Source organism: Thermomonas fusca DSM 15424 (assembly GCF_000423885.1).
In the GTDB taxonomy this organism is placed as follows: domain Bacteria; phylum Pseudomonadota; class Gammaproteobacteria; order Xanthomonadales; family Xanthomonadaceae; genus Thermomonas; species Thermomonas fusca.
The window spans coordinates 1-56,747 of record NZ_AUIV01000023.1 but is presented as its reverse complement, the minus strand read 5'-3'; the positions used below and the strand labels follow the sequence as shown (position 1 = coordinate 56,747).

The following is a 56,747-nucleotide window of genomic DNA, read 5'->3' as shown; positions in this document are numbered from 1 at the left end:
CAACAGCCGCCGATCCACCTCGCTGCGATCCATTCCGCGCTTCTCAACGTAGTCGTCGCCCTCCACAGCCCATACGATCGTTGCGGCAAGTTGACGTTGAAACTTCGCGATATTCGCTCTGTTCAGGATTTCGATAACCGCATGGCGCAGATAGGTCGAAGTGGTTGCCAGATCGGCATGACCCATGCTGGCTTGGATCTCATGCGGGTCTTCGTCGATGAGAAAGCGCGTTGCCATTCTCTGGTTGCGGAGTTGCTCGCGAGTGAAGTGCGGCAGCCCGTGCTTGGCGATAAATTTCTTCCGAAGCTTATCTTCCGTCCCCATACCAAAAACACGGTGGTGGTCTTTCTTGGCCACCATGGCGACAAACACACCTTGCCGCTCCCGGCCCCAGTACGCGTCCACGTGTTGGTTGTGCTCAAGCATTAGCTTCAGACCAGATAACAAGTGCCTGTCAGCGCTGTCGGTACCCCCGTATTGCATCTCGCCAGTCTTTCCCTTCACCGCCTGAAGTTCCACCGCTGACCCTCGGATCGATATGCCATCGGCCCGCAGATTGCGCACCGTCGCGCGATTCCAACCCGTCTCGGCCTGAATCTTGATTTCTATTGCCAACTGCACCCAGCGCGGCACGTACCAAGCGCTCAACGCCACCCAAGACAGGCGTGCCGGGCCCTTTGATACCGCACCACACCAGTCGATCAACGCCGGGAATCGCTCGGCCAGACGCGGGAAAGCACGCGAAATGCGGAACTGGTACAGCTTGGACCGCCATGCGAAGTCCTGCGCTTCCCTGTAAAGCTCCTTTGTATGCGTGGCCTCGACGATGACGCGAGCGATATCCGCTAAGTCAGCGGTCTCCATCCAGTGCGCCAGCCATTTCGGACTCGAACTAACACCGATAATCGCGTCGGCATGGCGACGCATTCCCGCCGGCAGGGGATTGCGCCCAACCTCTTCCAGGAATGCCCGCCAGTCCAGAAATGCATTGATCTCCTCGTCGCAGGCGGCGTGCACACGTGCAAGCCGATCTTCGAGATGCGCAGTCGCCTTCTTTTTGGCTTCCTCTGGTGAGCCCCAAGCAACATTGATGATGGCTGGCCGATTTTCCGGATCTATCGCGCGGGCATCGGGCTGATCGCTTAGCAAGCCACGGTTCTGCCGCGCCTCTTGAACAGGCATCTTTCTCGAAAACCGGAGGATTTTCTGGTGGCGTTCGAAAGCGTCGATGAGTTGCGCCTTGAACGCTGCGACGTAGTCGCTTCGCGTTCTTACCGTGCACGAGCCCTTGCTCAAGCGGTTTTCGAGACCATCAACGAGGCGAATCGCATCAGCTTGCGTCAACTTGGATACTTTGATCCCTAGAACGCGTTGGGAGTCCTTGCTAATTCCATCCCACCGCTTGCCGGCTTCCGGTGCCACGAGCCACTGGATTTGTCGCAGCATCGCCTGTGTTTCATGGTGATCAGCTGGCGTTGGAAGTGCCTCCAGCATGTCGTCGAGCAGTCCGCCCCGGTCAACCCGCAGGTTCTTGAAATCGACGACCAAGCCGGGAAATGTTTCACGACCATGCGGTTTGTTGCGCGTGGGCAGAAACAGTCGGCGCTGATCTGACCAGCGTGACAGAATCGCGAGGGCATCCAACTGACGCTGCAAGCTGTCTGAGCCGCCATACCGCTCGATACTATTCAGCGGGACTCGGGCCAGCGATGACAGCACAAAGAGACTGACCCGAGGCCCAGCTTCCGTTATCTGTACGACTCGTGCGGGTAGCCCCTTGGATTCGACATAGCGAAGGATCGCTTCGGCGTCTTTCGCAGCCGTAGCTTCCCGGTAAGTCGAAAGCGAATGATCGGCCAAGAAGCCCTTGACCTGGGCATCGACGTACTGGATCCGCTTGTGCGTCGCCTTTTTCCCGAGAAAAAATTCAACGAGCTTCTTGGCGAGCTGGTAACTGGACTTTCCATTAGCGAGACAACGCTCCAGGCCATGGCAAATTGCCGTCCCATGACTTTCCATTGCGGCGACGAAGCGCTGGGGATATTTGGTGTTCCAAGCACCAGCGCTACACAGGAACATCCCGATGAAGACCGGGCCGTATGGGCTTGGCACCTCAATCCTGCGTTTCGCCCTTCGGGGACGAATGCGGGACACCCCAGGGGTCATTGCATCGTGAATCGCCTTGAGAAAGCAGACCAGCAACTCCTCGCCCAAGGGGTGATTTCGGTGCACATCACTACAATGAACGCTCAGAGAAGCGTTTTCATCTCCGACAGCAGACGTAGGTTGCGCTTTCCTGCTGATTTTCATGACCTGGTATTACTATGAACGGCGGGCCTAGCCTAACATTCCGACCCCCACGTCGCCCTGCACCAGCCGCAGCATCGGCCGCGGCTGGCGCAGGTCCTCACGCAGCTGCGCGTAGACCCGCGCCTGCGCCTTGGTCAGCGCGAACGGCAGCGACTTCTTCAATTTCGCCACCAGCTTTTCATCGCCGCGCAGCGCACGCGTGCCCTCGGCCTGCAGCGCCAGCCGCTGCCGGCGCAGGCCCAATTGGTGGGCCAGCAGTTCCTCCAGCGCCAGCCGCCGCTGCGCCGGATGCAGGCCGCTTTGCAGCGCGGCGACGTCGGCATCGCGCGGCGGCATGTGCAGGGTGAGGATGGCCTCGCGCAGCGAGGGCAAGTGCAGCGCACGCCGCAGCGCCTGCGGCAGCAGTTCCAGCGTGGCCTCGTCCGGCAACCGCTGCAGGGCCTGCAGCACCAGCTTGCGCAGGCTGGCCGGGCCGACGCCTTCGATGGCCGGATAGACCGGATCCAGCGTCTCACCCAGCGCAACTTCGCCGCCCAGCACCTGGTAGCTGGGATGCACGATCTCCAGCCCGAACTGGCCGGGCCGCGGGGTGCCGTAGGCGCGGATGCGCGCGCCCACCGCGAACTGCGCGACCTGCGCCGCACGGAAATGGAAGAACCGCAGCATCAGCGTGCCGCGGCCTTCATCCGACAGCGCCACCCGCAGCATCGGCCGGTAGCGGAAGCCGCGCTCGACCGCCTCCACCCGCCCTTCCACCTGTGCCGCCACGCCCGGCTGCAGCAGCCGGATCGGGGTCACTGCGGTGCGGTCCTCATAGCTGCGCGGCAGGTGCAGCCACAGGTCCTGCAGGGTGGAAAGCCCGCGCGCGGCCAGCTTCTCCCGCAGCGCCGGGCCGACGCCGGTCAGGACGGAAAGCCGGGTGTCGGCGCGGGCGGGCGATGCTGCGGCGGGCATGGTGTCGGCCGGAACGCTCCGGCTTCAGATCACCATCACGCCATCGACCTCGAACGCCGCACCGCGCGGCAGCGCGGACGCCTGGATGGTGGAACGCGCCGGATAGGGTTGGCTGAAATATTCCGCCATCACCGCGTTGACGCGGGCGAAATCGCCCAGGTCGGTGAGGTACAGGCCCAGCCGCACGATGTTGTCGAACGAACCACCGGCCGCTTCGCAGACCGCCTTCAGGTTGTCGAACGCCTGCCGCGCCTGCGCCTCGATGTCGCCTTCGGCCATCTGCCCGGTGGCCGGCACCAGCGGCGTCTGCCCGGACAGGTAAACGGTGTTGCCGGCGCGGATCGCCTGCGAGTACGGGCCGATGGCGGCGGGCGCGGCGTCGGAATGGATCGGGGTGCGGGACATGGGGACTCCGTGGAAGGATGGGTCCGGCCATTGTAGGGCGCAGCCAGCCGCGCGACCGCCCGTGCTGCTGCCTCAGCAGCGCTGCACGTCCTGCACCACCTGCAACCGGCGCACGCCACGAATCACTTCGGCCAGATGGCGGCCGTCGGTCACGTCGATGCCGAAGCGCAGCACCGCGATGTTGCTGTCGCGCTCCAGATATTCCACCCGGTCGATGTTGGAAGCGGCATTGGCGATCGCCGCCGCCACCTGCGCCAGCACGCCCGGCCGGTTCTCCACCTCGATGCGGATCGCCGAACTGAAATCGCCGGACACCTCGCGATCCCAGCCGATCGCCACCCAGCGCTCCGGCGACTTGCGCAGTTCGGCCAGGTTGGGGCATTCCATGCGGTGGACGACGATGCCCTTGCCGGCGCTGTGGTAGCCCATGATCTCGTCGCGCGGGATCGGCAGGCAGCACTGGGCGAAACTGATCACCCCGCGCTCGCCGCCGGTGATGAGGATGCGCTCCTGCAGCGCCGGCGTGCCCGACTGCCCGCCGCTCTCCTGCTGCGCCAGCGCCAGCGCCACCTGCGAGGGCATGCGGTTGCCCAGCGCGATGTCGGCCAGCATCGCTTCCAGCCGCGAATAGCGGTTGTCGGACAGATAGGTCTCCAGCCGCGGCATCGGGATCCGGTCCAGCGCGGTGCCCTGGGCGCCCAGCGCGCGATCCAGCATGTAATGCCCCAGCTGCACCGCGTCTTCGTGCTCCAGCTGCTTGAGCTGCTGGCGGATCGCGGTGCGCGCCTTGCTGGTGGCCACGAACTCCAGCCACTGGGTGGTCGGCACCGCCGACTTCGCGGTGATGATCTCCACCGACTGGCCGCTGACCAGCTTGGTGCGCAGCGGCGCCAACCGCTTGTCCACACGCGCGGTCACCGCATGGTTGCCGACGTCGGTATGCACCGCGTAGGCGAAGTCCAGCGCGGTGGAATTGCGCGGCAGCGAGAGGATGTCGCCCTTCGGCGTGAACAGGTAGACCTCGTCGGGGAACAGGTCGACCTTGACGTTTTCCAGGAATTCCAGCGACGAACCGGTGCCGCGCTGGGTTTCCACCAGGTTGGCGATCCACGCCGCCGCCCGGCTCTGCGCGCTGTTGCCGCCGCCGTCCACGCCGATCTTGTAGGCCCAGTGCGCGGCCACGCCGCGTTCGGCGATCAGGTCCATCTCGCGGGTGCGGATCTGCACCTCGATCGGCGAGCCGTAGGGCCCGAACAGCACCGTATGCAGCGACTGGTAGCCGTTCGCCTTGGGGATGGCGATGAAGTCGCGGAAGCGCCCGTCCAGCGGCTTGTACACCGCATGCACCACGCCCAGGGCGTGGTAGCAGTCGGCCACCGTGTCCACCACCACCCGGAAGCCGAACACGTCCATCACCTGGGCGAAGCTGCGGCTCTGCGCGCGCATCTTGGTATAGACGCTCCACGGCGTTTTCACCCGACCCACCAACCGATGCTCGAGTTTCTCCAGCGCCAGCCGCTGCGCCAGCCGCGCCTCGATCTGCCCCAGCGCCTCGCGCCGCACCAGCGGCTGGCTGCGGATGCGCTTGGCGATCACCGCGTGCCGCCACGGATGCAGCGCCTTGAAACCGAGGTCCTGCAACTCCGCCTTGACCAGGTTCATGCCCAGCCGCTGCGCGATCGGCGCGTAGATCTCCAGCGTCTCCACCGCGATGCGGCGGCGCGCATGCGGGGACTTCGCCCCCAGCGTGCGCATGTTGTGCAGGCGGTCGGCCAGCTTGATCATGATGACGCGCAGGTCGCGCGACATCGCCAGCAGCATCTTGCGGAAGCTTTCCGCCGCCGCTTCCTGCTTGTCGGCGAAGCGCACCTTCTCCAGCTTGGTGACGCCATCGACCAGTTCGGCCACGGTTTCGCCGAACTGCGCTGCAACGTCGGTGCGGGTCAGCGGGGTGTCTTCGATGGTGTCGTGCAGGATCGCCGCAACCAGCGTCTCCAGATCCAGCCCCAGCTCGGCCAGCACCTGCGCCACCGCCACCGGGTGGGTGATGTAGGGCTCGCCGGACTTGCGGGTCTGCCCGGCGTGGGCGGCCGCACCGATCGCCCAGGCGCGGCGCAGCTGGGCGCGCTGGGTGTCATCAAGATAGTAGGCGGCGTGCTCCAGCGCCTGCACATAGTCCGGCACCGCCGCCGCGTCGGGCGCGGTGTCGTGCAGGGCAAGCGCGGGATCGCCGGGCGTCATGCGTCGAGCCTAACCTTGCCACGCGGTGCCCGCAAACGGTTTCCACAACGCAAAAGCGGCCCCGCAGGGCCGCTTCGAGGGCGAAGGCGCGCGCCGCGCTCAGTCGTCGCCCTTCATGTCGTCGTCGCCAGCCACCACTTCGGCGGCAGCCCACTCCAGCGCCTCGCGTTCCTTGCGCTCGCGCTCGGCCTTTTCCACCGCATCGATGAAATCGGTGTCGATGGCACGGGCGGCGATCTCGCGCAGCGCCAGCACGGTGGGCTTGTCGTTGGCTTCGCTGTTGTCCAGCTTGGACTCCACGCCGCCAGCCAGCTGGCGCGCGCGCTTGGAGGCCATCATCACGAGTTCGAAGCGATTATCGACCACCTGCAGGCAGTCTTCGACGGTAATACGGGCCATGTCTGTCCTGCGGCGATGGGCCGCGCAAGGGATCGAAAGAACCGGGGAGTGTAGACGCGCCACGCCCTCGCCGCAAGTCTCGGTCTTGAAAATCAATCACATAGGACGATTTCGGCCGGCATCGGCAACCGAATCGAGCGAAACGACCTAAGGGTCCACCAGCAGCGAGGTGATCAGGCGCGCGTGCCGCGCCACCTGCGCATCCTTGCGCAGCCGGCTGGCGGTGAAGACGCTGCACATCTCCGCCACCGCGACCTCGAACACCTCGTTGACGATCACGTAGTCGAATTCGCCGTAATGGCTCATTTCCTCGCGGGCGGCAGCCAGCCGGCGCTGGATGACCTCCTCGCTGTCCTGCCCGCGCTTGCGCATGCGCTCTTCCAGCGCGGCGCGCGAGGGCGGCAGGATGAACACGCTGACCGCGTCCGGCAACTGGGACCGGACCTGGCGCGCGCCCTGCCAGTCGATTTCCAGCAGCACGTCGTGGCCTGACGCCAGCTGCGGCTCCACCGACTGCCGCGCGGTGCCCTTCCAGTCGCCGTGGACGCGCGCGTGCTCGAAGAAGTCGCCGGCATCGACCATTGCCTCGAACTCCGCCGCGGTGACGAAGTTGTAGTGCTCGGCGTGGCGCTCGCCCGGCCGCGGCGCGCGGGAAGTGAACGAGATCGACAGCCGCAGGTTCGGGTCGCGCTTCAGCACCGCGTTGACGATGCTGGATTTGCCGGCGCCGGAGGGCGCGGCGACAATGTAGAGGGTTCCGCGCATGGGCCGTTACTCGATGTTCTGGATCTGCTCGCGGATCTGGTCGATCAGCACCTTCAGCTCGACCGCGGCGTTGCTGGTGCGCGCGTCGACCGATTTGCTGCCGAGCGTGTTCGCCTCGCGATTGAATTCCTGCAGCAGGAAATCCAGGCGCCGTCCGACCGGCTCCTTGCCGCCCTTGAGGATGCGGCGCAGTTCGACCAGATGGCTGTCGAGGCGGTCCAGCTCTTCGTCCACGTCGAGCTTCTGCAGCCAGATCACCAGCTCCTGCTCCAGCCGCCCCGGGTCGGCCGGCTGCGAGAGATCGGCCAGCCGCGTTTCCAGCTTGCTGCGCTGGCCGGCGCGGATCTGCGGCACCAGCGTGCGCACTTCGGCGGCGATCTTCGCGATCGCCTCGGCGCGCTCGCTGATCACCTGCGCCAGCTTGCCGCCCTCGCGTTCGCGCGCATCGGTGAAATCATCCAGTACCGCATCGAGCAGCGCCAATGCTTCGCGCTGCATCGCCTCGGCGTCGGCGTCGCGGCCGCGCAGCACGCCGGGGTATTGCAGCAGCTCGGTCAGGCTGGTCCGCAGTCCGGGAAACTTCGAGGCCAGCCCGAGGTTGAGCCGCGCCAATTCCTCGACCATCGCGTCATCGATATGCATGCCGGCATCGGACTGCGGCGCGCGCAGGCGCAGCACCAGATCAAGCTTGCCGCGCGACACGCGGGCGGACACGCGTTCACGCAGCGCGGCCTCGAACGCGCGCAGCTCGTCCGGCAGGCGCAGGGCAAGCTCGAGGAATCGGTGGTTCACCGCGCGCAGTTCGCCGGAAAGCACGCCCCATTCGGTGCTGCGCTCGCCGGCGGCGAAAGCGGTCATGCTGCGGATCATGCGGAATTCCAGGGCCTGCAAAGTGCGAATGGTAATCTAGCGCCCCATCGATTTCCGGTTTTCACCATGGCCTTTGCCCGTCCCAGCGGCCGCAGCGCGGACCAGTTGCGCGTCGTTTCCATCCAGCGCGGCTTCACCCGCCACGCCGAAGGCTCGGTGCTGGTGAGCTTCGGCGACACCCGCGTGCTGTGCACCGCCAGCGTGGAAAACAAGGTTCCGGGGTTCCTGCGCGGCAAGGGCGAAGGCTGGGTCACCGCCGAATACGGGATGCTGCCGCGCGCTACCCACACCCGCAGCGACCGCGAGGCCGCCCGCGGCAAGCAGGGCGGGCGCACGCTGGAGATCCAGCGCCTGATCGGTCGCAGCCTGCGCGCCTGCGTGGACCGCGCGCTGCTGGGCGAGCGCACCATCACCCTCGACTGCGACGTGCTGCAAGCCGACGGTGGCACCCGTACCGCCGCCATCACCGGCGCCTACGTGGCACTGGCGGATGCGGTGCAGGGCCTGATCGACCGACGCGACATCAAGCTGCCGGCCAGCGGCCGCACGCCGCTGGTGGGTGCAGTGGCGGCGGTGTCGGCCGGCATCTACCAGGGCGTGCCGGTGCTCGACCTCGACTACACCGAGGACAGCGGCTGCGACACCGACATGAATGTGGTGATGAACGATGGCGGCGGCTTCATCGAGCTGCAGGGTACCGCCGAAGGCCTTGCCTTCCGCCGCGACGAACTGGACGCGCTGCTGGCACTGGCCGAGAAGGGCTGCGCCGAACTGTTCGCCGCGCAGCGGGCAGCGCTGGGGCTGGCGTGAAGCCGGCCGTCCGATGAAGCTTGTTCTCGCCAGCGGCAACGCCGGCAAGCTGGCCGAACTGCGCGAGCTGCTCGGCGAAGGTTTCGAGCTGCACGCGCAGTCCGAATTCGGTGTGGGCGACGCCGATGAAACCGGCCTGAGTTTCATCGAGAACGCCATTCTCAAGGCTCGCCACGCCGCTCACGCCACCGGCTTGCCGGCGCTGGGCGACGACTCCGGGCTGTGCGTCGATGCGCTGCGCGGCGCGCCCGGACTGTATTCGGCGCGCTACGCCGGTCGCCACGGCGACAGCGAAGCGAACATCGACAAGCTGCTGCGCGAACTCGACAGCGTAGCCGGCGCGGATCGCGGCGCGCGCTTCGTCTGCGTGCTGGCGCTGGTGCGCCACGCCGACGACCCGATGCCGCTGGTCGCCGAGGGCAGCTGGGAAGGTCGCATCCTGCAGGCGCGCAGCGGCCGCGGCGGCTTTGGCTACGACCCGGTGTTCTTCTCGCCGGCGCACGGCTGCAGCGCGGCCGAGCTGCCGGCCGAGGTGAAGAACCGCGACAGCCATCGCGGCGTGGCGCTGGCGCAGCTGCGCACGAAGTTGCGACGCACCTGATGCTCACGCCCCCGCCTCTCGCTCTTTACGTGCACCTGCCCTGGTGCGTGCGCAAATGTCCGTACTGCGACTTCAATTCGCATGCGGCGAAAGGCGCGCTGCCGCTGGATGCCTACATCGACGCGCTGGTGGCCGACCTCGACTTCGACCTGCCGCTGGCCTGGGGCCGCATCGTCCACAGCGTGTTCTTCGGCGGCGGCACGCCCTCGCTGTTCCCGCCGGAGGCGATCGACCGCTTCCTGCAGCAGGCCAGCGCGCGGCTGCGCTTTGCCCCGGACGTGGAAATCACCCTCGAGACCAACCCGGGCACGGTGGAACACGGCCCGTTTGCCGGCTATCGCGCCGCCGGGGTCAACCGCCTGAGCTTCGGCGTGCAGAGCTTTGACGACGGCTGCCTGCAGCGACTCGGCCGCATCCACAGCAGCGGCGACGCCGAGCGCGCGGTGAAGTCGGCGCAGGATGCGGGCTTCGACAACTTCAACCTCGACCTGATGTACGCGCTGCCGCAGCAGACGCTGGCGATGGCGCTGGACGACGTCGAGCGCGCCGTCGCACTGGCGCCGACCCATATCAGCCATTACCAGCTGACCCTGGAGCCGAACACCGTGTTCGCCGCGCGGGTGCCGGCCGGCATCCCCGACGAGGATTCCGCCTGGGACATGCAGGAGGCCTGCCAGGCGCGCCTGGCCGATGCCGGTTTCGCCCAGTACGAGATCAGCGCCTACGCACGCGAAGGCCGCCAGTGCCGGCACAACCTCAACTACTGGCGCTTCGGCGACTACCTCGGCATCGGCGCCGGCGCCCACGGCAAGCTGACGCTCGGCGCCACCCAGCAGGTGCTGCGGCGCTGGAAGCTCAAGCATCCCACCGACTACCTGGCCAAGGCCGGCACTGCCGCGGCGATCGGTGGCGACGAATACCTGGCCGCGCAGCGGCTGCCGTTCGACTTCATGCTCAACGCGCTGCGCCTGAACGAAGGCGTGCCGATGACGATGTTCGAAGCGCGCACGGGGCTGCCCGCCGCCGCCATCGCCGAGCGGGTGGCGCTGGCGCGCGCGCGCGGATGGCTGGAACCGGACGCCGACTGGCTGCGTCCGACCGAGCTGGGGCGGCGCTTCGCCAACGACGTGATCGGGCTGTTCCTGGACTGAACCGAGGCAAAACCTGCACGGCCGGCCGCGCGCGCTTTGGCCCGCGTGATTGAGGCGGCGACGGTTGCCGCATACCATGCACCGATTGCCAAAGCGCCAAGGGGGGCGCCGACGCGCCGTGTCCTCGACCGCACCCACAAGCAATGCGCCGCCCTCGCTGGCCAGCGCCCGCCTGCCGCGACGTACCCGTCAGGCGCTGGAACACCTGCTGGCGGATCTGCGCCCGGTGTTCGCCCAGCTGCTGCCGCGGGTCCTGCACGAAACCGAGCTTGCGCTGGCGCGCACCACCGCCGGCAGCGATCCCGCGCTGGAGCAGGCGAAGCTGGCTTCCATGCGCAGCCTCGGCGGCGGCGCTGCCTTCCTTGTCCGCGGCTTCCTTGCCAGCGTCGAGGCCTCGCTGGCCAGCCTGCAGGACGCGCGTCGCGACTACGGCGACGACAGCCACGACGCGGGTGCGCCGCCGATCCTGACCCTGAGCCTGCTGGAAGAGGAAGGGATCAGCGACGAATTCGTGCTCGACACCATGGCCAGCCGGATCGAGGCGCGCAACAGCCTGGGGCTGCAGCTGCTGGGCCAACGCTTCGGCGTGCTGGCCGCCGCGCCGGCGTTCGACGGCGAAACCCTGCCGCTGGCACCGCGCGCCCTGTGCGCGGCACTGGCGCAGTCCGCCGATCAGCTCAAGCTCTCGCGCTACGCGCGCATGCAGTTGTTCCAGCAGTTCGAAAAAGCGTTGATGGATGCCTATCCGGACCTGCTTGAAGGATTCAACCAGCGCCTGATCGACGATGGCATCCTGCCGTTCCTGAGCTTCGTGCCGATGCGGGTGCGCGCCGGATCGACAAGCGCCGCCTACGATGCCGCCAGCGCCGAGGCCGGCCATGCAGCACCCGGCGGCCCCCAGCCGGGTGGATGGTCCACGCCCGGGGACGCCGCACAGTCTACCGTCGCCGCCGGTTTCGCCGCGCTGCAGTCGCTGCTGCAGCAGCGGCGTGGGCTGCTCAGCAAGCTGCGCCCCGGCAAGCGCGACGAGCGCACGCTGGATGCGTTGCCGAACGACGAACTGCTGGCCACCCTGCAGCGCATGCGCGCCAGCACCGAGAAGGCGGACACGCTGGCCGACTACCGCCGCATCCTGCTGGCGCAGGCACGGCAAGCGCATGGCCACGGCGTCGCACTGTCCGATGTCGACAACGACGCCTTCGACCTGCTGGGCCTGTTCATGGGCCAGCTGCAGCGCGAGCTGCGCAAGACCAGCCCCGGCGAAGCGATGCTCGACCGGCTGCGGCTGCCGCTGACCCAACTGGCACTGCGTGACCAGGGGTTCTTCACCGACGCCGCCCACCCCGCCCGCCAGCTGGTCGATGCCATTTCGCTGGCCGGCGCGCAGTGGCTGGCGGACGACGACCTCGACGCGCAGTGGCTGGGTCTGCTGCAGCGCGCCGCCTCGCATGTGCAGCAGGATGCCGGCGGCACCAGCGAATCGTTCGCCGAGGCCAACCGCACCCTGCAATCGGGATTGCAGGCGCTGGATCGCAAGGCGGAGATGGCCGAACGCCGGCAGGTGGAAGCCGCGCGCGGGCGCGAGAAGCTGGAAGTGGCGCGACAGCGCGCCAACCAGGAAATCACCCGCCTGCTCGACGGCCGCAGCCTGCCGCGCTTCCACGCGACACTGCTGGAAAAGACCTGGACCGACGTCCTGTCGCTGACCCACCTACGCAGCGGCGAGCAATCGGATGCTTGGCGGCAGCTGCTCGATATCACCGCGCGCATCGTCGACGCCGGCGCCGGGGCGGCCGCGCCGCCCGGCGACACGACGTTCGTGGAGCAGATCCGCGCTGCCCTGGAACAGGTCGGCTACCACCCCGACGACGCCACCACGATCGCTACGCAGCTGGCCAACGGCCAGGGCAGCGACAACGACCAGGCCTCCCGCACCGAACTGCTGGTACAGCTGCGCGCGCGCGGTCGCCTGGGCGAGGACAGTGCCGGCGCGGACACCATTGCGCCCTCCACTCCGCGAACCCCGGAAGAGCAAGCCGCCTACGCGCGCCTGCGGTCGCTATCGCTGCCGGTGTGGGTGGAGATCGACGACGAAGGCCAGGACGGCCCGCAGCGGCGCCGGCTGGCCTGGATCAGCGAACACACCGACCAGGCGCTGCTGGTCAACCGGCGCGGGCTGCGGGCCGGCAATGACAACCTCGACAGCCTGGCCCGCAAGCTGGCGGCCGGCCGGCTGCGCCTGCTGGAACGGCACGCGGCGCCCGCCACCGCGGCCTGGGACGCCACCCTGAGCAGCCTGCAGCGGATCGCGCCGGGCGCAGACGCGCTTAGCAAGGGAGCCGGCCATGAGCCATGATCCGCGCCGCCGCCAGCCACGCAGGGCGGTACCGGGCCGGGTGGAAGTCATTGACACCATCCTCGAAGAGCCGGTCGGCTACCTCGGCAATCTCTCGGTGGGCGGCATGCTGATGATGGCCAACCGCAGCCTGCCGGACGACGCGCTGTTCCAGCTCCGCTTCAACCTGCCCGACGGGGTCGGCGCGGCGCAACCCATTGAAGTCGGCGCGCATGTCCTCTGGCAGGACAAGGCCGGTGCGCCGGGGCAGTCGTGGATCGGCCTGCGTTTCCTCGGGCTGTCGCCGGACGCCACCGTCCGCCTTCGCGCATGGGCGGCGCAGGCGGAGGACTGAGCCTGCGGGGCGTGCGCGGATGCGCGACAATCGGGGCATCCCCCACCGCCGCGCATCCGCCATGTCGAACGCACTCCTTTCGTCCCTGTATCCGCAGCACCTCGCCACCCTGCAGGCACGCGCCGCCGAGGCGCTGCGCCGGGGCGGCTTCGACCATCTGCTCATCCCCAGCGGCACGCTGCACTACCAGGCCTTCGACGACCGCGATTACCCCTATGCGGTGAACCCGCAGTTCAAGGCCTGGCTGCCGTTGACGCAGGCGCCGGGCAGCTGGCTGCTGGTCACGCCGGGACAGCGGCCGAAGCTGGTGTTCCTGCAGCCGCACGATTATTGGCACGTGGTGCCGGAGATGCCCAGCGGCTATTGGGTGGAACACTTCGACATCGAGGTAATCCGCAGCGCAGACGAAGTCACGCGATTGCTGCCGAGCGTGTTCCGCTGCGCGATCCTCGGCGAGGCGCAAAGCGCGCTGGGCAGCTACGTGCCGAACAACCCGGAACCGGTGCTGCAGTACCTGGAATACCACCGCGCGTTCAAGACGCCCTACGAGATCGAGATGATGCGCCGCGCCAGCCGGATAGGGGCCCGCGCGCACCGCGCCGCCGAACGCGCGTTCCGCGCCGGCAGCAGCGAATTCGGCATCCACCTTGCCTACTGCCAGATCGCCGGACAGGACGCCAACGACCTGCCCTACGGCAACATCATCGCGCTCAATGAACATGGCGCGGTACTGCACTACACGCATCGCGACCGCCTGCCGCCGACGCCGGTGCGCAGCTTCCTGATCGATGCCGGCGCCAGCTTCGGCGGCTACGCCAGCGACATCACCCGCACCTATTCCGCGGCCGACGACGAGTTCGCGGCGATGATCCGCGCCGTCGACGCCGCGCAACTGGCGCTGTGCGACCAGGTCCGCGCCGGCACCAACTACGCGCGCATCCATCTCGACGCCCATCTGCGCCTGGCCGGCGTGCTGCGCGAGTTCGGCGTGCTCCGGACCACGCCGGAAGACGCCCTCGCCAGCGGCGTGAGCAGCGCGTTCTTCCCGCACGGCATCGGCCACGGCATCGGCCTGCAGGTGCACGACGTGGCCGGCTTCGCCGCCTCCGACGCCGGCGGCAGCATCGCCAAGCCGGAAGGCCATCCCTACCTGCGCCTGACCCGCACCCTGGAACCGGGCATGGTGGTGACCATCGAGCCCGGCATCTACTTCATCGACATGCTGCTGGACGAGCTGAAGCAGAAGGGCCTGGGCGATGCGGTGGACTGGCAGCGAGTGGAAATGTTCAAACCCTATGGCGGCATCCGCATCGAGGATGACGTGGTCTGCACCGACGGCGAGCCGATCAACCTGACCCGCGAGGCGTTTGCGCAAGGCTGAGCGGCCGTCGCCAGAAAAATCGACGGCGCTGCCGGGCGGGGGCGCAGTCGCGCGCCATGGATGGGGCGCAGTCGCGAATCGTAGCCGGATGCGGAGCCTGAGCGGCGATTGCGCCCCCACCCGCCCGGCAGCGCCGCCAAACTACTTCGCCATCAACGCTTCCACCTCGTCCGCGCTGCGCTCCAGCGCGCCGGTCAGCACGCGGTGGCCGTCGCGGGTGATCAGCACATCGTCCTCGATGCGGATGCCGATGCCGCGCCACTTCGGCGCCACGGCCGTATCGTCCGGCGGGATGTAGAGCCCCGGTTCGATGGTGAACACCATCCCCGGCTCCAGCAGCCGCGAGGCGCCATCCAGGCGGTATTCGCCGACATCGTGCACGTCCAGACCCAGCCAGTGCCCGGTCTTGTGGCGGTAAAAGCGCTTGTAGTCGCCGTTGGCCAGCACTGCCTCCAGGCTGCCCTGCAGCAATCCCAGCGACAGCAAACCTTCCGCCAGCGTTGCCACCGCGGCGTCGTGCCCCGCCTCGTAGGGCACGCCGGGGCGCGCCTGCGCCAGCGCCGCGGCCTGCGCGCGGCAGACCAGATCGTGCAGCGCGCGCTGCTGGCGGTTGAAGCGCCCGTCCACCGGGAAGCTGCGGGTGATGTCGGCCGCGTAGCCGCGGTATTCGGCGCCGGCATCCACCAGCACCAGCTCGCCGGCACGCGCCTTCGCACTGTTGGCGCGGTAGTGCAGCACGCAACCGTTGGCACCGGCGCCGACAATGCTGGCGTAGGCGGGCTGCGCGCCGTGCCGGCGGAACACGCATTCCAGCTCCGCCTGCAGTTCGTATTCGTGGATGCCGGCGCGGGCAGCGCGCATCGCCGCGCGGTGCGCTTCCACGCTGATGTCGGCGGCGCGCTGCATCAGCGCGATTTCGTCGGCGGACTTGAACAGCCGCATCTCGTCCAGCAGGTGGCCGAGCTCGAGGAATTCCTGCGGCGGCTGCGCGCCCTGCCGGGCCTGCGCACGCACGCGGTTGATCCAGCCGATCAGCTTGAGGTCGAAGTCGGCATCGCGGCCAAGGTGGTAGTGCACGCGGCGTCGGCCTTCCAGCAGGCCCGGCAGGATCTCGTCGATGTCCGACACCGGATAGGCGTCGTCCATTCCCAGCACGTCCACCGCGCCATCCGGGCCCAGCCGCGGGCCGTCCCAGCCTTCGCGCTCGGGATCGCGCTCGCGGCAGAACAGGATCGCCTCGCCGTGTTTGCGGCCGGGCACCAGCACCAGCACCGCGTCAGGCTCGTCGCAGCCGGTCAGGTACCAGAAGTCGGAATCCTGCCGGTAGGGATAGTGGGTATCACGGCTGCGGATGCGCTCCGGCGCGGCCGGCAGCACCAGGATCGCGCCATCGCCGGCCGCCTGCATCAGCTGCCGGCGGCGGCGCGCCAGCGCCTTGCGCCAGTGGGCGGTCAGCGGCTGCATGGGTGGTCAGTGCAGGCGCTGGCGGTGCTGCATCCCCAGCGCGCAGTCCGCGTGCAGCAGCAATACCGCCATCCGCAGGTATTCCTCGATCTCGGCCAGCGCTTCCTCGTCGCTGCCGTCGTCGGCCTCGTCGATCTGTGCAGCGCCGAGGTTGGCGAGGTCGCGCAGCGCTTCCTGCCCCTCTTCCGACATCGGCTTGCCGTCCAGGGCCAGCCCGAACCCGCCAAGGAAGGCGCGGCACCAGGCGAACAGCGCCGCGGCGCGGTCGATCGGCTTGCCGTCCTCGGGCAGCAGCAGCTGAAACCCGAATTCCGGATCACCCAGCTGCGCCGCGCTGGTGCCACGCAAGCGGTCCAACGCATCGCCCGGCTGCGGCGCCGGCAGGGCCGGATCGGCCATCACCAGCGCGAGCCAGCCCGCGGCATCCGCGCCACCGGCCGACAGCCAGCCGCACAGGGCGCCGTGCAGTTCAGCCGGACTGCTGGCCAGCTCAAGGCGGTCGGCTGCGGCTGCCACTTCGGCCCAGACCGGCAACTCGGTTTCGCTCACGCGGGATTCTCGAATTCGGGGGATTCCGGCAGTTTAGCAACCGCACGCCGCTTGTTGCCGCTGCGCGGGCATGCCTACACTTCGCCGATGGGGGATCGCGTCGTTCCGGCAAAACTGGGCCTTGCCTGCGGCGCACTGCTGCTGCCCCTGCCTGCCTTCGCGATGGAGGGTGGATTGTCGGCGGGGACGTCGCTGGCCCTGCTGCTGTCGCTGCTGGTGTTGCTGTTGGCATGGCTGGCGCTGGCCAGCCACCGCCGCCGCGAACGCGAACAGCGCGCCCACCAGCGCGAACAGGAGGAACGCGCGCAGCAGTGGCGGCTGTCGCTGTGGGCCTCGAACGAGGTGTTCTGGCAGTACGACCTGCGCAGCCGCGAATTGGAGGTCACCCGCGTCACCCCGGACGGCGACCACCGCCTGGCCATGCAGGCCAGTATCGAGCGCAGCCCGAAATTTCACGACGACGACCGCAAGGGCGTGCTGCGCCAGCTGCGTGCCTACCTGCGCGGGGAAGCGCCGGTGTTCCTGTCGGAACACCGGATGCTGGGCGAGGACGGACGCTGGCAATGGATGCGAGTGCGCGGCCGCGCGGTCGCCCACGCCGCCGATGGCCGGGCCTCGCGCATCGCCGGCACCGCGCGCGATATCGATTCGCTGCGCGAGATGGAGAACCAGCGCCAGGTCGCCGCCGAGGTGATGCGCTGCATGGCCGAGTCGGTGGCGGTGCTGGATGCCGACTTCCGTTTCGTTGCGGTCAACCCCGCGTTCAGCCGCATGACCGGTTACGAGGAAGCGGAAGTGCTGGGCCGCGACACCAGCCTGCTCGACGGTGACCGCCACGAACCGGCGTTCTACCAGGACGCGCGTCGCGCCATCCGCACGCAGGATGGCTGGAACGGCGAGATGTGGCAGCGGCGCAAGGACGGCAGCGACTTCCTGTGCGCGATGCAGTGCAGCCCGCTGCATGAGCCCATCACCCAGCGACAGCTGTACGTGCTGGTTGCGAGCGACATCAGTGAGCGCCGCCGGATCGAGCAGGAACTGCGCTACCTGGCCAACTACGACCCGCTGACCAACCTGCCCAATCGCATCCTGCTGGCCGAACGCCTGTCGCGCGCGATCGTGCAGGCGCGGCGCCAGGGCAATCGGCTGGCGCTGCTGTTCCTCGATCTGGACAACTTCAAGGACGTCAACGATTCGCTGGGCCATGCCACCGGCGACCGGGTGCTGCGCGCGGCCGCCCAGCGCCTGCAGGAAGTGGCGGGCGCGGAGCGCACCGTCGCCCGCATCAGCGGCGACGAATTCGCGGTGGTGCTGGAGAGCCTCGCCCATCCTTCCGAGGCCGACCACTGCGCGCAGCGCATCATCACCGCGTTCGACGCGCCGCTGCGGCTCGACGACCGCTACGAATTCACCATCTCGCCGTCGATCGGGATCAGCCTGTTCCCCGACCACGCGCAGGTGCCCACCGACCTGCTGAAACACGCCGATACCGCCATGTACAAGGCCAAGGGCATCGGCAAGCGCGCGTTCCTGCGCTACGCGGACGCGATGGACGGCGACATCCGCCGCCGCGCCAACCTGATCGGCGCCTTGCGCAGGGCGATCGAACGCGGCGAATTGTCGCTGGTCTACCAGCCGGAGCTGCTGCTGGCCGATGGCCGCTTCGGCGCGGTCGAGGCGCTGCTGCGCTGGAACAGTCCCGAATACGGCAACGTCACGCCCGACGAGTTCATTCCGCTGGCGGAGGAGAGCGGCACCATCGTGCAGATCGGCGAATGGGTGCTGCACGAAGCCTGCCGCACGCTGGCGGCCTGGCAGCGTGCCGGGGTCGACCGGCGGCTGAAGGTATCGGTCAACGTTTCCGCGCTGCAGCTGCTGCGCAGCGACCTGCCGGGCGCGGTCGAAGCGGCCCTGCGCGACAGCGGCCTGGCCGCATCCGCGCTGGAGCTGGAACTCACCGAAAGCGTGTTGATGGGCAATGCCGAGGTCGCCAGCGAGCGCCTGCACGCCTTCCGACGCCTCGGCGTGTCCATCGCGGTGGACGACTTCGGCACCGGCTACTCTTCGCTGGCCTACCTGCACCGCCTGCCGATCAACACCCTGAAGATCGACAAGGCGTTCATCGACGGACTGGCGACGCCCGACGACCACGAGGACGCCACCATCACCGCCACCATCATCGCGATGGCCCGCACGCTGGGCCTGCAGGTGGTGGCGGAAGGCGTGGAAACCGAAGGCCAGCTGGCGTTCCTGGAACAGAGCGCATGCGACATCGCGCAGGGCTACTGGATTTCCCGCCCGCTGCCCGAAGACGCCTGCCTGGACTTCCTGCTGCGCGCGCAGGCGCGCGCCGGCACGCGGCTTGACCCCGGCACGGTGCCTGCCTAAGGTGCGCGAATGAGCGAACGCGACCCGCAAGCCGAACTGCACAAACTGCTGGCGCGGATCGACCTGATCGGCGCCCGCATGCAGCGCCTGCAGGAGGAAAACCGCAGCCTGCGCCAGCAGGTGGAACAGATGGCGGGCGAACGCGCCCAGCTGCTGTCCAAGCAGGAGCAGGCGCGCAGCCGGGTGGAAGCGATGATCGGGCGGCTGAAGTCGCTGGAGCAGCACACATGAACGAGCCGGTCAGCGTCCGCATCCTCGACCGCGAATACACCGTCGGCGTCAGCGACGAAGAACGCGCCGGGCTGGCCTCGGCCGCGCGCATGCTGGACGCGCGCATGCGCGAGTTGCGCGGCGGCAACCGGATGGTCGCGCCTGAACGGCTGGCGGTGCTGACCGCGCTGAACCTCGCCCACGAGCTGCAGCAGCACGCGAGCAAGGCCACGCCCGCCGCGGCCGGCGGCGATGCGCTGGGCCTGATCGACGAGGCCAACCGCAAGCTGGACGCGCTGCTGGCGCAAAACTGAACCCGCCCCGCCGCGCCGCCGCGAACCGCTTCATCGCCGCGCCGAACCGCTATACTGGCCGCGTCCTCTGCTGTGAGCGACGGCGTGCGCAACATTCGCCTTGTCCCTTAATGACGACCACGGGGACGCAACGGTAACCGGGAGTGCAAGTCCGCCCCGAGCGGGAAGCCCGATGGCCGCCGAGCGTTCCCACTTGAACCCCGGGTTCAAGGTCGTTTCGCATGCATCGCCACAGCGGAGACATTTTCCCCACGTCTCCCTTCCGCAGCCGGCCGTCCCCGCGTGAGCCCGCCCATCGACCGCGCCGCACTGCGCAAGACACTGCGCGAACGTCGCCGCAGCCTCTCCCCGCAGCAGCGCATCGCCGCCGCGGAGTCACTGGCGGAGCGCGTACTCGGCCTGCCGTTCCTGCCCGCTGCCGGCTACCTCGCCGGCTATTGGGCGATGGATGGCGAGATCGGCCTGCACGCGCTGCAGCTGCGCCTGCCGGCGTCGCTGATCTACTGCCTGCCGCTGCTGCACGAGGACGGCAGCCTGCGTTTCGCGCCCTGGCGCGCGGGCGATGCGCTGGTCACCAACCGCTACGGCATCCCCGAACCGGATGTCACTCCTGCCGGCGCGCTGCGCGCACAGGACATGGCGGTGCTGGTGATGCCGCTGGTCGGCTTCGATGCCGACTGCCACCGGCTGGGCATGGGCGGTGGTTGGTACGACCGCAGCCTGGCCTTCCGCCATGAACGCCCTGCCCCACCGTGGCTGGTCGGCGCGGCGTTCGCCGCCCAGCGCGTGGACGCCCTGCCGCGGGAAGCCTGGGACGTGCGCCTGGACGCGGTCTGTTGCGAAGACGACACCCTGCTCGCCCACCCTGCCGGACAGGAGCCCGCATGAGCACGCGCAAGCGCTACTGGATGATGAAGTCGGAGCCCGATGCGTTTTCCATCGACGACCTGGAACGGGTCAGCACCGAACCGTGGAACGGCGTGCGCAATTACCAGGCACGCAACTTCATGCGCGACGGCATGCGGGTGGGCGACGGCGTGATGATCTACCACAGCAACTGCAAGGTGCCGGGCATCGCCGGCCTCGCCACCGTCGCCAGCGCCGCCTATCCGGACAGCACCCAGTTGGATCCCAAGTCGCACTACTTCGACCCCAAGGCCACCCCGGAAACGCCGCGCTGGTTCCTGGTCGACGTCGCCTTCGAGCGCAAGCTCAAGCGGCTGATCCCGCTGGAGGAAATCAAGCAGCAAACCGACGAACTTGGCGAAGGCTTCGCGCTGACCGCCAAGGGCAGCCGGCTGTCGGTGTTCCCGGTGACCGCCGCGCAGTGGAAGCTGCTGCTTTCCCTCGAATAGCGCCATCCCCCGCGCCCACCGCATACCCCTCTTTCCGCAGGAACCGCCATGTCCGAAGCCAAGAAACTCGCCGCCGAAAAAGCCATCGAATACGTCGAGGACGGCATGATCGTCGGCGTCGGCACCGGCTCCACCGTCGCCTATTTCATCGACGCGCTGGCGGCGTGGAAGGACCGCATCAAGGGCACGGTGTCCAGCTCCGAACAGAGCACCGCGCGGCTGAAGTCGCACGGCATCGAGGTGATCGACCTCAACGCCGCAGGCCCCCTGTCGCTGTACGTCGACGGCGCTGACGAATGCGACCCGCGCAAGCACCTTATCAAGGGCGGCGGCGCCGCGCTCACCCGCGAGAAGATCATCGCCGAAGCCAGCGCGAAGTTCGTCTGCATCGTCGACTCCAGCAAGCAGGTGGACGTGCTGGGCCGGTTCCCGCTGCCGGTGGAAGTGATCCCGATGGCGCGCAGTCTGGTGGCGCGCGAGATCGTGCGCCTGACCGGCGGCCAGCCGGTGTGGCGCGACGGCGTCACCACCGACAACGGCAACGTCATCCTCGACGTGCACAACCTGGCCATCACTGATCCGGTGGCGATGGAGCGCGAGCTCAACCAGATCCCCGGCGTGGTCGCGGTGGGCCTGTTCGCGCGCCGCCCGGCCGACGTGGTGATCGTCGGCGGGCAGCCGCCGCGGGTGTTCTGAGGCGGGGCGTCACGCCCCTTCCAGCAGTTCCCGGTTGCGCACCGCGCCCTTGTCGGCGCTGGTCGCCAGCAGCGCATACGCCTTCAACGCCACGCTGACCTTGCGCGCGCGCGGCTGCGCGGGCTTCCAGCCCCGCGCGTCCTGCTCCGCGCGGCGCGTTGCAAGCTCGCCTTCATCGACGCGCAATTCGATGGAACGTTGCGGAATGTCGATGCGGATGCGGTCGCCGTCGCGAACCAGTCCGATGGTCCCGCCCGCCGCCGCTTCCGGCGACACGTGGCCGATCGAGAGGCCCGAGGTTCCGCCGGAGAAACGTCCGTCGGTGAGCAGCGCGCAGGCCTTGCCGAGCCCTTTCGATTTCAGGTAGCTGGTCGGGTACAGCATCTCCTGCATGCCCGGCCCGCCCTTCGGGCCTTCGTAGCGGATCACCACCACGTCGCCGGCCTGTACCTCGTCGCCGAGGATACCGGCCACCGCCGCGTCCTGGCTTTCATAGACGCGCGCGCGGCCCTCGAACACGTGGATGGACTCGTCCACGCCGGCGGTCTTCACCACGCAGCCATCCATCGCGAGGTTGCCGTACAGCACGGCGAGTCCGCCCTCCTGCGAATAGGCATGCGCCACGTCGCGGATGCAGCCTTCGGATCGATCCAGGTCCAACGTGGGCCAGCGGGTGGACTGGCTGAAGGCGACCTGGGTCGGGATGCCGGCCGGGCCGGCGCGATAGAACGTGCGCACCGCCTCGTCATCGACCGTGGCGATGTCCCATTGCGCGATCGCCTCGCCCAGCGTTTTCGCATGCACGGTCGGCACGTCGGCATGCAGCAGCCCACCGCGGGCCAGCTCGCCGAGGATCGCCATGATCCCGCCGGCGCGATGCACGTCCTCGACGTGGTACTTCGGCGAATTCGGCGCCACCTTGCACAGCTGAGGAATGCGCCGCGAGAGTCGGTCGATGTCGCGCAGGTCGAAGGCGACGCCCGCTTCCTGCGCGGCGGCAAGCAGGTGCAGGATGGTGTTGGTGGAACCGCCCATCGCGATGTCCAGCGCCATCGCGTTCTCGAACGCCTCGAACGTCGCGATCCCGCGCGGCAGCGCGCTGGCATCCTCGCCGCCGTACCAGCGATGGCAGAGTTCGACGATGAGGCGGCCGGCGCGCTTGAACAGTGCTTCGCGATCGGCGTGGGTGGCCAGCGTGGTGCCGTTGCCGGGCAGCGACAGGCCCAGCGCTTCGGTCAGGCAGTTCATCGAATTGGCGGTGAACATGCCGCTGCACGAACCGCAGGTCGGGCAGGCGCTGCGCTCCACCGCGGCGACCTGCTCGTCGCTCACCGCCGCATCGGCGGCCATCACCATCGCATCGACCAGATCCAGCTTCTGTTCGGCCGCGCTGCCATCGGCAAGCCGGGTCTTGCCCGCTTCCATCGGCCCGCCGGACACGAACACCGTGGGGATGTTCAGCCGCAGCGCGGCCATCAGCATGCCGGGGGTGATCTTGTCGCAGTTGCTGATGCACACCAGCGCATCGGCGCAGTGCGCATTCGCCATGTACTCCACCGAATCGGCGATCACTTCGCGCGAGGGCAGCGAATACAGCATGCCGTCGTGTCCCATCGCGATGCCGTCGTCGACTGCAATCGTGTTGAACTCCTTGGCGACGCCGCCGGCAACCTCGACTTCGCGCGCGACCAGCTGACCCATGTCCTTCAGGTGCACGTGGCCGGGCACGAACTGGGTGAAGGAATTGGCGATGGCGACGATGGGTTTGTGGAAGTCGTCGTCGCGCATGCCGGTGGCGCGCCACAGCGCGCGGGCGCCGGCCATGTTGCGGCCGTGGGTGGAGGTTTTTGAGCGGTAGTCGGGCATCTTGGAAAATCCGTGGGCGGCGTTCACGCGCTGCAGGCCTTGATCCTGCTGCATTTGCGCGGTTTCCGCTGCAACTTTCGCTCATGCGAAAACGGCATGGGCACGACGGTTGACAGCAGCGTCGAAAGCATGTTTATCTGAAAACATGTTGCAGCGCCACATGCCACCGCCGACCCCGATGACCGCCTCGAAGGCGGCGTCCATCCTCGTCCTCGTACTTATTAGCTCGCCCACAGGTGCGGGACGATCCGGCGTGTAAGAAAAGCAGCAAACCAACGCCCGAATCGCAAAACCCCGCACCGCAAGGTGCGGGGTTTTTCGTTTTGGCCCGCGCAAAACCTTCCCAACAGGAACCACCGCAATGACCAGCAGCAAACCCCGCATCGCCATCATCGGCTACGGCAGCCAGGGCCGCGCGCACGCGCTCAACCTGCGCGACTCCAGCTTCGACGTCACCATCGGCCTGCGCCCGGGCGGCCCGACCGAGTTCAAGGCGAAGGCCGACGGCTTCACGGTGAAGACCCCCGCCGAGGCGGTGAAGGGCGCGCAGATCGTTGCCGTGCTCACCCCCGACATGGTGCAGCCGCAGCTGTATGGCGAAGTCCTCGAGCCGAACATGGACCCGGGCGCCTGCCTGCTGTTCGCCCACGGCTTCAACGTCCACTACGGCCAGATCACCCCGCGCGACGACCTCGACGTGGTGCTGGTCGCACCCAAGGGCCCGGGTGCGCTGGTGCGTCGCGAGTACGAGATCGGCCGCGGCGTGCCGTCGGTGTACGCGGTGCACCAGGACCGCAGCGGCCACGCCGAGCAGCTGGCGATGACCTATTGCGCCGGCATCGGCGGCGCGCGCCAGAACGCGATCAGGACCACCTTCAAGGAGGAAACCGAAACCGACCTGTTCGGCGAGCAGGCGGTGCTGTGCGGCGGCGCCACGCGGCTGGTGCAGGCGGGCTGGGAAACGCTGGTGGAAGCCGGCTACCAGCCCGAGGTGGCCTACTACGAATGCCTGCACGAGCTGAAGCTGATCGTCGATCTGTTCTACGAAGGCGGCATCACCCGCATGCACGAGTTCATCAGCGAAACCGCGCAGTACGGCGCGCTGACCCGCGGCGACTACGTGGTGGATGCCAACACCCGCGCGCAGATGAAGAAGGTGCTGGCGGAAATCCAGGACGGCACCTTCGCCCGCCAGTGGATCGCCGAATACGCGGCCGGCAATGCCAACTACAAGGCGCTGAAGCAGGCCGACCTGGAGCATCCGATCGAGGCCATCGGCAAGAAGCTGCGCGCCAACATGCAGTGGCTGGCCAACGCGCCGCAGCCGGCCGCCAAGCAAGCCGAGGCCGCGTGATGAACGGCGCCCGCTGGTTGGCGCAGGCGCTGGTGGCCGAAGGCGTGGACACGCTGTTCGGCTATCCGGGCGGCGCGATCATGCCGTTCTACGACGCCCTGCACGATACCCCGAGGCTGCGCCACGTGCTGCCCCGCCACGAGCAGGGCGCGGCGTTCGCGGCGAACGGGTACGCGCGGGCCAGCGGGCGCGTCGGCGTATGCGTGGCCACCTCCGGCCCCGGCGCGTCCAACCTGGTCACGGGGATCGCGGATGCGATGCTGGACTCGGTGCCGATGGTGGTCATCACCGGACAGGTGCCCACCCACCTGATGGGCACCGACGCGTTCCAGGAGCTGGACGTGTTCGGGATGACCATGCCGATGGTGAAACACAGCTTCATCGCCCGCCGCGTCGAGGACCTGCCGACGATGCTGGGCGAAGCGTTCCGGCTGGCGCGCAGCGGTCGCCCCGGCCCGGTGCTGATCGACCTGCCGAAGGACGTGCAGATCGCCAACGCCGCGCAGCTGCCGGCGCATGTGTCGTCCGGCACCGATGCACCGGAAGCGCCAACCGACGCCTCGCTGCACGCCGCGCTGGCGCTGATCGCGCAGGCGCAGCGGCCGGTGCTGTACGCCGGCGGCGGGATTGCGCTGGGCGAGGCCGTGCCGGCGTTCCGCACCTTCGTCGATGCAACCCAGATCCCGGCCGTGCTGACCCTGAAGGGCCTCGGCGCACTGCCCACGCAGCACCCGCTCAACCTTGGCATGCTGGGCATGCACGGCAGCCGCGCCGCCAACCTGGCCGTGCAGGAGGCCGACCTGCTGATCGTGGTTGGCGCACGCTTCGACGACCGCGCCACCGGCAAGCTGGCCGAGTTCGCGCCGCACGCGCGCGTCGTCCACATGGACATCGACGCCTGCGAAATCGGCAAGCTGCGTCATGCCGATGCCGGCGTGCGCGGCGACATCGCCACCACCCTGACCCGGTTGACCCTCGCCTGCGCTGCCCACCTGCATGGCCGCCACGGCGCGGCGCGCAAGGCCTGGCGTGCGCAGTGCAAACAGCGCGCACAGCAGTTCGCCGCGCGCTACGACGCGCCGGGCAGCGGCGTGTATGCGCCGGCGCTGCTGAAGCGACTGTCGGAGCTGGCGCCGGATGCGACGGTCGCTTGCGACGTCGGCCAACACCAGATGTGGGTGGCGCAGCACTGGCGGATGGACCATCCGCGCAAGCACCTGACCTCCGGCGGCCTCGGCGCGATGGGTTTCGGCCTGCCGGCAGCGCTGGGCGCGCAGGAAGCCAGGCCCGAGACGCGGGTGGTCTGCGTCAGCGGCGACGGCTCGATCATGATGAACATCCAGGAGCTGGCGACGCTGCGGCGCTACCGCTCGCCGGTGAAGATCGTGCTGCTGGACAACCAGGCGCTGGGCATGGTCCGGCAGTGGCAGGAACTGTTCTTCGAGCAGCGCTATTCCGAGATCGACCTGTCCGACAACCCGGACTTCGCCGCGATCGCCGCCGCCTTCGGCATCACCGCCCTGCACGTGGACCGCGCCGACGGCGTCGACGCCGCGCTGCAGGCGCTGCTGGATGCCGACGGCCCGGCGCTGCTGCACGTGGCCATCGACACCGCCGCCAACGTCTGGCCGCTGGTGCCGCCCAACCGCAACAACGCGCAGCAGATGCTCGATCCCGCCCACGACGACGCGGTGGCCAGCACCGCACGCACGCCCTCGGAGACGCCCCATGCGCTACCGGCTTGAACTCACCCTGCGCCGTGCCGAGGGCGCACTGGCCCGCGTGCTGGGCACCACCGAGCGCCGCGGTTTCCAACCGGTCAGCGTCGATGGCGAAACCCAGGACGACGGCGATCACTGGCAGCTGCGCATGACCGTGGAAGGCAGCCGCGAACCGGAAAGCCTGCAGCACCAGCTGGCCAGGCTGTACGACTGCCTGGCGGTGGAAGTACGCGAAGCATGAGCGCGGACGTAGCCACCCTGCACGCCCCCACCGCCAGCGACGTGCTGGCGGCGCAGGCGCGGCTGCGCCGCTATCTCAGCCCGACGCCGTTGCACTACGCCGAGCGTTCCGGCTGCTGGCTGAAGCTGGAAAACCTGCAGCGCACCGGTTCGTACAAGGTGCGCGGCGCGATGAACGCGCTGCTGGCGGCGCGCGAACGCGGCGATCTGCGTCCCACCATCACCGCCTCCGCTGGCAACCACGCGCAGGGCCTGGCCTGGGCCGCCTACCGGCTGGGCATGCAGGCGATCACGGTGATGCCGAAGAGCGCGCCGGCCACCAAGATCGCCGGCGTCTCCCACTGGGGCGCCACCGTGCGGCTGCACGGCGACAGCTACGACGAAGCCAGGGCCTTCGCCGCCGAGCTGGCCGCGCAGCACGGCTACCGGCTGCTGTCCGCGTTCGACGATCCCGACGTGATCGCCGGCCAGGGCACGGTGGGGCTGGAAATCGCCATCGCGCTTTCCCCTGACGTGGTGATCGTGCCGATCGGCGGCGGCGGGCTGGCGGCGGGCGTTGCGCTGGCGCTGAAGGCGCAGGGCGTGCGGGTGATCGGCGCGCAGGTGGAGGGCGTCGATGCAATGGCGCGCGCGCTGCGCGGCGACGACCGGATCATCGAACCGGTGGCAACGCTCGCCGACGGGGTGAAGGTGAAGATCCCGGGTGCGCTGACCCGCCGCGTGCTGGCGGAGCTGCTGGACGACGTGGTCATCGTGCGCGAGGCCGAGCTGCGCGAGACGCTGGTGCGCCTGGCGCTGGAGGAACACCTAATCGCCGAGGGCGCGGGCGCGCTGGCGCTGGCCGCGGGCAAGCGCGTCGCGGCCAGGCGCAAGTGCGCGGTGGTCTCCGGCGGCAATCTCGATGCAGCGGTGCTGGCGGGGCTGCTGCAGGACGTGCGGCCACGCCCGCCGCGCAAACCGCGGCAGCGCAGGCAGGAGCGACTTATGCCGCCGGCAGCCTCCACGCCCCCGCGTGCTGCCGGCCCGCTCCCAGCCGTCGCCATTCCCGTGCCGCGCAGCGCGCGCACCGAACCCGCACCCGAGACCAGCTACGCATGAACGCAAGCACCAACGCCGCCGCCGCGGAACACGCATCTCCCGATCGTGTCGTCATCTTCGACACCACCCTGCGCGATGGCGAACAGTCACCGGGCTTCACCATGAGCAGCCTGCAGAAGATCGCCTTCGCCCACGCACTGGCCGATCTCGGCGTGGACGTGATCGAGGCCGGCTTCCCCAACAGCTCGCCGGCCGACTTCGGCGCCGTGCAGGCCATCGCACGCAATGTGCGCGGCGCCGCAATCGCCGGGCTGGCACGCTGCCACGCCGGCGACATCGAAGCCTGCGCACGCGCGCTGGATGCCGCCGCCGCACCGCGCATCCACGTGTTCATTTCCACCAGCCCGCTGCACCGCGAACACAAGCTGTCGATGTCGAAGCAGCAGGTGATCGAACGCGCGGTGATGGGCGTCGAGCTGGCGCTCCGGCACGTCGATGACGTGGAGTTTTCCGCGGAGGACGCCTTCCGCACCGAGCGCGACTTCCTGGTCGAGGTGTTCGAAGCGGCGATCGCCGCCGGCGCGCGCACCGTCAACGTGCCGGACACCGTGGGTTACGCCACGCCGGAGGAAATCCGCGAGCTGTTCCGTTTCCTGCGCACCAACGTGAAGGGCGCCAACGGCGTCGTGTTCAGCGCACACTGCCACAACGACCTGGGCCTGGCCGTGGCCAACTCGCTGGCCGCCATCGAGGGCGGCGCGCGGCAGGTGGAATGCACCATCAACGGCATCGGCGAGCGTGCCGGCAACGCCGCGCTGGAAGAACTGGTGATGGCGATGAAGGTGCGCCGGGGCTGGTACGGCGCGGATACCCGCATCGCCACCCCGAAGCTGCTGGACACCTCGCGCCTGCTGTCGCGCATCACCGGCATCCAGGTACAGCGCAACAAGGCCATCGTCGGCCTGAACGCGTTCGCGCACGAGTCCGGCATCCACCAGCACGGCATGCTGAAGAACCGCGACACCTACGAGATCATGCGCCCGCAGGACGTGGGCTGGCCGGATTCACAGCTGGTGCTGGGCCGCCACAGCGGGCGCGCGGCGGTAGCCGACCGCCTGCGCGCGCTGGGCCATGTGCTGGACGATGTGCAGCTGGACCGGGTGATCGCCGATGCCAAGGCGCTGACCCAGACCCAGCACGTGATCGGCGATGCCGACCTGCTGCAGCTGGTCGAAGGCGAACGCTTCGGCCCCGGTTGGCGCATCGCCGCGATGCACCTGACCGACGAAGGCCAGCACACCCGCGCGCAGGTGGAACTGTCCGATCCCGACGGCAGCCAGGTACGCCAGGACGCCCATGGCGACGGCCCCATCGCCGCGCTGTTCGCCGCGCTGGCGCAGGCGACGGGCGTCGATTTCGCACTGGAGAGCTACGAAGTGCACAGCATGGGCATCGGCCGTGACGCCCGCGGCGAAGCCAACCTGAGCACGCGCATCGACGGCGAGACGCTCAGCGGCCAAGGCACCAGCCGCGACGTGCTTGAAGCCAGCGCGATCGCCTGGCTCGACGTCGCCAACCGCGTGCTGCGCACTCAGGCCACGCAACCCGTGGCGATCCCCGCCTGACCCTACTCCCCCCAAGGAACCGCACACATGCACGCCAACATCGTCGTACTGCCGGGTGACGGCATCGGCCCCGAAGTCACCGCCGCCGCCGTTGCCGTCCTGCGCGCGGTGGCCGCGCGCTATGGCCACGACTTCGACTTCAGCGAACACCTGATAGGCGGCGCCGCCATCGACGCCAGCGGCAGCGCGCTGCCTGCGGAAACGCTGGCCGCGGCGCGCTCCGCCGACGCCATCCTGCTGGGCGCGGTGGGCGGCCCAAAATGGTCGGATCCCAGCGCCAAAGTGCGCCCGGAACAGGGGCTGCTGGCGATCCGCAAGGCGCTGGGCCTGTACGCCAACCTGCGCCCGGTCAAGCCGCACGCGGCCACGCTCGGCGCCTCGCCGATCAAGCCCCACCTTCTGCAGGGCGTGGACCTGATCGTGGTGCGCGAACTGACTGGCGGCATCTACTTCGGCGACAAGACTCGCGGCGACGGCGATGCGTCCGATCTGTGCCGCTACAGCGTCGCCGAGATCGAACGGGTGGTGCGCCATGCCGCCGCGCTGGCACGCGCGCGCAGCGGCAGGCTGACCTCGGTGGACAAGGCCAACGTGCTGGAAACCTCGCGGTTGTGGCGCGACGTCACGACGCGCATCGTGGGCGAGGAGTTTCCCGACGTGCAGCTGGAGCACCAGCTGGTCGATTCGATGGCGATGCACCTGCTGGCGCGGCCGCGTTCGTTCGACGTGATCGTCACCGAGAACATGTTCGGCGACATCCTCACCGACGAAGCCGCGATGCTGGCCGGGTCGCTGGGCCTGCTGCCCAGCGCCTCGCTGGGTGAGGGTCGCGGCGGCATCTTCGAACCGATCCACGGCAGCGCGCCGGACATTGCCGGAAAGGGCATCGCCAATCCCTATGCCGCGATCCTCAGCGCGGCGATGCTGCTGCGCCACGCGCTGGAGCTGGAGGGCGAGGCGCAGTGCGTGGAGCTGGCGGTGTCGCAGGCACTCGACGCCGGGGTCCTCACCGCCGACCTGACCTCCGACCGCGCGCGCGCCGTCGGCACCCGCGCCGTCACCGACGCGGTGCTGGAGCAACTGGAGCTGCCCTGCCATGTGATGGAACTGCGCGACTGACAGACTGCGGCGCAAGCCGGGCAATGCCCGGCAGTGCCCGGCTCTACACGTCGGGCGGAACATCGAACACAGCACTTGCAGAGCGGGGCATTGCCCCACTTCGCACGATTACGGCGACGCGAATACCCACGGCTGCGCAGCGTGGTGCTTCGCTTCGAACGCGCGGATGGCATCGACGTGCCGCAGGGTCAGGCCGATATCGTCCAGCCCGTGCAGCAGGCAGTGCTTGCGGAAGGCGTCGACCTCGAAATGGTGCTGCGCCCCATCCGGGCGCGTCACCGTTTGCGCCTGCAGGTCGATGGCCAGCGCATAGCCTTCCGTCGCCGCGCACTGCGCGAACAGCGCCTCCACCTCGTCGTCCGCCAGCACGATTGGCAACAGGCCGTTCTTGACGCTGTTGTTGAAGAAGATGTCGGCGAAGCTGGGCGCGACGATCGCGCGGATGCCGTATTCGGCTAGCGCCCACGGCGCATGCTCGCGGCTGGAGCCGCAGCCGAAATTGGCGCGCGCCAGCAGCACGCTGGCGCCGGCATAGCGCGGCTGGTTGAGCACGAAGCCGGGATTCAACGGACGCGTCGCGCAGTCCTGCCCCGGCTGGCCCACATCGAGGTAACGCCATTCGTCGAACAGGTTGGGGCCGAAGCCACTGCGTTTGATCGACTTCAGGAACTGCTTGGGGATGATCTGGTCGGTATCGACATTGGCGCGATCCAGCGGCACCGCCAGTCCCGTATGTGTAGTGAACGGATTCATTGCAGCTCCCGCACGTCGATGAAGTGGCCAGCGATCGCGGCGGCAGCGGCCATCGCCGGGCTGACCAGGTGGGTGCGGCCGCCGGCGCCCTGCCGGCCTTCGAAATTGCGGTTGGAGGTGGAGGCGCAGTGCTCGCCGCTTTCCAGCCGGTCCGGGTTCATGGCCAGGCACATCGAGCAGCCGGGCTCGCGCCATTCGAAGCCCGCATCGAGGAAGACGCGATCCAGCCCCTCGCGCTCGGCCTGCGCCTTGACCAGCCCGGAGCCGGGTACCACCAGCGCCTGCTTCACCGTCGCCGCCACCCGGCGGCCGCGCACCACCGCGGCGGCGGCGCGCAGGTCCTCGATCCGCGCATTGGTGCAGGAACCGATGAACACGCGATCCAGGCGAATGTCGGTGATCGGCTGGTTGGCGCGCAGGCCCATGTACTTCAGCGCGCGCTCGATCGAATCGCGCCTCACCGGGTCCGCTTCGCGCGCCGGATCGGGCACCTGCGCGTCGACCGGCAGCACCATCTCCGGCGAGGTGCCCCAGCTGACCTGCGGGCGGATGTCTTCGGCGCGCAGCAGCACGTCCCGGTCGAACACCGCATCGGCATCCGATACCAGCGTGCGCCACAGCGCCGCCGCCTGTTCGAACGTTTCGCCCTGCGGCGCGAACGGTCGGCCGCGCACGTAGGCGATGGTGGCCTCGTCCACCGCCACCATGCCGACCCGCGCACCGGCCTCGATGGCCATGTTGCAGACGGTCATGCGGCCTTCCATCGACAGCGCGCGGATCGCGCTGCCGGCGAACTCCAGCGCATGGCCGTTGCCGCCGGCGGTGCCGATGCGGCCGATGATCGCCAGCACCATGTCCTTGGCGGTCACGCCCGGCGCCAGCTCGCCATCGACCGTCACCCGCATGTTCTTCATCTTCTGCGCCACCAGGCACTGGGTGGCTAGCACGTGCTCGACCTCCGAGGTGCCGATGCCGTGTGCCAGCGCGCCGAATGCACCGTGAGTGGAGGTGTGCGAATCGCCGCAGACCACGGTCATGCCCGGCAGGGTTGCTCCCTGCTCCGGGCCGACCACATGGACGATGCCCTGGCGCGGGTCGTTCATCGGGAACTCGAGGATGCCGAAGTCCGCGCAGTTCTCGCCCAGCGTGCGCACCTGCGTGCGCGAGATTTCGTCGGCGATGGCGGCCAATCCGCCGACGCGCTCGGCCTTGGTGGTCGACACGTTGTGGTCGGGCGTGGCGAGGTTGGCATCCACCCGCCAAGGTTTCCGCCCGGCCAGCCGCAGCCCTTCGAACGCCTGCGGCGAGGTCACCTCGTGCAGGATGTGGCGGTCGATGTAGAGCAGCGAGGAGCCGTCGTCGCGGCGGCTGACCTCGTGCATCTCCCACAGCTTGTCGTACAGGGTCTTGCCGGGCATTGGCGCGTCTCGCGGCGTATCTATGGCCAGACTGCCGGCTTTCCTTCCATGACTCAAATGGATATTTTTCATCCATTCGATTCCCATTAGGAATGCAAATGGATCTCGCCAATCTCGCCGCCTTCGTCGCCGTGGCCGAGCACGGCGGTTTTTCCAGCGCGGCCGACCAGCTGCACCTCACCCAGCCGGCGGTGAGCAAGCGCATCGCCCAGCTGGAAACGTCGCTGCAGGCGCGCCTGTTCGACCGCCTGGGGCGGCAGGTGGTGCTGACCGAGGCCGGGCGCACCCTGCTGCCGCGCGCGCGGCGGCTGCTGGACGACGCCGGCGACGCGCGGCAGGCGCTGCGCGAGGTGGGCGAAGGCATCGGCGGCGTGCTGCGTTTCGCCACCAGCCACCACATCGGCTTGCATCGGCTGCCACCGCTGCTGCGCCGGTTCGTGGCCAGGTATCCGCAGGTGGAGCTGGACATCCGTTTCCTGGATTCCGAGCAGGCCTGGAACGAGGTGCTGCAGGGCCGGATCGAACTGGCGCTGACCACCCTCGGGCCGGCCACGCCGCCGCTGCGGGCAGCGGCGCTGTGGGACGACCCGCTGTGCTTCGTGGCCGCACCCGGTCATCCGCTGGCGCAGCGGGCGCGCCCCACGCTGGCCGAGCTGTCGGCGCATCCGGCGGTGCTGCCGGAACCGCATACCTTCACCCATCGCATCGTCGCCGACGCCTTCGCCCGCCGCGGCCTGCCGCTGCGGCTGCGGATGACCAGCAACTACATGGAGACGCTGAAGATGCTCGCCTCGGTGGGGCTGGCCTGGGGCGTGCTGCCGCGGACCATGCTGGACCGCAGCCTGCGCGTCCTGCCGGTCGGCGGCGTGCAGCTGTCGCGCCAGCTGGGCTGCGTCACCCACGCCGGGCGCACGCCGTCGCGCGCGGCGCAGGCGTTCATCTCCCTGCTGGATGCCGGCGCCGGACGGGCGGCGAAGTCCTAGCCGGCGACGACGCGGTTGCGGCCCTGCTGCTTGGCCTCCCGCAAACGGTCATCGGCCAGTGCCAGCAGGGCGTGCGGCGTCTGCCCGGGCACCAGTTCGGCCACGCCGGCGCTGAACGTGCAGTGCAGCTCGCCGCCCTCCTCGGTTGCCACCGGCAGCGCGCGGATGCGCGCCAGCAGCTCGCGCATCCGCGCCGCGCCGTCCGCCAGCGGCAGCTCTTCCATGCAGACCATGAATTCCTCGCCCCCGTAGCGCGCCGCGAACAGGCCCCACTCCGCGACGAATTCCGCCAGCACGCCACCGACCGCCTGCAGCACCGCATCACCTGCTGCATGGCCATACCGGTCGTTGATCTGTTTGAAGTGGTCGATGTCGATCAGGGCGACGCTGAGCGGCCTGGCTTCTGCCCGTGCCTGTGCCACCGCGCCGACCAGCTGGGCGTCGCCGGCGCGGCGATTGGGCAGCCCGGTCAAGCCGTCATGGGTGGCCAAGTGCTGCAGCCGATAGCCGGCTACCTCCAGCTGGCGGTTCTTCTCGCTGAGTTCCTCGGTGCGCTCGGCGATCACCCGGTTCAGCTGCCGCTGGCGCCGGCGCAGACTGGCGGTGCGCCACCAGCCCAGCAGCGCGACCACGGCCACCACTCCCAGCGCCAGCAGTGCGCGCACCCACGGCCGCTGCCACAGCGCGGGCACCACGGTGATGTCCATGCGCGCGCTGCCGATGCGTTCGCTGCGGGACCAATCCACCGGCATCGCCATCGCCTGCACTTCCAGCTGGTAGCTGCCCGGCGGCAGCCGGGTATACACAGCCTCGCTGTCGGCGCTCGCGCTCACCCAATCCTGGTCATAGCCGTGCAGGCGATAGCGGTAACGCAGTTTGTCGAGCGCGCGGAAACTCATCCCGGCATAGCCGATTGCCAGCCGGTTGGCGCGTGGCTGCAGGGTGAGCAGCGGCCGCAGCGGCTGCGCCTGCCCGTCCACGATGATCCGCTCGAATGCCACCGGCGGCGCGCCGACGCGTCCGGTCACCACCGCGCGCGGCTCGATCACCGCCAGCCCGGCCGAGGTGGGGAACAGCAGCCGGCCCTCCCGCGTCAACCAGCCGGCGGGCTGGCTGGCGCCATTGCTCTGGCTGCCGGGCATGCCGTCGCTGCGGTCCAGCACGTGCACGGCCAGCTGGGTGCGGGTGCCGGCATCGATTTCATCCAGCTCGCGCCGCGCTACCCGGAACACGCCCGTGTTACTGGACAGCCACAGGCTGCCCACGCCGTCATCGATGATCCGGAACAGCTTGTCGCGCGGCAATCCGCGCGCATGGTCGTAGACCGTGAAGCGGCCATCGCGCATGCGCAGCAGACCGCGGTCGCTGGCGATCCACAAATCGCCGCGGCCATCGCGCAGGAAGTCGAAGAAGTACTGCGCGGGCACGTCGTGCTCCGGCTCCCAGCGGCGCAACCGGCCGCCTGCATCGAGCATGGCCATACCGTTGTTGGTACCGATCCAGAGTGGGCCGTTTGGGTCACGGTACAGCGCCTGCACGACGAGGTCCGGCTGGCCCGCGCCACCCAGATAGGGATGCGCCCGGCCGTCGCGCCAGTGGACCAGCCCGTGGTTGCCGCCGATCCAGAGGCTGCCGTCGGGTTCCGGCAGCAGTGCGCGGACCACCGGCTGGGTGCCGCTACCCAGACGCAGGCGCTGCAGCACCCGCCCCTGCGCATCCAGCTGCAGCACGCCGAGGTCGTAGGTGCCCACCCACAGCTTGCCATCGCGCTGGGCCAGCGACAGCACCGAGGTGTCATGCGCCCCGGCGCCCTCGCCCAGCCGGATGGTCTGCATCCGCCCTTGCGACCAGCGCGACAGGCCATCGGCATGGCCGATCCAGTAGGCACCCTGCTCATCCTGCAGCACGCTGCGGACGTAATCGCTGGCCAGCCCATCCCGCCGGGTCAGGCCGCTGGCCTGGCCATCGGCGACCCGGTACAGGCCATCGCTGCTGCCCACCCAGACCAGCCCCTCACGGTCGAGCAGCAATGCCTTGTTGACCGTGCCGGGAATCCCCATCGGCGACTGGCTGCCGTCGGCGTCGCGGCGCAGCAGCTGGCCGTCGGACAGGTTCATCCACAGCACACCGCGTTCGTCCAGCACCATCGCGCTGACCCGCCGGCCCACATCGATGCGTTCGATGCGGCCATCGGCATGCCGCCAGCGCACGCCGCCATCATGCGCGGCCAGCCAGCCGCCACGGCCATCGGCGAGCAGTGCGGTTGCCGCGCCGGGCGCCACCCAGTCCGCGCCCCAGCGCTGTGCGCGGCCCTGCGTGATGCGATGCAGCCCGGCTTCGCCCGCCACCAGCAGCGCACCGTCCTTGTCTTCCGCCAGCGCAAGCACTTCGCCGGCCGGCAGGCCCGCCATCCTGCCGGCGTCCTGCAGGCCATGGCCGTCCAGCCGCAGCAGTCGCCTGCCGGATGCGAACCACAGCGCGCCGTCGCGTCCGCGCCACAGGGCCGACGCCGCCAGCATGCGCGCGGCTTCGCCACCCACGCGCTGCCAGTCGCCCTGGTAATAGCGGACAATGCCGTTGCGGGCAGTGCCGAACAGCACGCCGCCATCGGCTTCGGGCAGGATGCTGTAGACGCCGGCAAGCTCCATGCCGCGCACGTTCTGGCGATCGAACAGGCTGAAGCCGCGCCCATTGAAGCGCACCACGCCTTCCCAGGTGCCGGCCCACAGGAAGCCGTCGCGGTCCTGCGCCACCACGTGCACCAGCGGATGCGGCAGGCCGTCCTCCATGGTCCAGCCGCTGAGCGTGTAATGGCGCGTGGCCGGCGCCGCCCAGGCCACCGGCACGGCCAACAGCCACAGCAGCGCCAGCAGCAGCCAGTGCCTGCGCAGGCGCAGCATGTTGCCGCCGTCGATTCCGGTATTTCCGCTGTGCAAGACCGCCCCCTGATACTGCGCGGGCAGGCTTGCGCCTGCCCACCGCCAATCTAGCATCGCGCCGCTGCCTCGGCAGCGCGCGTCAGGCGCCGGCTTCGTCCCTGCGTACCTTGAACCAGGCCGCGTACAGCGCCGGCAGGAAGAACAGGGTCAGCAGGGTGGCCACGGTCAGCCCGCCCATGATCGCCACCGCCATCGAACCGTAGAAGGCGCTGCGCGACAGCGGGATCATCGCCAGGATCGCCGCCAATGCGGTCAGCACGATGGGCCGGAAGCGGCGCACGGTGGCATCGATGACCGCGTGCCAGCGGTCGTGGCCGGCATCGATGTCCTGCTGGATCTGGTCCACCAGGATCACCGAATTGCGCATGATCATGCCGGCCAGCGCGATCGTGCCGAGCATCGCCACGAAGCCGAACGGCACCCGGAACAGCAGCAACGCCAGCACCACGCCGATCAGCCCCAGCGGCGCGGTCAGCAGCACCAGCGCAGTGCGCGGGAAGCTGCGCAACTGCAGCATCAGCAGCGCGGTCACCACCAGCAGGAACAGCGGCATGCCGGCCTTGATCGAGTTCTGCCCACGGGCGGAATCCTCCACCGTACCCCCGGTTTCCAGCAGGTAACCCTCCGGCAACGACGCACGGACATCCGCCAGCGTCGGCAGGATCCGCGCCACCACCGTCGGCGGGGTCAGCGCGTCGGTGCGGATGTCGGCGCGCACGGTCACCGTGGGCAGGCGGTTGCGATGCCAGATGATGCCGTCCTCGAAGCCGTACTCCAGCGTGGCGATCTGCGCCAGCGGCACGCTGCCGCCGGGCGTGGGCACGGCGAGGCTGCCCAGCAGGTCGGGCCGCGCGCGCTCGTCGCGGGTGCCGCGCAGCAGGATCTCGATCAGCTCGTTGTCCTCGCGGTAGGTGCTGACCGACAGCCCCGACAGCGAACCGGACAGGAAATGCGCCAGCTGCGCGCTGCTCACGCCCAGCGCGCGGGCGCGGTCCTGGTCGATGCGCAGCCGCACCACCTTGCTGGGTTCACCCCAGTCGAGATTGACGTTGGCCACGTCGGGATCCGCGCGCACCTTGCCGGCCACCTGGCGGGCGATGGCCTGGACCTGGCCAATGTCCTCGCCGGAGACGCGGAACTGCACCGGGTAACCCACCGGCGGCCCGTTCTCCAGCCGGGTGACGCGCAGCTGCAGTTCGGGGAACTGCGGCGCGACCTCATCGATCAGCCAGCTGCGGGTGGCTTCGCGCGCCTGCAGATCCTTGGCCAGCACCACGAACTGGCTGAAGTTGGCGGCCGGCAGCTGCTGATCCAGCGGCAGGTAGAAGCGCGGCGAACCGGTGCCGACGTAGGCGACGTAGTTCTCGATGCCTTCGCGCGATTTCAGCAGCGCCTCCAGCTTGCGCGCCTGCGCATCGGTGGCGCGCAGCGAGCTGCCTTCGGCCAGCTCCAGGTCCACCATCAGCTCCGGTCGCACCGAGTCCGGGAAGAACTGCTGCGGGACGAAGCGGAACAGCGCGATCGAGGCCACGAACGCGGCCACGGTGGCGCCGATCACCAGCCAGCGGTGGCGCAGGCAGAAGTCCAGCCAGCCACGCAGGCGACGGTAGAAAGCGCTGTCGTAGGGATCGTGCGCGTGTGCGGCGGCAGGCTCGAATGGCGCGCCGCCGAAACGCTGGCGCAGGCGCTGCATCAAGGTCGGACGCAGGTGCGCATCGTGCAGGTCCGGCAGCATCTTGTCGCCCAGCCACGGGATGAACAGCACCGCCGCCACCCACGACACGCACAGCGCGATCGCCACCACCTGGAACAGTGAGCGGGTGTATTCGCCGGTACTCGACGCCGCGGTGGCGATCGGCAGGAAGCCGGCCGCGGTCACCAGCGTGCCGGTCAGCATCGGGAACGCCGTCGATTCCCAAGCGAAGCTCGCCGCCTTCAGCCGCGAGTAGCCCTGCTCCATTTTGATGGCCATCATCTCCACCGCGATGATCGCGTCGTCCACCAGCAGGCCCAGCGCCAGCACCAGCGCGCCCAGCGAGATCTTGTGCAGGCCGATGCCGAACACGTGCATGGCGGCGAAGGTCATCGCCAGCACCAGCGGGATGCTGACCGCCACCACCATGCCGGTGCGCAGGCCCAGCGAGAAGAAGCTGACCAGCAGCACGATGGCGACCGCCTCGGCCAGCACGCGCACGAACTCGCCGATCGCCTCGTGCACGCTCTGCGGCTGGTCGGACACCTTGCCCAGCCGCATGCCCACCGGCAGGGTCTTCTGCAGGCGCTGGAACTCGGCCTCCAGCGTCTTCCCCAGGCGGATGATGTCGCCACCCCCGCGCATCGCCACCGCGATGCCCAGCGCGTCCTGGCCCATGAAGCGCATCTTCGGCGCCGCCGGATCGGCGAAGCCGCGCTTGACGCTGGCGATGTCGCCCAGCCGCAGGGTGCGGTCGCCGGCGCGGATCGGGAACGCGCGGATCTGTTCCACCGAATCGAACTGTCCGTCCACGCGCAGGCGGATGCGGTCGCTGCCGGTCTCGAAGAAGCCGGCCTGGGCCATCGCGTTCTGCTCGTCCAGCGCCTGCTTCACCGCGGACAGGGGAATCCCCAGCGTGGCCAGCTTGGTGTTGGACAGCTCGATCCAGATCTTCTCGTCCTGCAGCCCGACCAGCTCGACCTTGCCGACGTCCGGCACCCGCTGCAGCTCCAGCTGGATGCGGTCGGCGTAGTCCTTCATCAGCGCATAGTCGAAGCCCGGCGCGGTGAGCGCGTAGATGTTGCCGAAGGTGTCGCCGAACTCGTCGTTGAAGAACGGGCCGATCGCCTCGGCCGGCAGGGTGGCGCGGATGTCGCCGACCTTCTTGCGCACCTGGTACCAGAGCTCGGGCACGTCCTTCGACTTCATCGAGTCGCGCGCCATCACAATGACCTGCGATTCGCCCGGCCGCGAGTACGAACGCACGAACTCGTACTTGCCGGTGCCCATCACCGCCTTCTCGACCCGCTCGGTGACCTGTTTCGCCACCTGCTCGGCGGTGGCGCCCGGCCACAGCGTGCGCACCACCATCGCCTTGAAGGTGAACGGCGGGTCCTCCGACTGGCCCAGCTGGCGGTACGACCAGGCCCCGACCAGGCCCAGCACGATCATCAGGAACAGCACCAGCGCGCGGTTGCGCAGCGCCCATTCCGACAGGTTGAAGCCGCCCATGGCTCAGCGCGTCCCGGCCGCGACCGGGCGATTGCCCCGGTCGACCGGTTTCACCGCCTCGCCTTCGCGCAGCAGGTGGCCGCCGGCGGCCACCACCCAGTCACCCACGCCGACACCTTCCAGCACCGGCACGCTGTCCTCGCCGTAACCGCCCAGCCGCACCGCGCGCTGGTAAACCTTGCCGTCCTTCACCAGCCACACCACGGTGGCACCGCTGTCGCCGCGCTGCACCGCCGCCAGCGGCAGGCGCAGGCCGCCGCCCGCGGCACCGGCGATGAACACGCGCGCGCTCTGGCCGAGCCCGGCGTCCGCCGCCATCGCCCCATCCAGGGCGACGCGCGCGGCGTAGGTGCGGGTCTGCGGGTCGGCGGCGGCGGCGATCTCGCGGATATGCCCCGGCAATCGCTTGCCTGGCGCGCTCCACAGCTCCACGACCGCAGGCTGGCCGGTGTGGAAATCGCGGATGCGCGCTTCGGGCAGGCCGATCGCGACCTCGCGGCCACCGTCGCCGGCCAGCAGGAAGATCGGCTGCCCGGCCGCCACCACCTGTCCGGCCTCGGCCTGGCGGCTGGCGATCACGCCATCACGGGGTGCCCGCAGGCGGGTGTAGTCGTCCTGGTTGCGCATCAATTCGTATTTCGCGCGGGCGGCGCGCCAGGCCGCCTGCTGCGCATCGAAGGCCGACTGGCTGATCAGCTTCTGCGCCACAAGCTTGCGGTAACGCTCCAGGTCCCCGCCCAGCCGCGCCATGTCGGCCTGCGCGGCGCTGGCCTGCAGGCGCGCATCGCCCGGATCCAGTTCCGCCAGCAGCTGGCCCTGCTTCACCGCTGCGCCGGCATCGACCAGCCGCCGCACCAGGTTGCCGCCGACGCGGAACGCCAGCGCGCTTTCCTGATGCGCATGCACCTCGCCGGCGAAGGCTTCCGCCGCCATCCCGGCAGCGGCCCCCGGCTGCACCACCAGCACCGTGCGCACCGCCTCGGTGGGTTGCGGGTCGCGCCCGCAGGCGCCCAGGGTCAGCACCACCAGCGCGCAGGCGGCCAGCGAACGCGCCCGCGGCTTGCGCAGCTTGTTTCCTTCCAGCTTCATGCCTGCTCCGTCGGCTTGCGCTCTATATTGAACTGGCGGGTATGGTATAGTTCTCAAACTCCGCAGTCCACTATCCAAGGCATGATCCGCAACACCCCCGAATGCAAGCCCGCAGGCCCCGGCCGGCCGAAAGACCTGGCCAAGCGCGCGGCGATCCTGGACGCCGCCAAGCGGCTGTTCGTGCTGCAGGGCTTCGCCGGCGTCAGCATGGACCAGATCGCGGCCGAAGCCGGGGTGTCCAAGCTCACCGTCTACAGCCACTTCGGCGACAAGGACGGCCTGTTCGCCGAGGCGGTGCGCGCGCACTGCGAACTGGGCATGCCCACGCGCCTGTTCGAGCCCGACCCCGCGGTGCCGCTGCGCGAGCGCCTGACCGACATCGGCGAGGCGTTTTTCGCGATGATCATGACCCCGGAGGCGATCGCCGGGCACCGCATCCTGTGCTCGCCGCAGGTCACCGGCAGCCAGATGCCGGCGGTGTTCTGGGAAGCCGGCCCGCAGCGCGTGCAGAACGGCTTCACCGCGCTGCTGGAGCGGCGCATCGCCGCCGGCGAATTGGAGATCGACGACCCCGTCCGTGCCGCCGGCCAGTTCTTCACCCTGCTCAAGGGCGAACTGCATGCGCGGGCGGTGTTCGGCTACTGCTGCAGCGCGCGTCACGACACCGCGCAGGAGCATGTCGCCAGCGTGGTGGAACTGTTCCTGCGCGCCTATGCGAAACGCTGACCGGCAGGCTGAACCAAGCCCCGACCCGCCCTTGGTGGCGGTGACTTCCGGCACTGCGTGCTGGTGTACCGGTACGGCCAGACTGCCCGCCAGACCGGGGCTTGCGGTACTATAATGCACGGTTCCCCGCAACGGATTTATCCCCGCATGAGCATCGACTTCGCCCGCGCCCGTGAAAACATGGTGGAACAGCAGATCCGTCCTTGGGACGTGCTGGATGTGCGCGTGCTCGACACCCTCGCGCGGATGCCGCGCGAAGCCTTCGTTGCCGAATCGCTGCGCGGGCTGGCCTATGCCGACACCGCGCTGCCGCTGGGGCACGGCGAGACCATGCTGAAGCCGGTGCTGGAAGGCCGGATCCTGCAGGCGCTGCTGCCCACCGCGACCGAAAGCGTGCTCGAGATCGGCACCGGCAGCGGCTTCCTGACCGCCTGCCTGGCGAGCCTGGCGCGCGACGTGGTCAGCCTCGAACTGCATGCCGACCTCGCCGGCCCTGCGCGCACGCAACTGGCCGCGCAATCGATCAGCAATGCCACCGTGATCACCGCCGACGCCCTGACCTACCGCACCGGCCGCCGCTTCAGCGCGGTCTGCGTCACCGGCGCGGTGGCCGAGATCCCGGCGCATTTCCTCGACTGGCTGCAACCGGGCGGGCGCATGTTCGTCGTCCGTGGCCGTTCGCCGGCGATGGAAGCGGTGCTGGTCCGCGTCGACGGCGGCGGCAACGCCGTCAACGCGCCGCGCATCCAGTCGTTGTTCGAAACCGACCTCCCCTATCTCGTCGGCACGGCGCCCGTGCCGACCTTCGAGTTCTGATCCGTCAAGGAAGCCGCATGATCCGCCGTCCTCTCGCTGTTGCCCTGCTTGCCGTCCTCGGCACGTCCGCCCTGCTGCCCGCCACCGTCGCCGCCGAAGACCTGCTGCAGACCTACGAGCTGGCGCGCAGCGGCGACCCGCAACTGTCCGCCGCCGAAGCCGGCCGCCTGGCCACCCGCGAAGGCGCGGTGCAGGCACGCGCGGCGATGCTGCCGCAGGTCGGCGGCCAGGCCAGCTACACCGAGAACCGCACCGACAGCACCGGCAACCAGGTGTTCGGCAGCCTGTTGTTTCCCAGCGATACCACCCAGGACGCGACCATCCGCAATGCCGGCCTGAACCTGAACCAGATGGTCTACGACCGCTCCAAGGTCACCGCGCTCAAGAGCCAGCGCGCGCTGAGCCAGGCCAGCGACTTCCAGGTCGAATCGGCCGGCGATGCGCTGATCACCCGCACCTCGGCCGCGTACTTCAACGTGCTGGTGCAGCTGGAGACGCTGGCGGCCGCGGAGGCGGCGGAAACCGCGCTGAAGAAGCAGTTCGACTTCGCCTCCAAGCGGCTGGAGGTCGGCCTGGCGCCGATCACCGACGTGCACGAGGCCCGCGCCCAGTTCGACAGCGCACGCGCCAGCACCATCCTGGCGCGCAACGCGGTCGCGGACGCCTATCAGGCATTGGTGGAGATCACCGGCCAGCCGGTGCACAGCCTCAAGGGCCTGCCGGCCGATTTCCAGCCGGCGCTGCCGGAAGCCAGGGATGCGCAGGGCTGGGTGCAGAGCGCGACCGACAACAATCCGGCGCTGAAGGCCAAGGAGTTCCAGGTGCAGTCGGCCGAGGACGACGTCGAGACCGCGCGCGCCGGCCACTGGCCGACGCTGTACTTCGGCGGCAGCTACGGCGACCGCAAGACCGATGGCACCTCGTTCAACAATCTCGACCAGAGGTTGACCGCGTTCGAAAACCAGAGCCGGTCGCGCAGCCTCGGCCTGACCCTGTCGGTGCCGATCTTCGCCGGTGGCGCGGTGCAGTCGGGCGTGCGCCAGGCGCTCGCCCGCCGCGACGTCGCCGGCGACGAGCTCGAGCAGCAGAAGCGCGCGCTGGTGCGCAACACCCGCAACGCCTACCAGGCGCTGGTCGCGGGCGTGAGCGAGGTCGAGGCGCGGCGGCTGGCGCTGGTATCGGCGCAGAGCGCCTACGACGCCTCGCAGGTCGGCCTGGAAGTCGGCACGCGCACCGTGCTGGACGTGCTGAACAACCAGCGCACCCTGTTCTCCGCGCAGCAGGCTTACGCGCAGGCCAAGTACAACTTCCTGCAGAGCCGGCTGCTGCTCGAGCAGTCCGCCGGCACCCTGGATGTCTCCGACGTCGAGGACATCAACCGCCTGCTGACCACCGACAAGGCCATCGACCAGGCCCTGGCGGCGCGCTGAGCACTCGGGGGCGGGCCACGCCCGCACGCATGCGTTGATATCCGAAGAGCGGGGCTTGCCCCCGCTCTTCGCATTTGCACACGCTTCGCAGGCACGCACGGCACGGGCGCGAACGCGTTCTCGACACCACGCCAAATGCGTCGCGCCCCTGCGGTGCGCTCCTGCAGGGGCGCGTTGACGGCGGTTGTTCTTGCCGGAGCGCGCTGAAAGGGCGCGATGCTTCTCGCGCGACCTTGCACAGAGCGTTCGCGCCCGTTACGTGCGTTCCTACGAAATCCTGGCCGGCAGCGCCGGCTCGATCATCGAGAGGGTGCGCGCCAGCGCACCGCGACCGGCCTCCAGCAGCCGCGCCGCGTTGTCGGCCAGCTGCCGGCGCGCACCGGCATCGTCGAACAGCGTGCGCAGCGCCGCTGCCAGCGCCGGCGCATCGGCGACGATCCGCATCGCCCCGGCCTCGCGCAGGCGCCGCGCGATATCGGCGAAATTGTGCAGGTGCGGGCCGCTGAGGATGGCGGTACCGGTGGCTGCCGGCTCCAGCAGGTTGTGCCCGCCGATCGCCTGCAGGCTGCCGCCGACGAACGCCACTTGGGCGCAGGCATAGAAGCGCAGCAACTCACCCAGCGTGTCGATCACGAAGACCCCGGTGTCGGCGCTGGGCCAGCCCTCCTCGCTACGCGAAGCCACCGTGAAGCCGGCGTCGCGCGCGCCCTGCACGGCGGCGCGGAAGCGTTCCGGATGCCGCGGCGCCCACAGCAGCAGCGCGCCGGGATGGCTTCCGCGCAGCGTGCGATGGGCGGCCAGCACCGCCGCCTCCTCATCCTCGTGGGTGCTGGCGGCGATCCATACCGGCCGCACCGTACCCAGCGCCGCCTGGAATTCGTCGACGAACCCCCCCGTGTCCACCGTCGCCATGTCGAACTTCAGGTTGCCGGTGACCTGCATGCGCTCGGGCAGCGCGCCCAGCTCGAGGAAGCGGCGCGCATCGTCCTCGGACTGCGCGGCGACCCGGTGCACGCTGCCGAGTGCGCGCCGGATCAACGGCCCGAGCACGCGGTAGCCACGCAGCGAACGCGCCGACAAGCGCGCGTTGAGGATGTAGGTGGGAATGCCGCGGTCGCGGCAGCCGAACAGCAGGTTCGGCCACAACTCGGTTTCCACGATCAGCGCCAGCGCCGGGTGGAAGTGCTCGAGGAAGCGCCCCACCGCGCCGGGCAGGTCATACGGCAGGTAGACGTGGATGACCGCATCGCCCCACAGCGCCCGAACGCGCTCGGAACCGGTGGGGGTGATGGTGGTGACCACCAGCTGCAGGTCGGGACGCAGCGCGCGCAGCCGGTTGACCAGCGGTGCGGCGGCATTGACCTCGCCCACCGACACCGCATGCAGCCACAGCGGCGCCACCGGCATCGCCTGCGGGTAACTGGCGTAGCGCTCGTCCCAGCGCTGCAGGTAGGCGCGCTGGCGGAAACCACGCCAGACCAGGTGGTACAGGGTGACCGGCACAAGCAGGTACAGCGCGGCCGAGTACAGGCCGCGCAGCACGCGTTCGGTGAGATTGGCCTGCATGCCTGCAAGGATAGCGAAGCTGCCCCGCCTGCGACCATGCGCGCAGGCCGCGACAACGGATCACGCACTAGAATCCCCGCATGACATCGACCCCGCCCGTCCGCCCGTCGTTCGCCCCGCGCCACTGGCCGGTGTGGCTGGGCGTAGGCCAGTGCATGGCGCTGGCGCGCCTGCCCTGGGGCCTGCAGCGCACCCTGGGCGCTGCGGTCGGCTGGCTGGCGCTGCGTTTGCTGCCGGACCGGCGCGAGGCCGCGCGCACCAACCTGGCGCTGTGTCTGCCGGAACTGGACGATGCCGCGCGCGAGGCGCTGCTGCGCGCCAATTTCCGCGACGTCGGCATCGGCCTGTTCGAATTCGCCCGCGCCTGGTGGGGAGAGGTGGCGCCGATGCGCGCCAGCGCCCGCATCGAGGGGCTGGAGATCCTGCAGCGCCTGCAGGCCGAGGGCCGCGGCGTGCTGCTGGTGTCCGGTCACTTCATGACCTTGGAACTGTGCGGACGCCTGCTGTGCGACCACGTGCCGCTGGCCGGCATGTACCGCAGGCATCGCAGCCCGGTGATGGAATGGGCGGTGCTGCGCGGCCGCCTGCGCTACGCCAGCGCGATGTTCGGCAACGGCGACACCCGCGCGGCAATCCGCCACCTCAAGCGCGGCGGCGTGCTGTGGTACGCGCCTGACCAGGACATGCGCGGCAAGGACACGGTGTTCGCGCCGTTCTTCGGCATTCCCGCCGCCACCATCACCGCCACCCACCAGTTCGCGCGCATGACCGGCTGCGCGGTGGTGCCGTTCTTCCATCGCCGCGAGGGTGCGCGGTACGTCCTGCAGGTGGGGCAACCGCTGTCGCCGTTCCCCACCGACGATGCCGTGGCCGACTCCACCGCGGTCAACGCGGCGATCGAGGCGATGGTGCGGCAGGCGCCCAGCCAGTACCTGTGGCTGCACCGGCGCTTCAAGCGCCAGCCGGACGGACGTTCGCGCTACGACTGAGGGCCGGTCGCAACCGGTGCGTCGCGGCCCCACAGGCTGCCGGCATACAGGGCCGCCAGCAGCAGCAGCACGCTGCCCCAGAAGGTCGAATACGCGGCCAGATGGGTATTGAGCGGGAACACGCTCACCGCCAGCGCCAGCATGGCCGGGCGCGCGCGCTCGCGTGCGCCGGCATCGGCATAGCGCCAGGCGCGCCAGCCCAGCGCGGCGCCGGCCAGCCACAGCAGCAGGCCGATGACGCCGGTTTCGCTGAGCACCTCCAGCACGATCTGGTGGGCATGGAAGGCGACGCCGCTGCCCCAGGCAGCCGGTCTGCCCGGCTGCGGGTCGCAAGCCGCGAACTCGTCGCGGAAAGCGCGCGGGCCGACGCCATTGAGCGGATGCTGGCGCACCATGCACAGCGCCGCCGACCAGATCCGGCCGCGCCCGGACAGTGCCGCGTCCATCCCGCCCGGCTGCGCGGTCAGCGCCAGGGTGGTGCGCTGCACGCGTTCGTGCACCTGTGGCGACAGCACGTTGGCCACCACCAGCATCAGCGCGCCGGCCGCGAACACCGCCATCAACTTGCGCCCACCCAGCGCGCGCCAGCCGGTCCACAGCAGCACCAGCGCATAGGTCAGCCATGACGCGCGGGAACCGGCCAGGATCACCACCAGCCCGATCGCCGCCGCCGCCGCCAGCCAGCCCAGCTGGCCCAACCGCTGCCTCGCCGCCGCCAGCGCGAACGGCGACAGGCTGGCAAGCACGATCCCCAGCTTGAGGTTGCACGGGCCCAGCACGCCGGCCAGACGGTCGGCCGCCTCCACCTCGCTGGCGGTGCACATGCCGTGGCCGCTGAGCGCATGCTTGGCCTGGTCCAGCAACCAGAACAGCGGGCTGGTACCGCAGACCGCCTCCACCAGCGCATCCAGCGTCCACACCAGCGCTATCAGCGCCAGCCCGCCGAAGGTTCGGCGACGGCCGGCCTCGCTGGCCACGGCCGCGGCGGCCACCCACAGGAACGGCAGGTAGCGCAGGTCGATCAGCACCTCACCGAAGGCGTGCAGGCGATCGCGCGCGTCGATCGCGGCAATGAGCTCGGGCAGCCAGTAGGCGGCGAACAGCACCGAGGTCAGCGCCCACGCCGGCCCGCTGAGCAGCGCGCCGCCGCCGCGGAAGCGGCTGCCGACCAGCCGCACCAGCCCGGCCAGCGCGCCCAGCACCAGCACTGCCTCGGCGATCCCGCGTACCGGCCACAGGGCGACGAAAGTCAGTACCCAGGCGGGCGCCCAGCGCCAGTCGGCCACGCCGCCGGGCTGCATCGTTCGTGCGTTCATGCGTCCACCATCGTCCGGTACAGCGTCAAGGTCGCCTCCTGCATCGCCTGCAGGGTATAGGGCATCGCTGCCGGCGGCGACGGCGGCGCGGCCAGCAGCGCGCGAGCGCCGGCGGCCAACTGGCCGGCGTCGAACGGCGCGACCGCGCCTGCCGGCTGCAGCTCGGCCAGCAGCTCGCCAACCCCGCCATGCGCCCAGCCCAACACCGGCCGGCCCACCGCCAGCGCCTCCACCACCGTGCGTCCGAATGCTTCCGGCTTGCGCGACAGCTGCAGCACCAGATCGCAGGCCGCGTAGGCCTGGGCGATCGCCGCGGTCGGCGCGGTCATCGCCAGCGCCGCCTCCACGCCCGCGGCGCGCGCCAGCGCGATCAGCTCGGCGATGTAATCCTCGCGCCCGGCCTGCAGCGCACCGGGCATCCACAGCCGTGCGTCCGCGCCATCGGCGCGCAGCGCCGCCAGCAGGGCGATGGCGTCGGCATGGCCCTTCAGCCGCGTGCCGCGCCCCGGCAGCAGCAGCAGCGGGCCGTCGTCGCCAAGCTGCGGGTGCAGCGCCGCGACCTGCGCGCGCGCGGCGCGGTCCGGCATCGCTGCGCGCGGAAAGGCGGCCGGGTCGATGCCGCGCGGAATCACCGCCAGCCGCGCGGGATCGACCTGCGGGTAATGCCGCAACAGATGCCCGCGCACCGTCTCCGACACGCAGACCACGCGCTCGCCGCGGGTCATGATCGCGCTGTAGCGCGACGGCGAATTCAGGCCATGCGCGGTGGTGACGAAATGCGGGCGCGCCGCAGCCGGCATTGCGCGCAGTGCCAGCCAGCCCAGCCACGCCGGCAGCCGCGAACGTGCGTGCACGATATCGGCGCCCGCGAACACGCGGCGCAGCGCCGGCAGGTGGCGGAGGCTCAACGGGGATTTGCGGCCGATGGCGAGCGCGACGTGCTGGCCACCCAACGCCTGCAACTGCGGCAGCAGCCGGCCACCAGCGGATACGACCACGGCGCGATGACCGGCGCGCACCAGCGCGTCGGCGATTTCCAGGGTGGAACGTTCGACACCGCCGGCCTCCAGCGCCGGCAGCAGCTGCACCACGGTCAGGCGGCGCATTGCCGGCGCCGCGGGCTCAGTCGACCAGGACGTAGATGCTGCCGCAGTACGGGCACTGGCTGCGCCCGCCATCTTCGACGATCGACAGATACACCCGCGGATGTTCGTTCCACACCGCCATCGCCGGCAGCGGGCAGCTCAGCGGCAGGTCGGCGCGATGCACCTCGTAGGTCTGCTGGGCACGGGCGGACGACGGGGCGGGCGAAACGGGCTGTGCCATGGCGAATGCGGCGCGGTTGCGGGAACGCGGCCAGTTTACCGCGCATCCGCCCTTCCCGCTGTTGCGGGAAGGGCGGACACGGTCATGCAGGGAGATCGAACAGCAGCACGTCGCTGCTCGCGCCGATGCCGCGCAGCGCCAGCGCGCCGCCTTCTTCGGACAGTCCCAGCGCATCGCCGGCGGCCAGTACGCGCTCGCCCACCGCTACCTCGCCGGTGGCCACGTGCAGCCAGTAGCGGCGGGCCGGGTCCAGCGCCGCTTCCAGCGCGTCGCCCGGCAGCAGCCGGGTGGCGCGCAGGCGGGCGTCCTGGCGAATGGCGATACTGCCGTCGGCGCCATCGGCCGAGGCCAGCAGCTCCCAGCGCGCACGCCGCGCGTCCGGTGCGAAGTGCTTCTGGTCGTAAGCCGGCGCATGGTTGAGCCGCGCCGGCTGGATCCAGATCTGCAGGAAGTGCACCGGCGCGGCGTCCGAGCCGTTGTATTCGCTGTGCTCGATGCCGTGGCCGGCGCTCATCCACTGCACGTCGCCGGCGCGGATCACGCCTTCGTTGCCGGCGCTGTCCTTGTGCGCCAGCGCGCCGTCCAGCACCACGCTGATGATTTCCATGTTGGCGTGGCGGTGCGGGGCGAAACCGCCGCCTGCGGCGACGGTATCGTCGTTGATGACGCGCAGCACGCCGAAGCCCATCCATGCCGGGTCGTAGTAATGGCCGAACGAGAACGTGTGGTGGCTACGCAGCCAACCCATGTCCACTTCGCCGCGGGCGCTGGCGGGGCGTTCGACGATCATTGCATCAGCCCTGCGCGGGCGCGGCGGCTTCGGCAGCCGGCGCATCGGCCAGCGTGCCTTCGGTGGTGATGCGCAGCTGCACTTCGTCGCTGACGTTCGGAGCATAGGCGCCCACGCCGAAGTCGGTGCGCTTGATGGTGGCGGTGGCGGAGAAGCCGATCGCCTGCTTCTTCAGCATCGCGTGTTCACCGGCGCCGTTGAGGGTGACGTCCAGGGTCACCGGCTTGGTGATGTCCTTGATGGTCAGGTCGCCGGTGACGGTCAGCTTGTTGGTGCCCGCGGCGGCCACGCTGGTGCTCTTGAAGGTGGCATTCGGGAACTTGCCGGCGTCGAAGAAGTCGCCGCTGGCCAGATGCTCGTCCAGCTTGTCGACGAAGCTGTTCATGCCGGTGATCGGCATGGTGACCTGCACGCTGGACTTGCCCACGTCGGCGGCGTCATAGACCAGCGTGCCTTCGCTGATGCCGAAATGCGCGCTGGGCTGGGAGAAGCCGAAGTGGGTCCACTGCGCCAGCACGTCGGTGTGGGTGGGGTCGAGCTGGTAGGTGCCGGACACCGCGGTGATCGCCTCGGCGGCGGGCGCGGCTTCGACCGGCGCGGCGGGCGCGGCTTCGACCGGCGCGGCGACCGCGGCTTCGGCCGTTGCAGCGGCGCTGGCGGCGGGTTCGGCCGGCTTGCTGCAGGCGGCGACGGCGGCGGCGATGGCGAGCGGCAACAACAGGTTGCGGACGGTGGTGTTCATGCGGTGGCTCCGGAAATGGCGGGAAGAAGAGGCGGGAAAAGGATCAGGCGATGCGGCAGGCTTCGTCGAAGCCCAGGCGCGGCGAACGCGGGAAGATGCTGGCCGGATCGCCGTGGCCGAGGTTGACCAGGATGTTGGAGCGGATCGGCGTGCCGGCGAAGAAGGCTTCGTCGACCTTGGCGTTGTCGAAGCCGGTCATCGGGCCGCAATCCAGGCCCAGCGAGCGCGCGGCCAGGATCAGGTAGGCGGTCTGCAGCGCGCTGCTGCGCATCGCCACCCAAGCCAGGTTGGCTTCGTCGCGGTGCTCGAACCACGGCTTGGCATCGGTGTGCGGGAACAGCACCGGCAGCTTGTCGAAGAAGCGCATGTCGTAGCCGACGATGGCCACCACCGGCGCCTCCATGGTCTTCTTGAAATTGCCTTCAGACAGCGCCGGGCCCAGCTTGGCCTTGGCCTCGGCCGACTTCACGAACACGATCCGCGCCGGCGTGGTGTTGGCCTCGGTGGGGCCGAACTTCAGCAGTTCGTAGAGCTGGTGCAGGGTCTCGTCCGACACCTCGCCGGTGAAGGCGTTGTAGGTGCGGGCGGTGCGGAACAGCTGGTCGAGCGCGGTACCGGGAAGCGGCTGGGACATGGCAATCTCTGTATCGTGAGGGCGATGGCGCACAGTGTATGGTTCCACGGGCGCATGTAATGCAGCATATTCGGAACGAATAGATGCCACCCATGCAACGACGCTCCGCTGCGCGCGCCCCATCGGCAACGCTGGCGATCCATGACGGACGCGCCGGCAACGCGCGCCAGGCCTTGGCACTGGCACATGCGCTGGACAGCCGCCCCAGCGAGATCACGCTGGAAGCGCGGGCACCGTGGCGCTGGCTGGCACCCCGGCAGCTGCCCGGTGCCGGCGCGGCGTTCGGCGGCGCGCTCCAGGCGGCCTGCAATGCGCCACCCACACTCGCCATCGGCTGCGGCCGGCAGGCGGCGCTGGCCACCCGCCTGCTGCGCGCACGCGGCGCGAAGGCGGTGCAGATCCTCGATCCGCGCATCGCCAGCCGGCACTGGGACATCGTGGTAGCGCCGGCGCACGACGGCCTGCGCGGCGACAACGTCATCGCCAGCCTCGGCAGCCTGCATCCGGTCGATGACGACTACCTGCTGTGCGCGATCGCCGCGTTCCCGTCCTTGGCCACACTGCCCGCGCCGCACAGCGTGCTGCTGGTGGGCGGCCCGACCCGCCACGCACCGCTGGACGATGCCGGCTTCGCGGCGCTGCTGCAGCGGCTGGCCGCGCAGGCACGGGCCGAAGGCGGCAGCTTCAGCGCCATCGCCTCGCGGCGCACGCCTGCGGCCTGGCGTGACGCGCTGGCGGGCGTGGATCCGCAGCTGCCCGGGCTGCGCTGGCGCGACACCGGCGATGGCGCCAATCCCTACGCCGGGCTGCTGGCCTGCGCCGACCGCATCGTCTGCACGCCGGACTCGGTGAACATGCTCAGCGAAGCGGCGGCCACCCGCGCGCCGCTGTACCTGTGGTCGCCGCAGGCGTTGCAAGGACGACCACGCGCCTTTCTCGATGCGCTCATCGAAAACCGGCGCGCGCGGGCGCTGGACGACACGCTGGCGCCGTTCGCCGTCGAGCCGCTGCGCGAGACCGCGCGCATCGCGCAGGAAGTCCGCCGGCGCTTGGCGCTGCCGTTGTAGGAGGGGCATCGCGGCTGGGTTGGACGCGGCCTACGCCTGGTCGAAGCCCAGCCCCTGCGCCCGCGTTGCCGCGCGGATCGTCGCGCAGGCGCGTTCGATGCGTGCATCGCGCGGGGCGCGGCGCGGGCGTCGGTCCAGGGTGCAGCGCAGGCCGGTGTCCAGCAGCGCGGCGTGCGCCTCGCGCAGCGCGGGGTGAACCACCGCATCGAAATCGCCGGCCAGCTGCGCGGCATCCAGCAGTGCGCCGGTGGCGCGCGATGCCAGCAGTGCGCGCTGGCCGCCGGCATCGCGCAACACCAGGAATTGCAGCAGGAATTCCAGATCGACCAGACCGCCCTCGCCCTGCTTGAGGTCGAGCATGGCGGCGTCGCTGCGGTCCAGCTCGGCGCGCATCTTGCGGCGCATCGAAGACACGTCCTCGGCCAACGCGTCGCGCGCGCGCGGCTGCGCCAGCACCTGCGCGCGCAGCGCCTCGAACGCTTCGGCCAGCGAGGCGTCGCCGGCGATCGCGCGGGCGCGCACCAGCGCCAGGTGCTCCCACGTCCAGGCGCGGTTGCGCTGGTAGTCGGTGAAGCTGGACAGGCTGGACACCAGCAGTCCCTTGGCGCCATCCGGGCGCAGCCGCACGTCGACGTCGAACAGCCGCCCGGCACCGGTGCGCACGCCCAGCAGCGAGACGATCTTCTGCCCCAGCCGCGCATACCAGCGCGGTGCGTCCAGCGGCCGCCCACCGTCGGAGCTGGCATCCGCCGGCGCGTCGAACAGGAACACCAGGTCTAGGTCGGAGCCGAAGCCCAGCTCTTCGCCGCCCAGGGTGCCGTAGCCGAGCACGGCGAAGCGGCCGCCGTCGATGCTGCCGTGCGCACCGCGCAGCTCGCCGTCGGCCAGCCGCAGCACGCAGGCGACCACCGCGTCGGCCAGCCAGGCCAGATGACGGGCGCAGGCCTGCGCATCGATGCGACCGTCCAGCAGCGCCAGCGCGAAGCGGAAGCTCAGCGCCTGCCGCACTTCGTTGAGCGCATCCAGCGAAGCTTCGATGTCGCCATCGCGCAGCGTGGCCGCGCACTGCGCCTGCATGGCGGCGCGGTCCGGCAGTTCACCGCCCACGCGCACGTCCAGCAGCTCGTCCAGCAACAGCGGATAGGCGGCCAGGCGCTCGCCCAGCAGGGCGCTGCGCGCCAGCGCGCTGGCCAGCCGCGCCAGCGCCGCCGGCTGTTCGTCCAGCAATGCCAGATAGCTGGCCCGGCGCAGGATGGTGTGCAGCAGCGGCAGCACCCGCCGCAGCACCGCATCGGGCGTATCGGACGCGGCGGCCTGCTGCAGCAGCGCCGGCAGCACCCGGTCCAGGCGCGCGCGCGCGGCGTCGGACAGGTCGCGCACGCCGGGCGCGCGGGCGAAATCGCAGAGGCTGGCGTGCAGCTCGGTGGCATGCTCGAAGCCGGCGGCTTCCAGCTGCGCGGCCTCGCCGTGGTCGGGCAGCGCGCGCCAGTAAGTGGCGAGCTCGTCGCCAGCGGACGTGCGGCGGCGGCGCGGGGCCAGCAATGCGTCGAACTCCTCCGCCACCTTCGCCCGCTGCGACGCCAACGCGCCATCCAATGCCTGCCAGTCCGCATGACCCAGCCCGGCGGCGAGGCGCGCGCGCGCCAGCCCATCCTCGGGCAGCGCATAGGTCTGCGCATCGGCCAGCATCTGCAAGCGATTCTCCAGCCGGCGCAGGAAGCGGTAGGCCGCCGCCAGCGCCGCTGCCGCCTCGGCTTCCATGTGCCCGGCCTGCGCCAGCGCCTGCAGCGTCGCCAGCAGATGACGACGGCGCAGCGCCGGCTCGCGGCCACCGCGGATCAGCTGCAGCGCCTGCGCCAGGAACTCGATCTCGCGGATGCCGCCCGGCCCGCGCTTGATGTCGCCGGCCATGTCCTTGCGCGCCACTTCCGCGGCGATCATCGCCTTCATCGCGCGCAGCCCGTCCAGCGCGCCGTAATCCAGATAGCGCCGATAGACGAACGGCCGCAGCGCCTCCAGGAAGCGTTCGCCGGCGGCGATGTCGCCAGCCACGCAGCGCGCCTTCTGCCAGGCGTAGCGCTCCCAGTCGCGGCCCTCGCGCTGGAAGTACAGCTCCATCGCCGCGAACGACAGCGCCACCCGCCCGGCGTTGCCGAACGGGCGCAAGCGCAGGTCGACGCGGTGGCAGAAGCCGTCCGCGGTCACCTCGTCCAGCAGCTTCGCCAGCTGCTGGCCCAGCCGCGCGAAATAGTCCTGCGCATGCAGGCTGCGCGCGCCATCGGATTCGCCGTCGTGCTCGTAGGCGTAGACCAGGTCGATGTCGGAACTGAAGTTCAGCTCGCGCCCGCCGAGCTTGCCGAGGCCGAACACCACCAGCCGCTGCGGCGCGCCGTCGGCATCGCGCACGCTGCCGAAGCGGCGCGCGAAGTCGGCTTCCAGCGCGTCCAGCGCCAGCCGCAGGCAGGTTTCCGCCAGCGCGCTGCTGCCGGCGAGGATCTCCTCGACATCGGCGCCCTCGATCACGTCGCGCCACACCAGCCGGGTCGATTCCGCCTGCCGGTAGCGGCGCAGCAGGCGCGCCCATTCGCCTTGGTTGTCCGCCTCCAGCATCGGCGCGGGCAGCGGCGCCGCCGCATCGGTCTGCAGCTGGCCCAGCAGCTCCGGCTGCCCGGCCAGCGCATCGATGGCGAAGTCGCTGGCCAGCGCCAGCCGCGCCAGCGCCGCTTCGTCGGCAATCGCGCAGTCGGCCGCCCGCAGGCGCTGCAGGGCGCGCGCGGACAGGGCCTGCATCCCGGCGGAAAACATGTCATCCATGCGCCGATTGTGGCATCGCCGGCGCGCCGCTATCGTGCCGATCCATGAGCGAACTGCTGGACCTGGCCGCGCTGATCCGCGCGGAAACGCCACTGCTGGTGATCGAAACGCCCGACGAAGCGCGGGTGCTGGAACTGTTCCGGCAGTCGCTGATGCACGTCTGGCGAGCGCTGTACCGCTGGAGCGTGACCGAGGGCCTGCGCCGGGTGGACATGGATGGCGAGGACGAAAGCGGGCTGGCGCCCGACCTCAGCGCCACCCTCAACGCGATGCGTGAGGCCAGCCAGCGCGGCATCTACCTGCTGCTGGACGCCACCCCCTATCTTGGCTACGCCAGCTACCAGCGCGCGCTGCGCGACCTGATCCAGCGCCGCGGCTGCCAGCCGCACGTGATCGTGCTGGTGGGCACCAAGGTCGAACTGCCGGAGGCGCTGGAACCGTTCGCCGCGCGCTTTTCGCTGCGCCTGCCGGATGCCAACGCGCTGCTCAAGCTGGTCAAGGACGAAGCCCGCGACTACGCCGCGCAGAACGGCGGCCGCCGGGTGGAAGCCGACGCCGATGCGGTGCGGCAGATCGTGCGCAACCTGCACGGCCTGACCCTGACCGACGCGCGCCGGATCGCCCGCCACCTGATCTGGCGCGACGGCGCGCTGGGCGCCGACGACCTGCCGGAGCTGGCGCGGCTGAAGTTCGAACTGCTCAACAAGAGCGGCCACCTGCATTACGAATACGACACCGCGCGGTTTTCCGACGTGGGCGGCGCGTCGCGCCTGAAGCACTGGGTGGAACAACGCCGCAGCGCTTTCGTGCAGGACCCACCTCCGGCCGGGCTGCCGCCGCCGCGCGGCATGCTGCTGCTGGGCGTGCAGGGCTGCGGCAAGTCGCTGCTGGCCAAGGCCGTGGCCGGCGGCTTCGGCGTGCCGCTGGTGCGGTTGGACTTCGGCACCCTGTACGACAAGTTCCACGGAGAAACCGAGAAGAACCTGCGCACCGCGCTGGCCTCCACCGAGCAGCTTGCGCCCTGCGTGCTGTGGATCGACGAGATCGAGAAGGCTTTGGCCACCGATGGCGGTGACGGCGACGGCGGGCTGTCGCGGCGCGTGCTGGGCTATCTGCTGACCTGGATGGCCGAGCGCAAGTCGCGGGTGTTCCTGGTCGCCACCGCCAACCAGGTGCAGCAGCTGCCGGCAGAACTGCTGCGCAAGGGCCGCTTCGACGAGGTCTTCTTCGTCGACCTGCCCGATGCCGCCACCTGCGCCGAGATCTTCGCGCTGCACCTGGACCGGCGCCAGCTGGCCCGCGAACACATCGACCTGTCGGCGCTGGCCGCGGCGGCGGATGGTTACTCCGGTGCGGAAATCGAACAGGTCATCGTCAGCGCGCTGTATGCGGCGCACGCCGCCGAAGCCGGGCTGGACACGCACGCGCTGATGCAGGCGATCCGCGACACCCGCCCGCTGTCGGTGCTGATGGCCGAACAGGTGCAGGCGCTGCGCGAGTGGGCGCTGCCGCGGACCGTGCCAGCCGACTGAAGGCCCCGCTTGGCGCACGCATGTGTGCCGCGCAAAAACTGCAGGCATAAAAAAGGTTCTTCTCCCAACTGAGGGGAGAGGCGCACGGCCGACCGG

At 69.7% G+C, this 56,747-nt stretch carries 48 protein-coding genes, 1 other RNA gene and 1 pseudogene (1 of these 50 running past the window's edge); 26 read left to right on the top strand and 24 right to left on the bottom strand.

Annotation, left to right across the window (positions count from 1 at the left end; translation table 11 throughout):
* From G582_RS17970 to G582_RS0110505, 7 genes and pseudogenes are all read right to left on the bottom strand, one after another.
* A protein-coding gene (locus G582_RS17970; protein WP_156880433.1) for a hypothetical protein crosses the window boundary here: on the bottom strand, positions 1-2,214 show its 5' portion. Its footprint begins 279 nt before the window's first position; only the first 2,214 of its 2,493 coding nucleotides appear in the window; it begins with the start codon at positions 2,212-2,214; its stop codon lies beyond the left edge, outside the window.
* 135 nt (positions 2,215-2,349) lie between these two features.
* Positions 2,350-3,264 (bottom strand): annotated as a pseudogene (locus G582_RS16270) (OB-fold nucleic acid binding domain-containing protein); the annotation flags it as partial.
* A 24-nt stretch (positions 3,265-3,288) separates the two neighbouring features.
* Positions 3,289-3,669, bottom strand: coding sequence for a RidA family protein (locus G582_RS0110525; RefSeq protein WP_028839810.1), 381 nt, complete (start codon positions 3,667-3,669; stop codon positions 3,289-3,291).
* 72 nt (positions 3,670-3,741) lie between these two features.
* Entirely contained in the window at positions 3,742-5,910 is a 2,169-nt protein-coding gene (locus tag G582_RS0110520) for a RelA/SpoT family protein (RefSeq protein WP_028839809.1), read from the bottom strand.
* A gap of 99 nt (positions 5,911-6,009) precedes the next feature.
* Positions 6,010-6,309, bottom strand: coding sequence for a DNA-directed RNA polymerase subunit omega (rpoZ, locus tag G582_RS0110515; protein ID WP_028839808.1), 300 nt, complete (start codon positions 6,307-6,309; stop codon positions 6,010-6,012).
* Positions 6,310-6,456: 147 nt separating this feature from the next.
* The gene (gene gmk / locus G582_RS0110510) at positions 6,457-7,074 is read right to left on the bottom strand and encodes a guanylate kinase (RefSeq protein ID WP_028839807.1); all 618 of its coding nucleotides are present in this window, start codon (positions 7,072-7,074) and stop codon (positions 6,457-6,459) included.
* 6 nt (positions 7,075-7,080) lie between these two features.
* On the bottom strand, positions 7,081-7,944 hold the full coding sequence (locus G582_RS0110505) for a YicC/YloC family endoribonuclease (protein ID WP_028839806.1): 864 nt from the start codon (positions 7,942-7,944) through the stop codon (positions 7,081-7,083).
* A gap of 66 nt (positions 7,945-8,010) precedes the next feature.
* Here G582_RS0110505 and rph point away from each other — a divergent pair, with 66 nt between their 5' ends.
* From rph to pepQ, 6 genes are all read left to right on the top strand, one after another.
* The gene (rph, locus tag G582_RS0110500) at positions 8,011-8,754 is read left to right on the top strand and encodes a ribonuclease PH (protein ID WP_028839805.1); all 744 of its coding nucleotides are present in this window, start codon (positions 8,011-8,013) and stop codon (positions 8,752-8,754) included.
* Positions 8,755-8,767: 13 nt separating this feature from the next.
* Positions 8,768-9,355, top strand: a complete 588-nt coding sequence (gene rdgB, locus G582_RS0110495; RefSeq protein WP_028839804.1) for an RdgB/HAM1 family non-canonical purine NTP pyrophosphatase — start codon at positions 8,768-8,770, stop codon at positions 9,353-9,355.
* On the top strand, positions 9,355-10,506 hold the full coding sequence (gene hemW / locus G582_RS0110490; protein WP_028839803.1) for a radical SAM family heme chaperone HemW: 1,152 nt from the start codon (positions 9,355-9,357) through the stop codon (positions 10,504-10,506). The genes rdgB and hemW overlap by 1 nt, the downstream gene beginning before the upstream one ends.
* A gap of 118 nt (positions 10,507-10,624) precedes the next feature.
* Entirely contained in the window at positions 10,625-12,862 is a 2,238-nt protein-coding gene (locus tag G582_RS16265; RefSeq protein WP_051247129.1) for a DUF1631 family protein, read from the top strand.
* Positions 12,852-13,196, top strand: coding sequence for a PilZ domain-containing protein (locus tag G582_RS0110480; protein ID WP_028839802.1), 345 nt, complete (start codon positions 12,852-12,854; stop codon positions 13,194-13,196). Before G582_RS16265 ends, G582_RS0110480 begins: the two co-directional genes overlap by 11 nt.
* A gap of 61 nt (positions 13,197-13,257) precedes the next feature.
* Positions 13,258-14,577, top strand: coding sequence for a Xaa-Pro dipeptidase (pepQ, locus tag G582_RS0110475; protein ID WP_028839801.1), 1,320 nt, complete (start codon positions 13,258-13,260; stop codon positions 14,575-14,577).
* Between the two features lie 141 nt (positions 14,578-14,718).
* Here pepQ and G582_RS0110470 read toward each other — a convergent pair whose 3' ends face one another.
* Positions 14,719-16,041, bottom strand: a complete 1,323-nt coding sequence (locus G582_RS0110470) for an aminopeptidase P N-terminal domain-containing protein (protein ID WP_028839800.1) — start codon at positions 16,039-16,041, stop codon at positions 14,719-14,721.
* A gap of 6 nt (positions 16,042-16,047) precedes the next feature.
* Positions 16,048-16,590: a UPF0149 family protein gene (locus G582_RS0110465; RefSeq protein WP_051247127.1), complete on the bottom strand. Its 543-nt coding sequence runs from the start codon at positions 16,588-16,590 to the stop codon at positions 16,048-16,050.
* A gap of 87 nt (positions 16,591-16,677) precedes the next feature.
* Between G582_RS0110465 and G582_RS16260 the strand changes: the two genes are divergently transcribed.
* The 7 genes from G582_RS16260 (at position 16,678) to rpiA (ending at position 21,553) form a co-directional block, all read left to right on the top strand.
* Positions 16,678-18,978: a putative bifunctional diguanylate cyclase/phosphodiesterase gene (locus G582_RS16260; RefSeq protein ID WP_248642762.1), complete on the top strand. Its 2,301-nt coding sequence runs from the start codon at positions 16,678-16,680 to the stop codon at positions 18,976-18,978.
* Between the two features lie 9 nt (positions 18,979-18,987).
* On the top strand, positions 18,988-19,209 hold the full coding sequence (locus tag G582_RS0110455; RefSeq protein WP_028839798.1) for a TIGR02449 family protein: 222 nt from the start codon (positions 18,988-18,990) through the stop codon (positions 19,207-19,209).
* The gene (locus G582_RS0110450) at positions 19,206-19,502 is read left to right on the top strand and encodes a cell division protein ZapA (protein ID WP_028839797.1); all 297 of its coding nucleotides are present in this window, start codon (positions 19,206-19,208) and stop codon (positions 19,500-19,502) included. The genes G582_RS0110455 and G582_RS0110450 overlap by 4 nt, the downstream gene beginning before the upstream one ends.
* Positions 19,503-19,563: 61 nt before the next feature.
* Positions 19,564-19,747, top strand: a non-coding RNA gene (gene ssrS, locus G582_RS17560) — 6S RNA.
* A gap of 37 nt (positions 19,748-19,784) precedes the next feature.
* A complete protein-coding gene (locus tag G582_RS0110445; RefSeq protein WP_028839796.1) occupies positions 19,785-20,390 on the top strand; it encodes a 5-formyltetrahydrofolate cyclo-ligase in 606 nt (201 codons plus the stop codon).
* Positions 20,387-20,857: an EVE domain-containing protein gene (locus G582_RS0110440; RefSeq protein ID WP_028839795.1), complete on the top strand. Its 471-nt coding sequence runs from the start codon at positions 20,387-20,389 to the stop codon at positions 20,855-20,857. Before G582_RS0110445 ends, G582_RS0110440 begins: the two co-directional genes overlap by 4 nt.
* Before the next feature lie 48 nt (positions 20,858-20,905).
* Positions 20,906-21,553 carry a ribose-5-phosphate isomerase RpiA gene (gene rpiA / locus G582_RS0110435; RefSeq protein ID WP_028839794.1) on the top strand — a complete coding sequence of 216 codons (648 nt, stop codon included), beginning with the start codon at positions 20,906-20,908 and terminating at the stop codon, positions 21,551-21,553.
* Positions 21,554-21,562: 9 nt separating this feature from the next.
* Here rpiA and ilvD read toward each other — a convergent pair whose 3' ends face one another.
* Positions 21,563-23,419: a dihydroxy-acid dehydratase gene (ilvD, locus tag G582_RS0110430; protein ID WP_028839793.1), complete on the bottom strand. Its 1,857-nt coding sequence runs from the start codon at positions 23,417-23,419 to the stop codon at positions 21,563-21,565.
* A gap of 81 nt (positions 23,420-23,500) precedes the next feature.
* Entirely contained in the window at positions 23,501-23,623 is a 123-nt protein-coding gene (locus G582_RS18560) for a hypothetical protein (RefSeq protein WP_282705142.1), read from the bottom strand.
* 157 nt (positions 23,624-23,780) lie between these two features.
* On the opposite strand from G582_RS18560, the gene ilvC reads away from it, so the two are divergent.
* Genes ilvC through leuB form a run of 6 tightly spaced genes read left to right on the top strand, consistent with a single transcriptional unit; the run spans position 23,781 to position 30,516 of the window.
* A complete protein-coding gene (gene ilvC, locus G582_RS0110425; RefSeq protein WP_028839792.1) occupies positions 23,781-24,773 on the top strand; it encodes a ketol-acid reductoisomerase in 993 nt (330 codons plus the stop codon).
* Positions 24,773-26,518 carry an acetolactate synthase 2 catalytic subunit gene (ilvG, locus tag G582_RS0110420; RefSeq protein ID WP_038053759.1) on the top strand — a complete coding sequence of 582 codons (1,746 nt, stop codon included), beginning with the start codon at positions 24,773-24,775 and terminating at the stop codon, positions 26,516-26,518. Before ilvC ends, ilvG begins: the two co-directional genes overlap by 1 nt.
* The gene (locus G582_RS0110415) at positions 26,502-26,735 is read left to right on the top strand and encodes an ACT domain-containing protein (RefSeq protein ID WP_028839790.1); all 234 of its coding nucleotides are present in this window, start codon (positions 26,502-26,504) and stop codon (positions 26,733-26,735) included. Before ilvG ends, G582_RS0110415 begins: the two co-directional genes overlap by 17 nt.
* A complete protein-coding gene (locus G582_RS0110410; RefSeq protein ID WP_028839789.1) occupies positions 26,732-27,832 on the top strand; it encodes a threonine dehydratase in 1,101 nt (366 codons plus the stop codon). The genes G582_RS0110415 and G582_RS0110410 overlap by 4 nt, the downstream gene beginning before the upstream one ends.
* Complete coding sequence (locus G582_RS0110405) at positions 27,829-29,397, top strand: 2-isopropylmalate synthase (RefSeq protein ID WP_028839788.1); 1,569 nt, start codon at positions 27,829-27,831, stop codon at positions 29,395-29,397. The genes G582_RS0110410 and G582_RS0110405 overlap by 4 nt, the downstream gene beginning before the upstream one ends.
* Before the next feature lie 27 nt (positions 29,398-29,424).
* Positions 29,425-30,516, top strand: coding sequence for a 3-isopropylmalate dehydrogenase (gene leuB / locus G582_RS0110400; RefSeq protein ID WP_028839787.1), 1,092 nt, complete (start codon positions 29,425-29,427; stop codon positions 30,514-30,516).
* A 108-nt stretch (positions 30,517-30,624) separates the two neighbouring features.
* Here the strand turns inward: leuB and leuD are convergent, their stop codons facing one another.
* Together leuD and leuC are read right to left on the bottom strand one after the other, a co-directional pair.
* Complete coding sequence (gene leuD, locus G582_RS0110395) at positions 30,625-31,269, bottom strand: 3-isopropylmalate dehydratase small subunit (protein WP_028839786.1); 645 nt, start codon at positions 31,267-31,269, stop codon at positions 30,625-30,627.
* Positions 31,266-32,687 carry a 3-isopropylmalate dehydratase large subunit gene (leuC, locus tag G582_RS0110390; protein WP_028839785.1) on the bottom strand — a complete coding sequence of 474 codons (1,422 nt, stop codon included), beginning with the start codon at positions 32,685-32,687 and terminating at the stop codon, positions 31,266-31,268. Before leuC ends, leuD begins: the two co-directional genes overlap by 4 nt.
* A gap of 98 nt (positions 32,688-32,785) precedes the next feature.
* On the opposite strand from leuC, the gene G582_RS0110385 reads away from it, so the two are divergent.
* Entirely contained in the window at positions 32,786-33,670 is an 885-nt protein-coding gene (locus G582_RS0110385; RefSeq protein ID WP_028839784.1) for a LysR family transcriptional regulator, read from the top strand.
* Here G582_RS0110385 and G582_RS16255 read toward each other — a convergent pair.
* The 3 genes from G582_RS16255 to G582_RS0110370 all read right to left on the bottom strand — a co-directional run bounded on the left by G582_RS16255 (position 33,667) and on the right by G582_RS0110370 (position 40,903).
* Positions 33,667-36,606 carry a ligand-binding sensor domain-containing diguanylate cyclase gene (locus tag G582_RS16255; protein ID WP_248642760.1) on the bottom strand — a complete coding sequence of 980 codons (2,940 nt, stop codon included), beginning with the start codon at positions 36,604-36,606 and terminating at the stop codon, positions 33,667-33,669. The two genes, G582_RS0110385 and G582_RS16255, sit on opposite strands and share 4 nt — an antisense overlap.
* An 82-nt stretch (positions 36,607-36,688) precedes the next feature.
* On the bottom strand, positions 36,689-39,814 hold the full coding sequence (locus tag G582_RS0110375) for an efflux RND transporter permease subunit (protein ID WP_028839783.1): 3,126 nt from the start codon (positions 39,812-39,814) through the stop codon (positions 36,689-36,691).
* 3 nt (positions 39,815-39,817) lie between these two features.
* Positions 39,818-40,903, bottom strand: coding sequence for an efflux RND transporter periplasmic adaptor subunit (locus G582_RS0110370; protein ID WP_038053756.1), 1,086 nt, complete (start codon positions 40,901-40,903; stop codon positions 39,818-39,820).
* An 81-nt stretch (positions 40,904-40,984) separates the two neighbouring features.
* On the opposite strand from G582_RS0110370, the gene G582_RS0110365 reads away from it, so the two are divergent.
* From G582_RS0110365 to G582_RS0110355, 3 genes are all read left to right on the top strand, one after another.
* The gene (locus tag G582_RS0110365) at positions 40,985-41,629 is read left to right on the top strand and encodes a TetR/AcrR family transcriptional regulator (protein ID WP_028839781.1); all 645 of its coding nucleotides are present in this window, start codon (positions 40,985-40,987) and stop codon (positions 41,627-41,629) included.
* 147 nt (positions 41,630-41,776) lie between these two features.
* Positions 41,777-42,445, top strand: coding sequence for a protein-L-isoaspartate O-methyltransferase family protein (locus G582_RS0110360; protein WP_028839780.1), 669 nt, complete (start codon positions 41,777-41,779; stop codon positions 42,443-42,445).
* A 17-nt stretch (positions 42,446-42,462) separates the two neighbouring features.
* Entirely contained in the window at positions 42,463-43,875 is a 1,413-nt protein-coding gene (locus G582_RS0110355) for a TolC family outer membrane protein (RefSeq protein WP_028839779.1), read from the top strand.
* A 267-nt stretch (positions 43,876-44,142) separates the two neighbouring features.
* On the opposite strand, the gene waaA is transcribed toward G582_RS0110355, so the two are convergent.
* A complete protein-coding gene (gene waaA / locus G582_RS0110350; protein WP_028839778.1) occupies positions 44,143-45,441 on the bottom strand; it encodes a lipid IV(A) 3-deoxy-D-manno-octulosonic acid transferase in 1,299 nt (432 codons plus the stop codon).
* A gap of 80 nt (positions 45,442-45,521) precedes the next feature.
* Between waaA and lpxL the strand changes: the two genes are divergently transcribed.
* A complete protein-coding gene (lpxL, locus tag G582_RS0110345; protein ID WP_028839777.1) occupies positions 45,522-46,430 on the top strand; it encodes an LpxL/LpxP family Kdo(2)-lipid IV(A) lauroyl/palmitoleoyl acyltransferase in 909 nt (302 codons plus the stop codon).
* On the opposite strand, the gene G582_RS0110340 is transcribed toward lpxL, so the two are convergent.
* From G582_RS0110340 to G582_RS0110315, 6 genes are all read right to left on the bottom strand, one after another.
* Complete coding sequence (locus G582_RS0110340) at positions 46,421-47,746, bottom strand: O-antigen ligase family protein (protein WP_156880431.1); 1,326 nt, start codon at positions 47,744-47,746, stop codon at positions 46,421-46,423. The two genes, lpxL and G582_RS0110340, sit on opposite strands and share 10 nt — an antisense overlap.
* Positions 47,743-48,852, bottom strand: a complete 1,110-nt coding sequence (locus G582_RS0110335; protein ID WP_028839775.1) for a glycosyltransferase — start codon at positions 48,850-48,852, stop codon at positions 47,743-47,745. The genes G582_RS0110340 and G582_RS0110335 overlap by 4 nt, the downstream gene beginning before the upstream one ends.
* Before the next feature lie 16 nt (positions 48,853-48,868).
* Complete coding sequence (locus G582_RS0110330) at positions 48,869-49,072, bottom strand: zinc-finger domain-containing protein (RefSeq protein ID WP_028839774.1); 204 nt, start codon at positions 49,070-49,072, stop codon at positions 48,869-48,871.
* An 82-nt stretch (positions 49,073-49,154) separates the two neighbouring features.
* On the bottom strand, positions 49,155-49,862 hold the full coding sequence (locus G582_RS0110325) for a pirin family protein (RefSeq protein ID WP_028839773.1): 708 nt from the start codon (positions 49,860-49,862) through the stop codon (positions 49,155-49,157).
* A gap of 4 nt (positions 49,863-49,866) precedes the next feature.
* On the bottom strand, positions 49,867-50,604 hold the full coding sequence (locus G582_RS16250) for a YceI family protein (protein WP_083961147.1): 738 nt from the start codon (positions 50,602-50,604) through the stop codon (positions 49,867-49,869).
* A gap of 43 nt (positions 50,605-50,647) precedes the next feature.
* The gene (locus G582_RS0110315) at positions 50,648-51,238 is read right to left on the bottom strand and encodes a malonic semialdehyde reductase (protein WP_028839772.1); all 591 of its coding nucleotides are present in this window, start codon (positions 51,236-51,238) and stop codon (positions 50,648-50,650) included.
* A 92-nt stretch (positions 51,239-51,330) separates the two neighbouring features.
* Between G582_RS0110315 and G582_RS0110310 the strand changes: the two genes are divergently transcribed.
* A complete protein-coding gene (locus G582_RS0110310; RefSeq protein ID WP_028839771.1) occupies positions 51,331-52,305 on the top strand; it encodes a mitochondrial fission ELM1 family protein in 975 nt (324 codons plus the stop codon).
* Between the two features lie 30 nt (positions 52,306-52,335).
* On the opposite strand, the gene glnE is transcribed toward G582_RS0110310, so the two are convergent.
* A complete protein-coding gene (glnE, locus tag G582_RS0110305; RefSeq protein ID WP_028839770.1) occupies positions 52,336-55,119 on the bottom strand; it encodes a bifunctional [glutamate--ammonia ligase]-adenylyl-L-tyrosine phosphorylase/[glutamate--ammonia-ligase] adenylyltransferase in 2,784 nt (927 codons plus the stop codon).
* Positions 55,120-55,163: 44 nt separating this feature from the next.
* On the opposite strand from glnE, the gene G582_RS0110300 reads away from it, so the two are divergent.
* Positions 55,164-56,651, top strand: a complete 1,488-nt coding sequence (locus G582_RS0110300; protein ID WP_028839769.1) for an AAA family ATPase — start codon at positions 55,164-55,166, stop codon at positions 56,649-56,651.
* Positions 56,652-56,747: the final 96 nt, after the last annotated feature.

Coding starts and splice junctions, on each gene's coding strand:
- G582_RS0110525 (WP_028839810.1), bottom strand. CDS start 3,669: ATGTCCCGCACCCCGATCCATTCCGACGCCGCGCCCGCCGCCATCGGC.
- G582_RS0110520 (WP_028839809.1), bottom strand. CDS start 5,910: ATGACGCCCGGCGATCCCGCGCTTGCCCTGCACGACACCGCGCCCGAC.
- rpoZ (WP_028839808.1), bottom strand. CDS start 6,309: ATGGCCCGTATTACCGTCGAAGACTGCCTGCAGGTGGTCGATAATCGC.
- gmk (WP_028839807.1), bottom strand. CDS start 7,074: ATGCGCGGAACCCTCTACATTGTCGCCGCGCCCTCCGGCGCCGGCAAA.
- G582_RS0110505 (WP_028839806.1), bottom strand. CDS start 7,944: ATGATCCGCAGCATGACCGCTTTCGCCGCCGGCGAGCGCAGCACCGAA.
- rph (WP_028839805.1), top strand. CDS start 8,011: ATGGCCTTTGCCCGTCCCAGCGGCCGCAGCGCGGACCAGTTGCGCGTC.
- rdgB (WP_028839804.1), top strand. CDS start 8,768: ATGAAGCTTGTTCTCGCCAGCGGCAACGCCGGCAAGCTGGCCGAACTG.
- hemW (WP_028839803.1), top strand. CDS start 9,355: ATGCTCACGCCCCCGCCTCTCGCTCTTTACGTGCACCTGCCCTGGTGC.
- G582_RS0110480 (WP_028839802.1), top strand. CDS start 12,852: ATGAGCCATGATCCGCGCCGCCGCCAGCCACGCAGGGCGGTACCGGGC.
- pepQ (WP_028839801.1), top strand. CDS start 13,258: ATGTCGAACGCACTCCTTTCGTCCCTGTATCCGCAGCACCTCGCCACC.
- G582_RS0110470 (WP_028839800.1), bottom strand. CDS start 16,041: ATGCAGCCGCTGACCGCCCACTGGCGCAAGGCGCTGGCGCGCCGCCGC.
- G582_RS16260 (WP_248642762.1), top strand. CDS start 16,678: ATGGGGGATCGCGTCGTTCCGGCAAAACTGGGCCTTGCCTGCGGCGCA.
- G582_RS0110455 (WP_028839798.1), top strand. CDS start 18,988: ATGAGCGAACGCGACCCGCAAGCCGAACTGCACAAACTGCTGGCGCGG.
- G582_RS0110450 (WP_028839797.1), top strand. CDS start 19,206: ATGAACGAGCCGGTCAGCGTCCGCATCCTCGACCGCGAATACACCGTC.
- G582_RS0110440 (WP_028839795.1), top strand. CDS start 20,387: ATGAGCACGCGCAAGCGCTACTGGATGATGAAGTCGGAGCCCGATGCG.
- rpiA (WP_028839794.1), top strand. CDS start 20,906: ATGTCCGAAGCCAAGAAACTCGCCGCCGAAAAAGCCATCGAATACGTC.
- ilvD (WP_028839793.1), bottom strand. CDS start 23,419: ATGCCCGACTACCGCTCAAAAACCTCCACCCACGGCCGCAACATGGCC.
- G582_RS18560 (WP_282705142.1), bottom strand. CDS start 23,623: ATGGACGCCGCCTTCGAGGCGGTCATCGGGGTCGGCGGTGGCATGTGG.
- ilvC (WP_028839792.1), top strand. CDS start 23,781: ATGACCAGCAGCAAACCCCGCATCGCCATCATCGGCTACGGCAGCCAG.
- ilvG (WP_038053759.1), top strand. CDS start 24,773: ATGAACGGCGCCCGCTGGTTGGCGCAGGCGCTGGTGGCCGAAGGCGTG.
- G582_RS0110415 (WP_028839790.1), top strand. CDS start 26,502: ATGCGCTACCGGCTTGAACTCACCCTGCGCCGTGCCGAGGGCGCACTG.
- G582_RS0110410 (WP_028839789.1), top strand. CDS start 26,732: ATGAGCGCGGACGTAGCCACCCTGCACGCCCCCACCGCCAGCGACGTG.
- G582_RS0110405 (WP_028839788.1), top strand. CDS start 27,829: ATGAACGCAAGCACCAACGCCGCCGCCGCGGAACACGCATCTCCCGAT.
- leuB (WP_028839787.1), top strand. CDS start 29,425: ATGCACGCCAACATCGTCGTACTGCCGGGTGACGGCATCGGCCCCGAA.
- leuD (WP_028839786.1), bottom strand. CDS start 31,269: ATGAATCCGTTCACTACACATACGGGACTGGCGGTGCCGCTGGATCGC.
- leuC (WP_028839785.1), bottom strand. CDS start 32,687: ATGCCCGGCAAGACCCTGTACGACAAGCTGTGGGAGATGCACGAGGTC.
- G582_RS0110385 (WP_028839784.1), top strand. CDS start 32,786: ATGGATCTCGCCAATCTCGCCGCCTTCGTCGCCGTGGCCGAGCACGGC.
- G582_RS0110375 (WP_028839783.1), bottom strand. CDS start 39,814: ATGGGCGGCTTCAACCTGTCGGAATGGGCGCTGCGCAACCGCGCGCTG.
- G582_RS0110370 (WP_038053756.1), bottom strand. CDS start 40,903: ATGAAGCTGGAAGGAAACAAGCTGCGCAAGCCGCGGGCGCGTTCGCTG.
- G582_RS0110365 (WP_028839781.1), top strand. CDS start 40,985: ATGATCCGCAACACCCCCGAATGCAAGCCCGCAGGCCCCGGCCGGCCG.
- G582_RS0110360 (WP_028839780.1), top strand. CDS start 41,777: ATGAGCATCGACTTCGCCCGCGCCCGTGAAAACATGGTGGAACAGCAG.
- G582_RS0110355 (WP_028839779.1), top strand. CDS start 42,463: ATGATCCGCCGTCCTCTCGCTGTTGCCCTGCTTGCCGTCCTCGGCACG.
- waaA (WP_028839778.1), bottom strand. CDS start 45,441: ATGCAGGCCAATCTCACCGAACGCGTGCTGCGCGGCCTGTACTCGGCC.
- lpxL (WP_028839777.1), top strand. CDS start 45,522: ATGACATCGACCCCGCCCGTCCGCCCGTCGTTCGCCCCGCGCCACTGG.
- G582_RS0110340 (WP_156880431.1), bottom strand. CDS start 47,746: ATGAACGCACGAACGATGCAGCCCGGCGGCGTGGCCGACTGGCGCTGG.
- G582_RS0110335 (WP_028839775.1), bottom strand. CDS start 48,852: ATGCGCCGCCTGACCGTGGTGCAGCTGCTGCCGGCGCTGGAGGCCGGC.
- G582_RS0110330 (WP_028839774.1), bottom strand. CDS start 49,072: ATGGCACAGCCCGTTTCGCCCGCCCCGTCGTCCGCCCGTGCCCAGCAG.
- G582_RS0110325 (WP_028839773.1), bottom strand. CDS start 49,862: ATGATCGTCGAACGCCCCGCCAGCGCCCGCGGCGAAGTGGACATGGGT.
- G582_RS16250 (WP_083961147.1), bottom strand. CDS start 50,604: ATGAACACCACCGTCCGCAACCTGTTGTTGCCGCTCGCCATCGCCGCC.
- G582_RS0110315 (WP_028839772.1), bottom strand. CDS start 51,238: ATGTCCCAGCCGCTTCCCGGTACCGCGCTCGACCAGCTGTTCCGCACC.
- G582_RS0110310 (WP_028839771.1), top strand. CDS start 51,331: ATGCAACGACGCTCCGCTGCGCGCGCCCCATCGGCAACGCTGGCGATC.
- glnE (WP_028839770.1), bottom strand. CDS start 55,119: ATGGATGACATGTTTTCCGCCGGGATGCAGGCCCTGTCCGCGCGCGCC.
- G582_RS0110300 (WP_028839769.1), top strand. CDS start 55,164: ATGAGCGAACTGCTGGACCTGGCCGCGCTGATCCGCGCGGAAACGCCA.